Raw genomic sequence first — 56,768 nt, 5'->3', positions numbered from 1 at the left:
CGCCGTCCCGGTCGACGGCGGCCAGGACTACCGGGGGCTCGACTCGCCCGTCTCCGGCATGGTCTGGTACCAGGACAAGCTGCTGGTCACCACCGGTGCCGGAGACCGCGACGCGCTGTACGTGTACGACATGGACCGCGTCCAGCGCGCCACCACGCGGGCGAACGCCGTCGGACGCGTGCCCGGCGGCTGGGCGGCGGGCGGCCACCGGTACGTGCTGCCCGCCGTCGCCTCGTACCGGCTCTCCGCCACCCACGGCGCCGCGCGTCCCGGCGCGATCTCCCTGGACCGCACCACCGTCCCCGCCAGCCTGGTGGCGAGCGAGCGGGTGCCCGCGGACGGGGACCGGCCCACCCGGTTGTGGCGTTACGCGTTCAGCCCGGACCCGGCCCGCTCCGGGCTGCCGGCCGCGGACTCCGCCGGGCACGTCGACGCGCTGGAGGCGTACGAGACCGGGGCGGCCGAGGTGGGAGGCGTGCTGTCGTACCGCCCGCCCGGCGCGCAGCGGCCCGACTGGTACCTGGGACGGGCGGCCGGCGGACAGGACGGGCGCGGGACCCTGTGGCGGCAGGACGCGAAGGGCGCGCGGGCCACGGAGTGCGGGGCGGACCGGTCGCAGCGGTGCTGGAGCGGGCCGGTGGGCTCCCTGTCGTACTGGGCACGGACCGGCGAGGTCTGGTCCCAGTCGGGACGCATGCTGTTCGCCCTGCCGCTCACATCGATCGAGGACGCGCTGCACTGACGGCCGCCGCACCCCGTCCCAGGGCGGCGGCCGGGTGCGTCGCCGCCCGCGACGGCACGCCCGGCCTCACGAGCTTCCGCGCACCGGCGGGGGTGACAGCCGGCGGGGCGGCAGAACTCCGGCGGCGACGCGTGACGGTTCGCCCGGGATCGACAGGACTCCGGCGCGGATGATTTTCTGACCGCCATGACCAACATCGCCGTGACCACCTGGTCCCTGGAGCAGACGGCGCCGACCGATCTGCTGCCGGCCGCCGCACCGGAGGGGGACGTCCGCATCGTCCGCTCCGAGGTGCCCTCCCCCGAGTTCAGCCGCTTCCTGTACGCCTCGGTCGGCGGCGACATCCGCTGGACGGACCGGCTCACCTGGAGCTACGCGCGGTGGCGGGAGCACCTGGAGCGCCCGGGCGTGGAGACCTGGGTCGCCTACGACCACGGCACGCCCGCCGGGTACGTGGAGCTGACGCCCGGGGACGACGGGACCGTGGAGATCGAGTACTTCGGCCTGATCCCGGCCTTCCGGGGCCGGCGCATCGGCGGCCACCTGCTCTCGTACGGCACCGCCCGCGCCTGGGACCTGGCGGACCGGTGGCCGGGGCTGGCCACGACCAAACGGGTGTGGCTGCACACGTGCAGCAAGGACGGCGCGTACGCGATGGACAACTACCAGCGCCGCGGCTTCCGCCTGTTCGACACCAAGGTCGAGGAGGAGGCGGAGGTGGCCACCCCGGGGCCCTGGCCCGGAGCGTTCCCCGCCTGACCGAGGACCCGCCCCGCCGCCGGTCCCGCCACCCGCGCGGCGTGTGATCCACAACACCCTTGTCTCACTCCACGGGACAAGGGTGTCCGCATCTTGGATAAAGCTGGACTGTGTCCAGATCGCCGTGCCAGGCTTCCGTCATGCCTGGAACTGGAATTGCCTTGGTGAGTCGGCGGCACGTCGACCTCGGCCGCATGTCCAGCGCCATCTGTCCGGTCCGCTGAGAGCACCCTCCAGCACCACCGGATTCCCCGCATTCGCCTCGCTCCCGCGCAACGACGCGCACGTATGCCACACGTATGCCATGCGCCGTGCGCGCAGGTCAGAGCCGCTTCCCGTCTGTCCCGAAGGACGTGTCAACCATGGCCGCCACCCCGCCGAAGCCTGCTGCCGCGACTCCCCGCCGCAAGGTGAGCCGTCACCGTGGCGAGGGCCAGTGGGCCGTAGGTCACTTCACCCCGCTCAACGGCAACGAGCAGACCAAGAAGGACGACGACGGTCTCAACGTACGGACACGTATTGAGACGATCTACTCCAAGCGGGGCTTCGACTCGATCGACCCCGGTGACCTGCGCGGGCGCATGCGCTGGTGGGGGCTGTACACCCAGCGCAAGCAGGGCATCGACGGCGGGAAGACGGCCGTCCTCGAGCCGGAGGAGCTGGACGACAGCTACTTCATGCTCCGCGTCCGCATCGACGGCGGCGCGCTGACCACCACGCAGCTCCGCGTCATCGGCGAGATCTCGCAGGAGTTCGCGCGCGGCACGGCCGACATCACCGACCGGCAGAACGTCCAGTACCACTGGATCCGGATCGAGGACGTGCCCGAGATCTGGAATCGCCTGGAGGCCGTCGGCCTGTCCACGGTGACCGCCTGCGGCGACACGCCCCGCGTGATGATCGGCTCCCCGGTCGCGGGCATCGCCGAGGACGAGATCATCGACGGCACGCCGGCCCTGGAGGAGATGAAGCGCCGCGTCCTGAACAACAAGGCGTACTCGAACCTCCCACGGAAGTTCAAGACGGCGATCTCCGGGTCGCCGGTGCTGGACGTGGTGCACGAGATCAACGACGTGGCGTTCGTCGGCGTCGAGCACCCCGAGCACGGGCCGGGCTTCGACCTGTGGGTCGGCGGCGGCCTGTCCACCAACCCCAAGCTGGGCGTGCGCCTCGGCGCCTGGGTGCCGATCGAGGACGTGCCCGACGTCTACGAGGGCGTCATCTCCATCTTCCGTGACTACGGCTACCGGCGGCTGCGCAACCGCGCCCGGCTGAAGTTCCTGGTCGCCGACTGGGGCGCGGAGAAGTTCCGCCAGGTGCTGGAGGACGAGTACCTGAAGCGCAAGCTGACCGACGGCCCGGCACCCGCCGAGCCGACGAGCCGCTGGCGCGACCACATCGGCGTGCACCGGCAGAAGGACGGCCGCTACTACGTCGGCTTCGCCCCGCGCGTCGGCCGCGTCGACGGCACCATCCTGACGAAGGTCGCCGACCTGGCCGAGGCGCACGGCTCGGGCCGCGTGCGCACCACGGTCGAGCAGAAGATGATCGTCCTCGATGTCGAGGAGGGCCAGGTCGAGTCCCTGGTGGACTCCCTGGAGGCGCTGGACCTCACCGCCCGGCCCTCCACCTTCCGGCGCGGCACCATGGCCTGCACCGGCATCGAGTTCTGCAAGCTCGCCATCGTCGAGACCAAGGCGCGCGGCGCCTCGCTCATCGACGAACTGGAGCGCCGCCTCCCCGAGTTCGACGAGCCCCTCACCATCAACCTCAACGGCTGCCCGAACGCCTGCGCCCGCATCCAGACCGCGGACATCGGCCTCAAGGGCCAGCTCGTCCTGAACTCCCGGGGCGAGCAGGTCGAGGGCTACCAGGTGCACCTGGGCGGCGCGCTCGGGCTGGAGGCCGGCTTCGGCCGCAAGGTGCGCGGACTGAAGGTCACGGCGGAGGAGCTGCCGGACTACGTGGAGCGCGTCCTGAGGCGCTTCCAGGCCGAGCGCGAGGACGGCGAGCGGTTCGCCACCTGGGCGGCCCGCGCCTCCGAGGAGGCCCTGTCGTGACCGAGCGCGCCGCGCCCTTCTACTGCCCGTACTGCGGCGACGAGGACCTGCGTCCGCACGAGCAGGGCCACGGCGCCTGGGAATGCGGGGCGTGCAACCGCGCATTCCAGCTGAAGTTCCTCGGGCTGCTCGCCCGGGGACTTCAGCCCGACTCCACTGGAGGGGAACCGATATGACGGCGGTTCAGGAAGAGCGTACGACCGAGGAACTCAAGGCGCTCGCCGAGCGGGCGGGCCGCGAGCTGGAGGACGCCTCCGCGCTGGAGATCCTCCAGTGGGCCGCCGAGACGTTCGGCAACCGCTTCTGCGTGACCTCCTCCATGGAGGACGCGGTCGTCGCCCACCTCGCCTCCCGCGCCCTGCCCGGCGTGGACGTGGTGTTCCTCGACACGGGCTACCACTTCCCGGAGACCATCGGCACCCGGGACGCGGTGGAGGCAGTGATGGACGTGAACGTCATCACGCTCACCCCGCGCCAGACGGTCGCCGAGCAGGACGCCGAGTACGGCCCGAAGCTGCACGACCGCGACCCCGACCTGTGCTGCGCGCTGCGCAAGGTGAAGCCGCTGGAGGAGGGCCTGAAGGGCTACCAGGCCTGGGCGACCGGCCTGCGCCGCGACGAGTCCCCGACCCGGGCGAACACACCCGTGGTCGGCTGGGACGAGAAGCGGCGCAAGGTGAAGGTCTCCCCCATCGCACGGTGGTCACAGGAAGACGTGCAAACGTATGTCACCGAGCACGGCGTCCTCACCAACCCGTTGCTGATGGACGGCTACGCCTCCGTGGGCTGCGCGCCCTGCACCCGCCGTGTGCTGGAGGGCGAGGACGCGCGCGCCGGCCGCTGGGCGGGCCGCTCCAAGACCGAGTGCGGACTGCACGGCTGACATGACGACGACCATCGGGACGACCGAGATCCAGGAGAACCACGTGACCACCGGAGCCACCGTCTGGCTCACGGGTCTGCCCAGCGCCGGCAAGACCACCATCGCCCACGAGCTGGCCGGCCGGCTCCGCGAGCAGGGCCACCGCGTCGAGCTCCTCGACGGCGACGAGATCCGCGAGTTCCTCTCGGCGGGCCTCGGCTTCAGCCGCGAGGACCGGCACACCAACGTGCAGCGCATCGGCTTCGTCGCCGAACTGCTCGCCCGCAACGGCGTCACGGTGCTGGTGCCGGTGATCGCCCCGTACGCGGACAGCCGGGACGCGGTGCGCAAGCGGCACGAGGCGGCCGGCACGGCGTACGTGGAGGTGCACGTGGCCACCCCGGTCGAGGTGTGCTCGGTGCGCGATGTGAAGGGCCTGTACGCCAAGCAGGCCGCGGGCGAGCTGACGGGGCTCACCGGGGTCGACGACCCCTACGAGGAGCCCGTCTCGCCCGACCTGCGGATCGAGTCGCAGGACCAGACCGTCCAGGAGTCCGCCGCGGCGGTCCACGCCCTGCTCACCGAAAGGGGACTGGCATGACGACGTCCGTGGCGGCAGTGGAGGAGGGTACGGACACCCCGTACGCCCTCTCCCACCTCGACGCCCTCGAGTCCGAGGCGGTGCACATCTTCCGCGAGGTGGCGGGCGAGTTCGAGCGGCCGGTGATCCTCTTCTCCGGCGGCAAGGACTCCATCGTCATGCTGCACCTGGCGCTGAAGGCGTTCGCCCCCGCCGCCGTGCCGTTCTCGCTGCTGCACGTGGACACCGGGCACAACTTCCCCGAGGTCCTGGACTACCGCGACCGCACGGTCGAGCGGCACGGACTGCGCCTGCACGTCGCCTCCGTGCAGGACTACATCGACCGGGGTGTGCTCAAGGAGCGCGCCGACGGCACCCGCAACCCGCTGCAGACGCTGCCGCTGACCGAGAAGATCCAGGCGGAGAAGTTCGACGCCGTCTTCGGCGGGGGGCGCCGCGACGAGGAGAAGGCCCGCGCCAAGGAGCGGGTGTTCTCGCTGCGCGACGAGTTCTCCCAGTGGGACCCGCGCCGCCAGCGCCCGGAACTGTGGAACCTGTACAACGGCCGGCACGCCCCCGGCGAGCACGTCCGCGTCTTCCCGCTCTCCAACTGGACCGAGCTGGACGTGTGGCAGTACATCGCCCGCGAGGGCATCGAGCTGCCGCAGATCTACTACGCGCACGAGCGCGAGGTCTTCGCCCGCGCCGGCATGTGGCTGACCGCCGGCGACTGGGGCGGCCCGAAGGACGGCGAGACGGTGGAGAAGCGGCGGGTCCGCTACCGCACCGTCGGCGACATGTCCTGCACCGGCGCCGTCGACTCCGACGCCGACACCATCGAGAAGGTGATCGCCGAGATCGCCGCCTCCCGGCTCACCGAACGCGGCGCGACGCGTGCCGACGACAAGATGTCCGAGGCCGCGATGGAAGACCGCAAGCGCGAGGGGTACTTCTAAAGATGACCAGCACCACGGAACCCGTCGAGCCGCTGTCGGTCGAACAGCTGTCGGAGACCACCCTGCTGCGGTTCGCCACCGCCGGGTCCGTCGACGACGGCAAGTCGACCCTGGTGGGCCGCCTGCTGCACGACTCCAAGTCGGTCCTCGTCGACCAGCTGGAGGCCGTGGAGCGCGCCTCCGCGAGCCGCGGCCAGGAGGCCCCGGACCTCGCGCTGCTCACCGACGGGCTGCGGGCCGAACGCGAGCAGGGCATCACCATCGACGTGGCGTACCGCTACTTCGCCACCCCGCGCCGCCGGTTCATCCTGGCCGACACCCCGGGGCACGTGCAGTACACCCGGAACATGGTCACCGGCGCCTCCACGGCCGAGCTGACGGTGATCCTGGTCGACGCCCGCAACGGCGTCGTCGAGCAGACCCGCCGGCACGCCGCCATCGCCGCCCTGCTGCGGGTCCCGCACGTCGTCCTCGCCGTCAACAAGATGGACCTGGTCGACTACAGGGAGCCGGTGTTCGCCGCCATCGCCGAGGAGTTCACGGCGTACGCGACCGAACTGGGCGTCCCCGAGGTCACCGCGATCCCGATCTCTGCGCTCGCCGGCGACAACGTGGTGGAGCCCTCGGCGGTCATGGACTGGTACGGCGGCCCGACCGTCCTGGAGCACCTGGAGACCGTCCCGGTCAGCCACGACCTGGCGCACTGCCACGCCCGGCTGCCCGTGCAGTACGTGATCCGCCCGCAGACCGCCGAGCACCCCGACTACCGCGGCTACGCGGGTCAGATCGCCGCCGGTACCTTCCGCGTCGGCGAGGAGGTGACGGTCCTGCCGTCGGGCCGTACGTCGAAGCTGGCCGGCATCGACCTGCTGGGCGAGCCGGTCGACGTGGCCTGGACGCCGCAGTCGGTGACGCTGCTGCTGGCGGACGACATCGACGTCTCCCGCGGGGACCTGATCGTGCCCACCAAGGACGCGCCGGCCACCAGCCAGGACGTCGAGGCCACCGTCTGCCACGTCGCCGACGCGCCGCTCACCGTGGGCCACCGGGTGCTGCTCAAGCACGGCACCCGCACGGTCAAGGCGATCGTCAAGGACATCCCGGCCCGGCTCACGCTGGACGACCTGTCCCTGCACCCGCACCCCGGGCAGCTCGTCGCCAACGACATCGGCCGGGTGAAGATCCGCACGGCGGAGCCGCTGCCCGCCGACACCTACGCCGACTCCCGCCGCACCGGCTCGTTCATCCTGATCGACCCCAGCGACGGCACCACGCTCACCGCCGGCATGGTCGGCGAGTCCTTCGCCACACCGGAGCCCGTCAACGACGGGGCGGACGACGACGGATGGGACTTCTGAGCATGGGCTCCCCCGACTTCTACTCCACGTTCGCCAAGGAGGGCGGCCGCGTAGGCAGCGGCGCGCTCGGCAGCGGGCAGGGCGGAGTGGCGCGATGTGCGCGGTGACGTACGCGCACTGCCTGCGCGCCCACACCCCCCACCCGCACAGCCGAAGACCTGCCGACCTCCCGGCCACGACCTGACACCTCGGACGAACCGACAGGCGTGACCGCCGGGCCAACGAGAGGAACACCTCCCGTGCCTGCCACCACCGCTCTGCGCCGCACCCTGGCGGTCATAGCCGCCCTGCCCCTCCTCTCCCTCGCCGCCTGCGGATACGGCTCCGAGGCCAAGGAAGACGACACGGCCCAGGTCGCCGCGGGTGCCGAGAAGATCGACGGTCTCGACTCCGTCCGGATCGGCTACTTCGGCAACGTCACCCACGCCACGGCGCTGGTGGGCAACCAGAAGGGCTTCTTCCAGAAGGCGCTGGGCGCCACCGAGGCCAAGTACGCGACCTTCAACGCGGGTCCGTCCGAGATCGAGGCCCTGAACTCCGGCTCCATCGACATCGGCTGGATCGGCCCGTCCCCGGCGATCAACGGCTACACCAAGTCGGGCGGCAAGAACCTGCGCATCATCGGCGGTTCGGCCTCCGGCGGGGTGAAGCTCGTGGTCAACCCCGACAAGATCAAGTCCGTGGAGGACGTCAAGGGGAAGCGGATCGCCACCCCGCAGCTCGGCAACACGCAGGACGTGGCGTTCCTGAACTGGGTCGCCGAACAGGGCTGGAAGGTCGACGCGCAGAGCGGCAAGGGCGACGTCACGGTCGTCCGCAGCGACAACAAGGTCACCCCGGACGCCTACAAGGCGGGTTCCCTGGACGGCGCCTGGGTGCCCGAGCCGACCGCCTCCAAGCTGGTCGCCGAGGGCGGCAAGGTGCTGCTGGACGAGTCGACGCTGTGGCCGGACAAGAAGTTCGTGATCACGAACATCATCGTGTCGCAGAAGTTCCTCAAGGAGCACCCCAAGGCCGTCGAGGCCGTGCTGAAGGCCTCGGCCGACACCAACGAGTGGATCAAGGCCAACCCGGACGAGGCCAAGGCCGCGGCCAACAAGCAGCTCGAGAAGGACACCGGCAAGGCACTGCCGGCCGAGGTCCTGGACCCGGCGTGGAAGTCGATCGAACTCACCGACGACCCGCTGGCCGCCACCCTCGACGCCCAGGCGGAGCACGCCGTGAAGGCCGGCCTGCTCAAGGAGCCCGACCTCGAGGGCATCTACGACCTCACGCTCCTCAACAAGGTCCTCAAGGCCAAGGGCGAGCCCGCGGTCGACGACGCCGGTCTCGGCGTCAAGTAAGCCCGGAACCCGACCAGTCCCAGGAGGTGACGACCATGGCGACGACCCTCGCCAAGGCCGCCGACGGCATCGAGTCGACCACACACGCCGCCCGGATCGAGCACGTCTCGAAGTCGTTTCCGGGCCCCGCCGGACAGCAGCTCGTGCTGGACGACATCACCCTCGATGTCGCGCCCGGCGAGTTCGTCACCCTCCTGGGGGCCTCCGGCTGCGGCAAGTCCACGCTGCTCAACCTGGTGGCGGGCCTGGACAGGCCCAGCGCCGGCGCCATCACCACGGACGGGCGGCCGGCCCTGATGTTCCAGGAGCACGCCCTGTTCCCGTGGCTGACCGCGGGCAAGAACATCGAGCTCGCCCTCAGGCTGCGTGGCGTGCCCAAGTCCGAGCGGCGCGACAAGGCGGAGGAGCTGCTCGAACTCGTCCGGCTGAAGGGCGCGTACGGCAAGCGGGTGCACGAGCTGTCGGGCGGTATGCGCCAGCGGGTCGCGATGGCCCGGGCGCTCGCGCAGGAGAGCAAGCTGCTGCTGATGGACGAGCCGTTCGCGGCGCTGGACGCCATCACCCGGGACGTGCTGCACGACGAGCTGACCCGGATCTGGCGGGAGACCCGGCTCTCCGTCCTCTTCGTCACGCACAACGTGCGCGAGGCGGTCCGGCTCGCCGAGCGCGTGGTGCTGCTGTCCTCCCGTCCCGGGCGCGTGGCGCGCGAGTGGACGGTGGGCATCCCGCACCCGCGCCGCATCGAGGACACCGCCGTGGCGGAACTGTCCGTCGAGATCACCGAAGAACTGCGTGGGGAGATCCGCCGCCATGGCCAGCACTGACACGTCGCGCCCTGCCAAGGAGCAGGGCGCCAAGGACCAGGGCGCCAAGGACCAGGGCGCCAGGGACCAGGGCGCCGAGGACGCGGGCGCCAAGGGGGGCGGCGACCTCGCCGGGCTGGAGGCGGGCCTGGACGCGCTGGAGACGGTGCAGCACAGTCGCAAGCCCTTCCGGCAGACCTTCGTGGAGAAGATCCTGCCGCCTACCGTCGCCGTTCTCCTGGTGATCGCGGTGTGGCAGGGGCTCGTCTCTTTCAAGATCGTCGACGACCCGTCCAAGCTGCCCGCCCCCTCCGACGTGTGGGAGGTCGTCCACCAGGCCTGGCTCCGCGGCGAGCTGCTCGGCTACATCTGGACCAGCGTCTCGCGCGGCCTGCTCGGCTTCTGCCTCGCCCTGCTGATCGGCACCCCGCTGGGCCTGCTGGTGGCGCGGGTGAAGTTCGTACGCGCGGCGATCGGCCCGATCCTGTCCGGCCTCCAGTCGCTGCCGTCGGTGGCCTGGGTGCCGCCGGCCGTGATCTGGCTGGGCCTGAACAACTCGATGATGTACGCCGTCATCCTGCTCGGCGCGGTTCCCTCCATCGCCAACGGCCTGGTGTCCGGCGTCGACCAGGTGTCCCCCCTCTTCCTGCGGGCGGGCCGCACGCTGGGCGCGACGGGGCTGAAGGGCACCTGGCACATCGTGCTGCCGGCCTCGCTGCCCGGGTATGTGGCGGGGCTGAAGCAGGGCTGGGCGTTCTCGTGGCGCTCGCTGATGGCCGCCGAGATCATCGCGTCCTTCCCCGACCTCGGGGTGGGCCTCGGGCAGTTGCTGGAGAACGGCCGCAACGCCAGTGACATGGCGATGGTGTTCGAGGCGATCCTGCTGATCCTGATCGTCGGCATCGCCATCGACCTGCTGATCTTCAGCCCGCTGGAGCGGTGGGTGCTGCGCAGCCGCGGTCTGCTGGTGAGGAGCTGAGGCACACCATGCACCGTCCGGTCCGCCCCGCCCGGCACGGGCGTCCCGTCCGTCCCGTCCTCGTGGTCATCGCCCACGGCAGCCGCGATCCGCGGCATGCCGCGACCGTGCACGCCCTGGTCCGCAGGGTCAGGTCACTGCGCCCGGACGTACGGGTGGAGACCGGCTTCCTGGACTTCAACGTGCCCTCGGTGCCGGGCGTGCTGGAGTCCCTGGCGACGGAGGGCGTGCGGGACGTCGTGGCGCTGCCGCTGCTGCTGACCCGCGCGTTCCACGCCAAGGCGGACATCCCGGCGGTTCTCGCGGACGCGCCGGCGCGGCTCAGGATCCGGCAGGCCGAGGTGCTCGGCCCCTCCCCGCTCCTGCTGTCGGCGCTGGAGCGGCGCCTGTACGAGGCGGGTGTGGCGCCCGCCGACAAGTCCTCGACCGGGGTCGTGCTGGCCTCGGCGGGGTCCTCCGACCCGGAGGCGATCGCAGTGATCGCAGAAATCGCGCGGGAGTGGCGGCACACCGGTTGGTGCGCCGTGCGGCCTGCGTTCGCCTCCGCATCCCTACCGCGCACCGAGGACGCGGTGCGCGAGCTGCGGGAGCTGGGCTGCGCGCGCGTCGCCGTGGCGCCGTACGTCCTGGCCCCGGGCTTCCTGCCGGACCGCATCGCCCGGGGTGCCGCGGAGGCGGACGTCCTCGCGGACGTCCTCGGTCCCGCGCCGGAGGTGGCGCGGGTGCTGCTGGAGCGGTACGACGAGGCGCGGGCGCCGGTGCTGGCGGCGGTCGGGGCCTGAGGGCCCGTCGGCGGCACCGGCGTCAGGCACGGTCGCCGGTCAGCTCGACGAGTCTGGCCACGGTGTTCCAGTTGCGGGTGGTGGCGATCAGGCCCTTGGTCACGCGGGGCCTGGCGAGGGCGTCGGCGAGCTTGGAGCGGCCGAGGCCGTTCGGCGCGTACAGGTACAGGGCGCGGTCGCCGAGGCGGAAGTCCTCGGGCAGGAAGGCCGCCCGGTCGATCGCCGAGAACCGCTCCGCGTCGACCGGCGCGGAGAAGTAGGTGACGTGGAGCTGCCTGGCCTCCAGGTCGGCGGCCGGGAAGGGGCACGCCTCGGCGACCGCCCTGAGGTAGGCGTGGTCGCGCACGATCACGTCCACCGCGAAGCCGAAGCGTTTCTCGACCGCCCGCGTCAACTCGGCGGCCAGGAACTCCTCGTCGCCGTGGCCGGACGTGAACACGGCTTGCCCGCTCTGGAGGTAGGTGCCCACGGCGTCATGGCCGAGCTCCTCCAGGAGCGCCCGCAGGGCGGCCATCGGGACCTTCTTCGCGCCGCCCACGTTGATCCCGCGCAGCAGCGCCGCGTACCTGGTCGTCATGCTCACACCATAGAGCGGCCGTCGTGCCCCGTGGGGGTGGGCACGACGGCCGCGTCCGCCCGCCGGACGGACGTGCGCGCCACTCTCGCCGATGCGGTGTCCGCGGTTCAACCACTGCGCACACCTGTGACTTATTCAACAACTCTGCGAAAGGGTTCCGGCACGGCCGTCGGGGACGATCCGAGGCCGCCGCACGCCACCGGACAGCACGACGGGACGGCCCGGTCAGGCCCTCGCCGCCGCCGGCTCCGCCTCGATCAGGCCGGCGGCCCCCGCCGGGTGCCGCCCTCCTGGGCCGTCTGGGCCTGGAGCTCCTTCAGCCGCCGGGACTGGTCATGCGCCGAATGCACGCGAGACGAGGCGTCTCGTACAATTTGTTGCTCCTCATGCCGTCAGCTCCTCGTGCAGTCGCAGCCACCGCGCCGGCGCCACCTCGCCGACGAGCACCCCGTGGTCCAGGCGCGCGGCACGGAAAGCCGCGTCCACCCGGCGCCTGGGGTGGACGCGGCGCAGGGACGCGTGGAGCGAGCCGCCGACTCCGGAGAAACCCAGCTCGACCAGGTGGCGCCAGCTCCGGTGCGCGGGGCCGGCGAGCAGCGGGACGGGCCGGCTTTCGATGCGGAGGATCCCGGCGTCGACGCGGGGCGCCGGCCGGAAGCCGTACCGGCTCACCCGCCCGGCCAGCCGCCACTCGTGGCGCGGCCAGGTCCGGACCGTCAGCAGGGTCCAGCGGCCGTAGTCGCCGGTGCGCTTGCGGGCGTACTCGAGCTGGGTGAGCAGGGTGGCGTCGGTGAGGCCGGGTGCGGTGAGGCACCAGTCGACGATGTCCGCCGTACGCGAGAACGGCACGTTCCCCGCGACGGAGAACGGCGTGCGCGGGGGGCGCGCGGCGAGGAAGTCACCGGCCACGACGCGGACGTGGGGCGCGTGCGCGAAGCGGGCGCGGAGTCCGGGGACGAGCCGGGGGTCGATCTCGTAGGCGTACAGCTCCCGGCTGCGGCGGGCGAGCGGCTCGGTCAGGGCGCCCTTGCCCGCGCCCACTTCGAGGAGGAGGGGCGGGTGCCGGTGGTCGGGGGCGGCGAGCCGGGCGACGTGTTCGGCGGTGGCGCGGTCGGCGAGGAAGTTCTGTGAGAGCGTGCGGGCACGCTGGGTGGGGCGGGCCATGGCCTGCGGTCCTTGTCTTCCGTGAAAGGGGCGGAAAAGGGCAGCCGAAGGCCCTGACCGGAAGACGAAGGCGACATGCAGATGCGGGGGCTCAGCCGCGCCGCACGTGTGACACGTGGGTCAGCGGCGGGGGGACCCCGGGCCGGTCAGGGCTCCGGGGCCACGACGCATCCGGATGGAGTGCGTGCAGCCCCGGCCGAGACCGGAGTTGAAGACCGCGTTGAAAGCTGCCACGAGCGTGACGCTAGGCGATCGCGCGCCGGACGGGCAAACGGTTTTCCCCGGCCCTCAGCCCGGCGCGGGCGCCGTCACCGCTGATAGCGGGCGAGTACGAGGTTGCCGTCCTCCTCCAGTCTCTCGCGCAGCTCGTCGATGCCGATCGCCCCGCTGTAGTACTCCTGGAGCGCGGGGGTGGCGACCTTGTCCTTCCACTCGGGGTAGCCGCGGACGGACTGCGCGGGCGCGGAGCGCAGGTGGGCGGCCAGGGCGGTGCCGGTGGCCCAGCCGTGCTCGGCCGTGCGCAGGGCGGGGTCCTCGAGGGCCCGGATGCCGGTGGGCAGCATCCAGTCGCCGAGGGCGAGGCGCACCATGTTGTCGGGCTGGAGCAGGAAGTCGACGAACTCGGCGGCCTCCTTCCGGTGCGGGCTGTCCTCGGCGATCGACAGGGTCTGCGGGCTGACGCCCTGGGTGAGCCCGTCGCCGCCGGCCGGGGCGGGCAGCACCTGCCAGTCGAAGCCGTCGGGGGCCTGCTGCTCGATCTGCTGGCGGTAGGAGAAGCCGAGCGGCACCATCGCGTACTTGCCCGCGAAGAAGCCGGGCAGGGTGTCGGAGCCGCCGCTGCCGAGGGTGGTGGACGACGCGCTGTGGTCCGTGTCGACCTGGTCGTGGATGGTGCGGGGCACCACCTGGTCGCCCTCCTCGAAGCGGACGGTGACCTTCCCGTCCGTGCCGCGGTGGAAGAGCCGGCCGCCGGTGGACAGCGACAGGTTGAGCGTGGCCGACACGGGCTCCTTGAGCGGCCAGGCCACCCCGTACTTCCCGTCGCCGCTGAGCCGCTTCGTCACCTGCCGGAACTCCGCCCAGGTCCAGGGATGTCCGGGCGTGGGGACGCGGACGCCGGACTTCTTCAGCAGCGCCGTGTTGGCGATCAGCACGCGCGGCTCCTGGAGGAACGGCACGCCGTAGACGCCGTCGTCGAACGTGACCGTCTCCCAACTGCGCTGCGGGATGTCCGACTTGAGCCGGTCGGGCAGCAGGTCGGTCAGGTCGGCGAGATAGCCGCCGTAGGCGAAGTCCGCGAGGTCGTCGGAGGCGTCGTGGATGATGTCCGGCGCCTCGCCGCCCTCGAAGGAGGTGAGGAGCTGGTCGTGGACGCTGTCCCAGCTGCCCTGGACGTACTCGACCCGCACGTCGGGGTGGGTGGCGTTCCACTCCCGCACCAGTTCCTTGTTGACCGCCACGGACTCCTCCTGCCAGGCCAGGGACTGGAAGCGCAGGGTGATCGGGCCGCCGTCGCCGTCGCTGCCGCCGCCCGTGCAGCCCGTGAGCAGCAGGGCGAGGGTGATGATCAGGGTCGCGGTTCTCGTGCGCATCAGCTCTTCACCGCCCCGGCGAGCATGCCGCCCGTGATCCGCCGTTGGATGAGGGCGAAGACGACCAGCGACGGCAGCGTCGCGAGGAAGGCCGCCGCCGCGAGCGGTCCGAGGTCGGCGACGCCCTCGGCGCCGATGAAGTGGGTGAGGATCACCGGCAGGGTCTGTTTCTCGGGGGTCTTCAGCAGCACCAGCGCGAAGAAGAACTCGTTCCACGCGGTGATGAAGGCGAACAGCGCCGTCGCCACGATCCCCGGCGCGAGCAGCGGCGCGGTCACCGACACCAGCGTCCGCAGTCGCCCGGCGCCGTCGACCGCCGCCGCCTCCTCCAACTCGGCCGGTACGGCGCGGACGTACCCGGCGAGCATCCACAGCGCGAACGGCAGCGACCACACGACGTACACCATCACCAGCCCGGGAACGGAGTTGATCAGCCGCAGGTTCTTCAGTACCAGGAAGAGCGGGATGATCAGCAGGACGAAGGGGAAGGCCTGGCTGACCACGACCCACCCGGTGGCCGCCCGGGTGAGCCGGCCGCGGTGCCGGGCCATGACGTACGCCATCGGCGTCGCGATCACCACGGCGATCACCGCCGCGCCGAGCGCGGCGAGCAGCGAGTTGAGCGCGGCGCGCAGCAGCGGCTGCTCGTCGAAGGCCTGCCGGAAGTTGTCGAGGGTGGGGTTCTCCGGAATCCAGGTGGGGTGCAGGCTCGCCAGCTCCTGCGGCGGTTTGAACGCGGTGGAGATCAGCCACAGGAACGGGAAGGCCAGGAAGACGAGATAGGCGAGCAGTGCGGCGTACTGGCCCACGCGGGCCCCGGTCGAGGTCCTCATGCCTCGTCACCTCCCCTGAGCCGGCCGACGAGGAAGACGGCCAGCAGGACCGAGATCACGGCGACCATGACGCAGCCCATCGCCGCCGCGTAACCGAACTGTCCGTAGCGGAAGGCCTCTTCGTAGGCGAAGAGCATGGGCAGCCGGGTCCGGCCTCCGGGTCCTCCGTTGGTCAGCACGTAGACCAGGGCGAAGGAGTTGAAGTTCCAGATGAGGTTGAGCGCGGTGATGGCGAACGCGACCGGTCTCAGGGCGGGCCAGGTGACCGTGCGGAAGCGGCGCCAGGCTCCGGCGCCGTCGACCGCGGCGGCCTCGTGCAGTTCGCGCGGGGTGTTCTGCAGTCCGGCGAGGAGGGCCACCGTGGTCTGCGGCATGCCGGCCCAGACACCGACGACGATGACGGCGGGCAGGGCGGTGGCGAGGCCGCTGAGCCAGTCGCGGCCGTCGCCGAGGCCGAGGTCGCGCAGGGTCTCGTTGAGGATGCCCGCGTCCGGGTTGTAGACCAGCCGCCACATGATGCCGACGACGACCTCGGGCATCGCCCAGGGGATGATCGCCAGGGCGCGGGCCAGCCAGCGCAGCCGCAGGCCCTGGTTGAGCAGCAGGGCGAGGCCGAGCGCGAGCAGGAACTGCGGCACCGTCACCCCGACCGCCCACACCAGCCCGATCCGGAACGACTCCCAGAACAGCGTGTCGTGCAACAGGTCCTGGAAGTTCAGGGTGCCGATCCACTGCGTGGGCTCGGTGCGGCCCGACTGGGCGTCGGTGAACGCCAGCAGGATGCCGTAGAGCAGCGGCCCGACGCTGAGGAGCAGGATCGGGATCAGCGCGGGCAGCACCAGGAACCAGGCGCCGTGGTCCGGGCCACGGCGCGGTCGGCTCCTGCCGGGCGCGCGGCGCGCCGGTCTGCTCGCCTCGGTCACCAATGTCACGTAATCAGCCCCTTTGTACGGCGCGAACGGGCCTGGTCATGGTCGTGAAGGCGCGGTGCCCCGTCAAGGGACCGCGCACACGCTCCCACCTGTGCGAATGCGACACTGGCCGACGGATGGCGGGAATCCGACGGACATGACGGACACGCCGGACTCGACCGACACCACGGACACCACGGACGCGGAGGCGCAGAACGATGGACAAGGCACGGGCGCGGGAGGTGCTGGCCATGGCGGAGGTGCTGCCCGGGCCGGCGCGGGAGGCACGGCTGCTCGCCCTGGGCGAGAACGCGGTGTTCGCCGCCGGTGACCTGGTGGTCAAGGTGGGCCGCGACGCCGAACTCCTGGAAAGGGCGCGCCGGGAACTGGCCGTCGCGGTGTGGCTGGAAGAGGCCGGCGTGCCGGCGGTGCGGGCGGCCGAGGCGACGGCACTGTTCGTCGACGGGCATCCGGTGACCGTGTGGCGACGACTGCCCGACCCGGTGCGGCCCGCCGAGCCACGGGACGTGGCCGCGCTGCTCCGGCTGGTCCACGCACTGCCCTCCCCCTCCTTCGAGCTGCCGCCCCGCGAACTGCTGGGCGGGGTGGAACGCTGGCTGCGGCTCGCGGGCGACGTGATCGACCCCGCGGACGCCGCGTATCTGCGCGAGCGCCGCGACGGCTTCGCGACGGCCGCCGCCGCACTCACCCCCCATCTGCCGCCGGGCCCGATCCACGGCGACGCGCTGCCCCGCAATGTGCACGTCGGTCCCGACGGGCCGGTCCTGGTCGACCTGGAGACCTTCTCCGCCGACCTGCGCGAGCACGACCTGGTGGTGATGGCGCTCAGCCGGGACCGCTACGGACTGCCCGCCGAGGCGTACGACGCCTTCACCACGACCTACGGCTGGGACGTGCGCGAGTGGGACGGCTGCGCGGTGCTGCGCGGCGCCCGGGAGACGGCCAGCTGCGCGTGGGTGGCCCAGCACGCGCCGAGCAATGCGAAGGCGCTGGCCGAGTTCGAGCGCAGGGTGGCGTCGCTGCGGGACGGGGATCCGACGGTGCGGTGGTATCCGTTCTGACCGTCCCCCCTTTCCGGGACGGGGCCGACGACTCGTCGGCCGGTCGGACCGGCTTGTCGGTCGATGAGACCGGCTTGTCGGTCGATCAGACCGGTTCGCCGGCCGGTTCGCGCACCGGCCACGTCCCGTCGACCACCGCCGTGGCGTCGCCCTTGCGGCGCAGGAAGCTCTGGAAGTCCGCCGCCCACTCGGCGTACCACTCGATCTGGCGGCGGTGGAGGTCCGCCGGGCCGAGGGACGCGACCTTGGGGTGGCGGCCGGCTATCGCACAGGCCAGCCGGGCCGCGGCGAGGGCGTCGGCCGAGGCGTCGTGGGCGGCGTCGAGCGGGACGCCGTACTCCCGGCAGACCGCTTCCAGGTTGCGCTTGCCGCGGCGGTAGCGGTCGACGGAACGGTCGATGGTGTACGGGTCGATGACCGGCGCGGGGTCCAGGCCGCCCAGGCGGTCGCGCAGGGACGGCAGTCCGTGGCGCCGCAGTTCGGCGGTGAGCAGGGTGAGGTCGAAGGCCGCGTTGTAGGCGACGACGGGGACGCCGGTCTTCCAGTAGGCCGCCAGCACACCGGCGATGGCGTCGGCGACCTGGTCGGCGGGGCGGCCCTCGGTGGCCGCCCGCTCGTTGCTGATGCCGTGCACCGCCACCGCGTCGGCCGGGATCTCCACGCCCGGATCGGCCAGCCACTCCCGGCGCCCCAGCGGCTCCCCGTCCCTGACCTCGATCACGGCTCCCGTGACGATGCGCGCCTCGCGCGGATCGGTGCCCGTCGTCTCCAGGTCGAAGCCGATCAGCAGCTCCCGGTGCCAGCCCATGGGCGGTCCCCCTTCTTGGTGGTGCGTTCCCCCAGTGGTCTCCACCCTCGCACGGGCCACTGACAATCGGAGGGCCGCATTCCGATCAGCGCCGGGCCAGCCCCGCGCCCGGCCCTCACGACACCGGACGTGAATCCGCCCACATCAGCTCGAACTCCTCGCGATAGGTGGGGAAAAGTCCGCGTTCGTCGATCTGGTCCGACTTCACGACCTTCCCGCCGTTCCGCCCGTTCCGCAGCACCAGTACCGGCGCCTCCATCCCCCGCGTCCGGCGCAGGTAGGACTGCACGACCGCGATGCCGTCGGCGCCGTCCCCGTCGACGAGGTAGGCCGTGAAGCGGGGCGTCTCGTCGAAGACCTGGATCTCGAAGGCGCCGGGATCCCGCAGCCGGGAGCGCACCCGGCGCATGTGCAGGATGTTCATCTCGACGGCACGGCTCAGCTCGCCCCGCTTGATGCCCAGTTCGCGCTCGCGGCGCTTGATCGCGCTGGAGGCCGGATTCAGGAAGAGCAGCCGCACCCGGCCGCCGGACTCGGCCAGCCTCAGCAGGCGGCGGCCGGAGAAGTTCTGCACGAGCAGGTTGAGGCCGATGCCGAGGGCGTCCACGCGGCGGGCGCTGCCGAAGAGGTCCTCGGCCGGGAACTGGCGCAGCAGCCGCACCCGGTCCGAGTGCACGGCGACCACGTCGGCGTACCGGTCGCCGACCAGGTCCTCCACCGCGTCGACCGGCAGCCGGCGCGTGGACGGCACGTCGCTGCCCGCGCCGAGCACCTCCAGCAGGCGCGCCGAGGCCCGCTCGGCCTGGTTCAGCACGGCCTCGGACAGTGCCCGGTTGCGGGAGACGACGTTGCGGGTGACCTCCAGCTCGTCGAGGGCGAGTTCCACGTCCCGGCGGTCGTCCACGTAGGGCTCGAAGCAGGGCCAGTGCTGGACCATCAGCTCGCGCAGCTGCGGCAGCGTGAGGAAGCTGAGGACGTTGTCGTCGGCCGGGTCGAGCAGGTAGCCCTTGCGGCGGCTGACCTCGCGGACGGCGACGGCGCGGTGCACCCACTCCTGGCCGGCGGGTCCGGCCGCGGCGACCACCCAGTCGTCGCCGTGGACGGGTTCGTAGACCGGTCTGAGGACGGCGGCCACGACCGCGCGCAGCCGCTGTTCGACGAGGTTCAGCCAGATGTAGGCCCGGCCCGCCCGCTGTGCGCGCGTGCGCACCTCGTGCCAGGCGTCGGCGTCCCACTCCAGTTCCGGACCGATCGCGCCCGCGTTCATCGGCCGCGCCAGGGACACCGCACCGGGCGGGACGTCCGTGGAGCTCCCCTCGTGACCCTCGTCACCAGGGGGCAGCTCCAGCCCTCCCGAGCCCACCCACACACCGCCTTCCGCTCCCTGGGAGCACTCCCGGTCAGACCCCGTCCCAACGATCAAGGAAGGGTACTCCGGGAGCGGTGCGCGGTGCAGCCTGATGGGCAGGCAGGTTTTGCCAACGGCCGTGGCCCACCGTGGCGTTCCACTCGGCCGGACACCCGCGAGTGAGCGGATTCATAGCGGTGACGTCGCACGGTACCGGGGAAGAATCCTCGCGGCCGCCCCGGGGCGCGTGCCGAGCAGAACGCCGACGGGTGGGTAGGAGGACGTACGTGCTAGGTGGTCGCCTCACTTTCGGGGAGACTTCCGGAAGACTCGGAGCCAAGGCGTCCGCACCGGCGCCCCACACCTGAAAGAGTCGTGTCCATGCAGGTCTGGCCTGGAGAGGCGTATCCACTCGGTGCCACGTACGACGGCGCCGGCACCAACTTCGCGGTCTTCACGGAGGCCGCCGACCGAGTAGAGCTGTGTCTGCTGCACGACGACGGCTCGGAGACCGCGGTCGAGCTGCGGGAGAGCGACGCGTTCGTGCGGCACGCGTACGTGCCGGGCGTGATGCCGGGGCAGCGGTACGGCTACCGCGTGCACGGCCCGTACGCCCCGGAGCGCGGAGTGCGCTGCAACAGCGCCAAGCTGCTCCTCGATCCGTACGCGCGTGCGATCAGCGGCACGGTCCACTGGGGCGAGGAGGTGTACGGCTACCACTTCGACGCCCCCGACCGGCGCAACGACCTGGACTCGGCTCCGCACACGATGTCGTCGGTCGTGGTCAACCCCTACTTCGACTGGGGAGACGACCGGCGCCCCCGGACGGAGTACCACCACACGGTGATCTACGAGGCCCACGTCAAGGGTCTGACCATGCGGCACCCGGGGCTCCCCGAGGAGCTGCGCGGCACCTACGCGGCCCTCGCGCACCCGGCGCTCATCGAGCACCTCACCGAGCTGGGGGTGACCGCGCTGGAGCTGATGCCGGTGCACCAGTTCGTGAACGACCACCGCCTGGTGGACATGGGCCTGAACAACTACTGGGGCTACAACACGATCGGCTTCTTCGCCCCGCACAACGCCTACGCCTCCTGGGGCGACCGCGGCCAGCAGGTGCTGGAGTTCAAGTCGGCGGTCAAGGCGCTGCACGAGGCGGGGATCGAGGTCATCCTCGACGTGGTCTACAACCACACCGCCGAGGGCAACCACCTGGGTCCGACGCTGTCGTTCAAGGGAATCGACAACTCGTCGTACTACCGGCTGACCGAGGACCCCCGCTACTACATGGACACCACGGGGACCGGGAACTCGCTGCTCATGCGCTCCCCGCACGTGCTCCAGATGATCATGGACTCGCTGCGGTACTGGGTCACCGAGATGCACGTCGACGGATTCCGCTTCGACCTCGCCGCCACCCTGGCCCGGCAGTTCCACGAGGTGGACCGGCTGTCGTCGTTCTTCGACCTGGTGCAGCAGGACCCCGTGGTCTCGCAGGTGAAGCTGATCGCCGAGCCGTGGGACGTGGGCGAGGGCGGCTACCAGGTGGGCAACTTCCCGCCGCTGTGGACCGAGTGGAACGGCAAGTACCGGGACACGGTGCGCGACCTGTGGCGCGGCGAGCCGCGCACGCTGGCCGAGTTCGCCTCGCGGCTGACCGGGTCCTCGGACCTCTACCAGGACGACGGCCGCCGCCCGCTGGCCTCCATCAACTTCGTCACCTGCCACGACGGCTTCACCCTGCACGACCTGGTGGCCTACAACGAGAAGCACAACGAGGACAACGGCGAGGACAACCGGGACGGCGAGAGCCACAACCGGTCCTGGAACTGCGGCGCCGAGGGTGACACCGACGATCCGGCGGTGCTGGAGCTGCGGGCACGGCAGATGCGGAACTTCATCGCCACCCTGCTGCTCTCCCAGGGCGTGCCGATGATCAGCCACGGCGACGAGTTCGCCCGCACCCAGCGGGGCAACAACAACGCCTACTGCCAGGACAACGAACTGGCGTGGGTGGCCTGGCCCGACGGCGACGGCCCCGGTACCGCGCTGCTGGAGTTCACGCGCGCGATGGTGTGGCTGCGCAAGGACCATCCGGTCTTCCGCAGGCGTCGCTTCTTCCACGGACGTCCCGTGGAGGGAACGCACGACGAGCTGTCGGACATCGCCTGGTTCACCCCGGAGGGCGCGGAGATGACCCAGCGGGACTGGAACTCGGCACGGGCGTCGGCGCTCACGGTGTTCCTCAACGGCAACGCGATCTCCGAACCCGGCGCACGCGGGGAGCGCATCGCCGACGACTCGTTCCTGCTGATGTTCAACGCCTCCCCGAAGCCACTCGACTTCGTGGTGCCGGTCGACCACGGCCGGCAGTGGGAGGTGGTGGTCGACACCGCCCGCACGGACGGGGTCCCCTCGGACACGGGCGCGAAGGTGCAGGCCGGGGACCGGCTGACCCTGGTGGACCGCAGCCTGGCGGTGTTGCAGCGGCCCGTCTAGGGAGTGGTGTACGGCGCCGGGCGGGCCGTCAGGGCGATCGCGCAGGCCGGTGCGGCGGCCGGGCTCGCCGTCGCGAACGCCGCGGCGGGGCCGTGGGACTCGGCCAGACGGCCGGTGACGGCCGGTGACGGCCACCGAGAGGGCCTGGCCGCCGGTGAGCGCGCTGGTCGGCGGAGGCCATGGCCTCGGCGAGCCGGGCCCGCGGCACCGAGGGCGTTGGCGAGGCCGAGGACGAGCACGACCGGGCGCCGGCCGTGCCGGTCCGCGAGCCGGCCCACCAGCCCACGGCGGCCAGGGCGAGCCCCGCCCCCGCGCTCATCACCCCCATGGCGGCGTACACCACGGCCCGCGTGCCACCTGGCCGACGGCGAGCGCGCCGCCGGTCGGCCCCGCGGCGGCCAGGGAACCGCTGGTGCGGGCGACGAGCAGCACACTGCCCAACTGGATGGTGGCCGTCGGCAGCCGCCCCAGGAAGGACACGGCCGGCAGCAGCGGCCCGGTCAGGCCGACGACCTCTCGGTACGTCCCCGGCGCGCGGCGCCGGCGCCCGGTGCCCGCCGTACTCCCGGTGCTCCCCATCACTCCCGGTGCTCCCCATCGCTCGAAGCCGGCCACGCGCGCTTACGCCCGTGGAGGGGCCGATGACACGAAAGGCGGCGGGGCGGGTACGTAGGTTTCCATGACACCTGAGCGACCCGCCCCGACGGCGCCCGCGTCTCCCACGGCCCCGGTGGCCCCCCTCGCCACGTACCGGCTCCAACTGCAGCCCGGGTTCCCCTTCCGGGCCGCCGCGGCGGCCGTACCGTACCTGGCCTCGCTCGGTGTGTCGCATCTGCACCTGTCCCCCGTCCTGGAGGCGGTCCCGGGCTCGCTCCACGGCTACGACGTCGTGGACCACGCGCGCGTGCGCGAGGAACTGGGCGGCGAGGAGGGACTGCGGGCGCTGGCGCGCACCGCGCGGGAGCACGGTCTCGGCCTGGTGGCGGACATCGTGCCGAACCACATGGCGATGTCCCCCCGCCACAACCGCGCCCTGTGGGAGGTGCTGCGGGAGGGGCCGAAGTCGCCGTACGCGCGGTGGTTCGACATCGACTGGGAGGCGCAGGGCGGCCAGGTCCTGATTCCGGTCCTCGGTGCCCCGGTCGGTGAGGTACTGGACGAACTCCGGGTCGACGGCGACGTGCTGCGCTACCACGACCACGCCTTCCCGCTCCGGGACGGCACCACTGACCTGCCGTTGCCGCAGCTCCTGGACGCGCAGTGGTACCGGCCGGTGTGGTGGCGGCTGGCCCGCACGGAACTGAACTACCGGCGCTTCTTCAGCATCTCGGAGCTGATCGGGGTGCGGGTGGAGGACCCGGCGGTGTTCGAGGCCACGCACGCCACGATTCTGCGGCTGCTGCACGAGGGCGTGATCGACGGGCTGCGCGTGGACCACCCCGACGGACTCGCCGACCCCGACACCTATCTGCGGCGGCTGCACGAGGCGAGCGGCGGCCGGTGGACGGTCGTGGAGAAGATCCTGTCGGACGGGGAGCGGCTGCCCGCCGCCTGGCCCGTCGCGGGCACGACCGGCTACGACGCGCTGCGCCACGTCGACGGGCTCTTCACGGACCCCGCCGGCTTCGGGGAACTCCTCGGCCAGTACCGCAGGTTCGCCGCCCCGCAGACGGACCGGGGCGGGGACTGGGCGGCGACGGTGCGGCGGGCGGCGTACAAGGTGCTCACCCACGAGCTGGCCACCGAGCTGGACCGGCTGACCCGGGCGGCCCACCGTCTGTGCGTCGCCTCGCCGGAACCCGCGCTGCGCGACCGGGCGCCGTGGGCGCTGCGCACGGCGTTGCGGGAGCTGCTGGTCCGGCTGGAGGTGTACCGGCCGTACGCGTCGGTGGACGCGGCGTCGGTCGTCACCGGGGAAGCGGCGGCCGAGGCGCGGCTCGCGTTCGCGGTGCCGGAGGAGGCCGGTGCGGTGGACGTCGTACGGGGCCTGGTGCTGGGGCGGTACGGAGAGGGGCCCGAGCACGTGGAGTTCGGGACGCGGTTCGCGCAGACCGCGTCGGCGCTGCGCGCCAAGTCGGTGGAGGACACGGCGTTCTACCGTTACGTGCCCCTGCTCTCGGCGACCGAGGTGGGCGGCGATCCGGGCAGTCCGGCCCTGTCGCCGGTAAAGTTCCACGCGTACTGCGCGCGCGTGCAGCGCGACTGGCCCGCGACCGGCACGGTCGTCTCCACCCACGACACCAAGCGCAGCGCCGACGTGCGTGCCGCGCTGGCGGTGCTCACCGAGTGCCCGGAGCGCTGGGCGGACGTTCTGACGGAGGTCACCCGCCCCGGCGAGGTCGTGCCGGACGCACAGGTGGCCTGGGCGGCCTGGCAGACGGTGTTCGGGCTGGGTCCGGCGGACGCGGAGCGCGTGCGGGAGGCGTTGCTGAAGCATGTGCGCGAGGCGGGGATGTACACCAGCTGGACGGAGCGGGAGCCGTCGTACGAGGAGGCGGTGGCCCGGTTCGTGGCGGCGGGACCGTGCGGAGCGCCGGGCGAGCGGGTGGCCGCCTTCCGCGACGCCCTGGAGCCGCACATCCGGGCCAACGTCCTCGGTATCGCCCTGACGCACCTGACGATGCCGGGTGTGCCGGACCTCTACCAGGGCACCGAGGGCGAGTACCTGGCCCTGGTGGACCCGGACAACCGTCGGCCGGTGGCCTTCCCGCCCGCCGACCCCGGGGAGCCCGCCGACCCCGGGGAGCCCGGGGAGCCCGGGGAGCCCGGGGAGCCCGGGGTCAAGGAGGCGGTCACCAGGGCCGCGCTGGCGCTGCGGGCGCGGCGGCCCGACGTCTTCGGCGACGCGGCGACGTACGAGCCGCTGTCCGCCGAGGGCCCCGCGGCGGCGCACTGCGTGGCGTTCGTCCGCTCCGGCGAGGTGCTGACCGCCGTGACCCGGTTGTCGCTGCGGCTGGCTCAGGCCGGCGGCTGGCGCGGGACGACGCTGCCGCTGCCACCGGGCCGGTGGGCCGACACGCTGACGGCCGGACGGGAGTTCGAGGGCCACGCGCGCGTGGAGGAACTCTTCGCCGGTACGCCGGTGGCGCTGCTGGAGCGGGTGGCGCCGCGGGGAGCGGCCGACTGACCCCACCCACGCGGCCGCTCACCGGCCCGGCCGGCTCACTCCTCCGTGTCCAACGCGAACACCGCGCCCGTCCGCGCCGCCATCAGACACGTGTTGGGGAAGGTCTGCCTGTACTCCACCGGCCGTCCCCGCCACTTTCCGCGCGCGTGGGCGGTCACCGGCGCGTGGAGCATCGGGCAGTAGGTGTCCCGCGGCGGGATGTCGGCGATGCGGCCGCCCGCCGTCTCGAGCTCGGCGCAGGCCCGGGCCGCGCGGGCGTGGCCCCGCGGTGGGTCGCACGACAGCAGGGCGCTGCGCGTGGTGCCGGACGGGGCGCCGTCCCGGGTGACCGTGACGAGGAGCCAGTCGTTCGCCGGCTCCCGCTCCGCGGTGGCCTGCGCCGGGGTCGCGCAGGTGACGAGGAGGGCCGCGGCCGCCAGGAGACCGGCCCGTGCCGCTTTGGCCGTGATGAGGTGGGTCATTCCCAGTGCATCGGCACGGCGGCCTGGGAGCCCCAGCCCGGCTCACCCGAACGGCAGCCCGCGGTGGCGCGCCGCCCGGCCAGTTCGAACGCGGCGAGTACGACCCGCGTCTGGTACTCCACCTGGCGTGCCACGGGGATCCAGCGGGCGCCGCAGCCGTCGTGGTAGTCGGCACATCCTTCGTCGACCAGCCGTTCCAGCTCCGGCAGTACGCCGGTCGGATCGCTTCCGGCGCGGGTCACCAACTGGTGCAGCAGTCCCGCGGTGCGCAGGGCCAGGCGCCGCCCCGCGATGCGCAGGGCCACCAGGTGGGCGGTGCTCATGGGCGGGAGGGAGCGGCCCGATCCGTCGTCGGTGTCGGGGTCCCACGCGTCGGCGAGCCTCGGGCACACCAGCAGGTAGTCGTCGACCGGCGCGAGGAGGCGGGCCGCTTCCGGGTCGCCGGCGAGATGGGGGCGGACCCGGGCGAGGACGCGGTGCAGGCGCCGGGTGTCGTGTCTGAGGGTGCGGCTCACGGAGCGCAGCACCGCGTCCCGGTCGGCCGGCGACGAGCCGTCCGCCACGGCGGCCACGCCCCACATGGGCGCTTCGACGACCGCCGTGACGGTGCCGTGGCGCCGCGGGTGGCACCACGTCGACTCGACGGCGGCCTCGGTGATGGCGGCGGTGAGGTCACCGGGGCGGGGCGGTGGGATCCGGTACACGGCGGGGCCGAGATCGGGCCAGTACAGGGTGTCGTAGGCGCCGAGCTCGCGGGGGATGCCGAGCCGGGCCGCGGTGTGGGCGAGGCGCTGGGCGAGGCCCGGCAGGTCGTGGGTCAGCTCGACGAAGGCGCCGCCGACGTCGACGCCGTGCAGGGAGCACTGAAGGAAGGGCCGGAGTTCCTCCTGGAGTGCGAGCAGGGCACGGGTCTCCGGCAGCGCGGCGTGGTCCGGGCCGTCGGGCAGCCACTCGGGCTGCTCCAGGAAGCCGGGCCGGAAGAAGTTCCGGGCGTAGCGGCCGAGGTTGTACGGGCCGGACAGCCAGCCCTCGTTGCGGCGCAGGCCGTCGGGGTCGACGCAGAGCAGCAGGTTCCAGGTGGCGTCGGCGCCCTCGGTGAGCCGGGGGTCGGCCAGGGCCCGCTCGGCCAGCCGCAGGACGGTGGCGCCGCCCACGGGCTCGTTGGCGTGCGGTCCGGCGACGACGAGGGCCTGGCGGCTGCCGTGGCCCACGGAGAGCAGATGCAGCGGGTTGCCCGCGCGCGAGGTGCCGACGCGGCGCAGCCGCGCGTGCCGGGGATGGCGGGCGACCAGTGCGGCCGCCCGGGCACCCAGCTCGTCCACGGTCGGGTAGCACAGGAGGGGCGGCAGGGCACACCTCCACGATCGAGCCGTCGGTTCACCTGGCGTGCGCGGTGTACGCACAGTCAGACACGACTTGGGGGGTACGTCAACACCACGAAAAGCAAAGGGACGTGCCCCATGGAGGCACGGAACACAGAGTGAAGCCCAGGCCAGAACCATGCTGCGGCCGGAGCCGTGCCGCGGCCGGAGCCGTGCTCCCGTTCAGGTCGTCGCGAGGCGGAACGCCATCTGGCCGAAGCCGATCTGGTCGCCCTCGCGGACGACGGCCGCGCCGATGACCCGTCGCCCGTTGACGGTGGTGCCGTTGGTGGAACCGAGGTCGCGCAGCACCCACATGCCGCCCTGGCGGCTGAGCTCGGCGTGCACGCGGGAGACCGTCTCGTGGGTCAGCCGCAGCCCGCTCGCCGGGTCGCGCCCTATGCGCAGCGGAGCACCGGAGCCGGGGTGGGGCAGGAGCAGCTTGGGCAGCCGCTCGGCCTGCCAGGCCCTGCGCAGCCGTACGCCGAATCCCGACACCGCCTCCACGGTGCCGAACACCAGCCGCGACACCCGGCCCTGCGTGGGCAGGTCGGCGGTGAGCACGGCGAGTTCCTCCAGGCGGCGGGCCGCGAACGCCAGCTCCATCCTGTGCATGAACGTGTCGTGCGACAGGCGCCCCATGGCGACGCCGTCCCGCAGTGCCTTCAGCGCCTTGTCGCGCTCCGCGTCGGACAACCGCGCGGGGTACGTGTGGAACTCGAAGGACGACGTCACGCAGGTGATTGTCGGTCAGCCGGGCCGGGGTGTCCAGGAAACGGGAAAAAGGCCGCCACGCGCGCGGTACCGCACGACACCTGCCGCGAACGGGGATTTTCACCAGCGGACTGATCGCTTTTGCTGGACCATGGACGGGCTACATCACGGTGAGCAGACGAAGGGGAACCGTCCGTGCAGTTCGAGGTGTGGGCACCGCAGGCCGGCCGAGTGACGTTGCAGTGCGACGACGCCGCGCGCGCGTTGGAGCAGGATCCCGAGCGGCCGGGGTGGTGGTGCGTCCGGGCCGAGGCGCGGGACGGGTCGCGGTACGGCTTCGCGGTGGACGACGGACCGGTGCTGCCGGACCCGCGCTCGCGCCGGCAGCCGGACGGCCCGGACGGGCTCAGCGCGGTCGTCGACCACGGGCGGTACGCGTGGCGTGCCGAGTGGGCCGGGCGCCCGCTGCCGGGCGGGGTCCTGTACGAGCTGCACGTGGGCACGTACACGCGCGAGGGCACGCTCGACGCCGCCGCCGGGCGGCTCGATCACCTCGCCGCACTGGGCGTCACGCACGTCGAGCTGATGCCCCTGTGCCCCTTCCCGGGCCGGCACGGCTGGGGGTACGACGGGGTCTCGCCGTGGGCGGTCCACGAGCCGTACGGCGGACCGGAGGCTCTGAAACGGTTCGTCGACCGGGCCCACGAACTCGGTCTGGGCGTGGTCCTGGACGTGGTGCACAACCACCTGGGGCCGTCCGGCAACCACCTGCCCGCCTTCGGCCCGTACCTCACCGACACGCACCACACGCCCTGGGGTGCGGCCGTCAACCTGGACGCGCCCGGTTCGGACGAGGTGCGGGCCTTCCTGGTGGACAGCGCGCTCGCGTGGCTGCGGGACTACCGGATCGACGGCCTGCGCCTGGACGCCGTGCACGCCCTCGTCGACACGCGCGCGTGCCACTTCCTGGAGCAGTTGTCGACCGCGGTGGACGACCTCGCCGCCGACCTGGAGCGCCCGCTGTTCCTGATCGCCGAGTCCGACCTCAACGATCCGCGGATCATCACCCCGCGCGCGGAGGGCGGCCTGGGCGTGCACGCGCAGTGGAACGACGACTTCCACCACGCTCTGCACACCGCGCTGACCGGGGAGTCGCAGGGGTACTACGCCGACTTCGCACGCGCTCCGCTGGCGGCGCTCGCCAAGACGCTGACACGGGGCTACTTCCACGACGGCACCTACTCGAGTTTCCGGGGCCGCGGTCATGGCCGCCCGCTGGACCGGGGCAGGCTCGCCGCGCACCGGCTGACCGGCTACAGCCAGACCCACGACCAGGTCGGCAACCGCGCCCAGGGCGACCGCCTGGCGGCGCTGGTCCCCCCCGGCCAGGCGGCCTGCGCGGCCACGCTGACGCTGACCGCGCCGTTCACCCCGATGCTGTTCATGGGCGAGGAGTGGGCGGCGGGGACGCCGTGGCAGTACTTCACCGACCACACCGACCCGGAGCTCGCGGAGGCGGTACGGCGCGGCAGGCGGCGGGAGTTCGCCGCGCACGGCTGGAGGGAGGAGGACGTGCCCGACCCGCAGGACCCGGCGACGCGCGACCGGTCCTGCCTCGACTGGTCCGAGCCGGAACGCGAGCCGCACGCGCGCGTGCTGGCCTGGTACCGGCGGCTGATCGCCCTGCGTCGCGAGCAGCCGGACCTGACCGACCCGGACCTCGCCGACACCAGGGTGGCGTACGACGAAGAGGCCCGCTGGCTTGCCTTCCGGCGCGGGGACATCCGGGTGGTCGTCAACCTGGGCGCCGAACCGGCGGCGATTCCCCTGGGCACCCGCCCCGCGCGCGTCCTCGCCGCGTGGGAGCCCGTGCAGGCGCCGGGTGCGGACGGGATGCTGCGCGTACCGGCCGAGTCGAGCGTGGTCCTTCTGCAGGAGTGACGGGCGCGGCGCTCAGGAGGCGGTGTCGTCCGGTCCGTCCTCGCGCAGTTCCGTCACCCGTTCCAGCAGGATCGGTTCCCAGGCGCGCCGCAGCCGGGTCCTGAGCAGGGACACGGACCCGGCCGTCGGCGCGGACGACCGGCCGAAGAGCGCGTCGGCGAGATGGACGACCGTGTCGCAGCGGGCCAGCCACAGACCTCGCAGGCAGGGGCGGGCGCCGTAGCCGGCGAGGGTGGCGGCGCGGACGGCGGCGGGCGAGCCGACGCAGGCCGCGAGGGCGGCGATGTCCTCGGCCGGGTCGCCGATGACCGCGTCGGCCCAACCGAGGACACCGCGCACCCGGCCGTCGGCGCCGACCACGAGGTGTTCGCCGGCCAGTCCGTGGTGGACGAGGACCGCCGCACCCGACCGGGTGCCTAGCTGGGCGCTCGCCGTCGCGGTGAGCCGTTCCGGCCGCGCGGTGTCGAACTCGTCCGCCTCGGCGAGGCGCCGGGCGGCCCGCTCGGCGGCCCGGCGCAGCGTCTCCAGGGTGCGCGGGGCGGCCCCGGGCACACCGAGCGTCTCGGCCTGGCGGACCGGCACCTCGCGCAGTCCGGTGAGCAGCGCCGCGAGATCCGCCTCGCCGAGGGCCGACACGTGGTGCTCCTCGCCCGATCCGCCGGGCACCTTGGCGTCCAGCGTGTAGGTCAGCCCCGGCGCCCACTCGCCGTGCGCCACGCTCGTCGGCACCGCGACGGAGACGTACGGGCGCACCAGGTCGCGCAGGCGAAGCTCGCGCCGCTGCCGCACCGCGGCCTTGCGGTCGGGTGCCAGGCGCAGCACGTGCCGGGTGCCGACCCACCAGGTGGCGGGCTCGGCGCCAGCGGCGACGGGCCGGACGTCGGGTTCCGTGCCCTCGCCCAGCAGGGTACGGACCAGTCGGCGGACGGTGTCCGTGGTGGGTGTCGGTGCCTGGGTCATGGTCGCGCCGTCGTCTTCCAGGTCTGCCGGGGCGTAAGGGGTCTCTCCGTCGCCGGGTCACTCCACCATGACCATCTCCCGGGTCGTGTCGTTGAGGCGCCGGCCGCCGTCCTCGGTGACCGTGACGATGTCCTCGATGCGTACCCCGAACCGGCCGGGCAGGTAGACGCCGGGCTCGACGGAGAAGCACATGCCGGGCACCAGCGGCTGCTCCTCGCCCTCGATCATGTACGGCGGCTCGTGCGTGGTGACGCCGATGCCGTGCCCGGTGCGGTGGATGAAGTACTCGCCGTACCCGGCGTCGGCGATGACCGCGCGGGCCGCCCGGTCGACCTCCTGGCAGGCGACGCCGGGCCGCACCGCGGCGAAGCCCGCCTCCTGCGCCTCGCGGACCAGGTCGTGCACGCGACGCTCCTCCTCGGTGGGGGCGCCCACGTGGACGGTGCGGGAGGTGTCGGAGCCGTAGCCGTCCTTCAGACCGCCGAAGTCGAGGACGATCATGTCGCCGTCCTGGATGACGCGGTCGCCGACCTCGTGGTGCGGGTTGGCGCCGTTCGGGCCGGAGGCGACGATGGTGAAGTCGACCTGGGAGTGCCCGAACCGCCGCAGCAGGCCGGCGAGGTCGGCGGCGACGTCGGACTCCCGGCGCCCTTGGAAGGAGACGTTTCGGATCTCCTCGAACGCCGCGTCCGCCGCCGCGCCCGCCGCCGCCAGCAGTTCCAGCTCCGCCGCGTCCTTGACGGCGCGCAGCATCGGCAGCGCCTCGGTGAGGGAGGCGTAGGCGGTGCCGGGCAGGGCCCGCTGGAGGGCCAGCAGGTGCAACGCCCACGCGTTGTCGCTGATGCCGAACCGCCCGGAGCCGTCGAGGAGGGCGGCGGTGGCGGCGTAGGGGTCCTTGCCGTCGGTCCAGTCCCGCAGGGTCAGGGCGGGCGCGCCGGCGGCCTTCTCGGCGTCGGGGGCCTCCAGCGTCGGGACGACGAGGACGGGGTCGCGGCCGGGGGCGATGACGAGGAGGGTGAGCCGTTCGGTGGCCGCGGTGGGCGCGTAGCCGGTGAGCCAGACGAGGTCCGGTCCCGGTGCCACCAGCAGTCCGGCCAGTCCGGCGTCGGCGGCCGCGCGGGCGGCGCGTTCCATGCGGGCCCGATAGTCGTCTGCGGTGAAGGGGGCAGGCGCGCTGCCGGCCATCCGGGCCTCCCTGAGCGGTGAAGGAACTGGGCGGTGAAGGAACTGCGGTGAAGGGACTACGGGCAGCATCCTGCCCTCAGCAAGAGGGCGACGCGAGCCGATTGGCATTGATCACCACCACGGCTAATGCTTGGATGCACTACAGGCATTAGCAACGGGGCGCTCGGTTCGGGCGCCCGAGGGAGGCGGCACCGTGCTCGTACTCGCGCACCTCAGCGACCTGCACCTGGACGGCAGCCCGCGGGCGACCGAACGCGCCGAGCGCGTGCGCGACCGCCTGTGGCGGCTGCCGGGGCGGTTGGACGCGCTCCTGGTGACCGGGGACATCGCCGACCACGGCGCGGAGGCGGAGTACGAGGAGGCTGCCCGCATCCTCGGGCTGCGCGACGGCTCCGCGCCGTTCCCCGTGCTCACCTGCCCGGGCAACCACGACAGCCGCGCCCCCTACCGCAAGGCCCTGCTGGGCCTGCCCGCCGCCGACGGGCCGGTCAACGGCGTGCACGTCTTCGACGGCGGGGCGGTCCTGATGTGCGACTCCAGCATCCCGGGGAGCGACGAGGGAGAGCTGGACGGGGAGACGTACGGCTGGATCGAGGACACGCTCGACGAACTCGGCGGCGATCGCCCGGTCGTCCTCGCCTTCCACCACCCGCCGACGACCCTGCACCACCCCCTGCCCGACTCCTACCTGCTGCGCGGCCCCGAACGCCTCGCGGCGCTGCTGGACCGCCGGCCCGAAATCTCCGGGGTGATCACGGGGCACGCCCACACGCCCGCCGCCACCGCGTTCGCCGGGCGGCCCCTGGTCGTCGGGCCGGGAGTGACATGGACCCTGCGGCTGCCCTGGGAGGGCGAGCCGGTCGCGGACCGGGACGCCCCCGTGGGGCTGGCCTACCACGTACTGGACGGCACCGGACGCCTCACGAGCCACTTCCGTACGGTCACGACGGTCACGTGACGACGCCCGGTACGGCCGTCAACTGCTGGTAGCCGCCGCTCTCGTGGCGCACGGTGACCGTGACCTCCTTGCCCGGGCGGGCGCGGGCCACGGCGTGTGCGAGGTCGGCGGCCGAGTCGACGCGGGTCGTGCCGAACGTCAGGAGCACGTCGCCCCGGACCAGGCCCGCCGCGTACCCGGGGCCGGGCACGTGGACGCCCACGACCAGTGCCCCGGGCTTCTCGTCGTCCACGGCCTCGACACCGAGGGTCGCGGCGGGCGGCGCCGGGGACTGACCGGCCGAGGCATGCGCCGGGGCCGACCCACTGCCCGTCGGCACTCCGGCCGCCGGCCCCGGCGCCGACGCTCCCGCCTGCCGTCGGAGTTCGGCGAGCTTGCTCATGCCGACCACCGTGGCGCCCACCGTGCCGAGCCCGGCCCCCGCCAGGAGCAGGACCGTGGCGGCGAACAGGCCGAGCAGGACGGTGGTGAACCGCCGGCGACCCCGGCGCCAGGCCTGCCGACGCCGGGCGGGGTCGGGCTCGGCGCCGGACCCCGGTTCCCGGCCGGGCATCGGCTTGGGACGCAACGCTGTCTGTTCCATGGATCGCCTCCGGCAGGTGCTCTACCCGGCGCACCGGCGGGTGACGAGCCACGAACGAGTGAGACTGAACGGCGGTCGGCGTCGGGAAGACTCCACCAGCGCCGCGGCCCTCCGTCCGGTACCGGTCGCGTCAGCCGAACGCGGACAGTGCGGCGGGCCGCGGGCCGTTCCCCGGAACGCTCCTCGGCACGGGCACGGGCACGGGCACGGCCGGGGCCCGGCCGGGGAGGAAGCCGTGGGTGCGACCGGCCAGGTACTCGGCCTTGTACCGTGCGACGTTCCGGTGCCAGTTGAGGATGCCGGCCATCCAGTTCTGCAGGTCGGTCACATAGCCCCGCATGATCGTCCGTGCCTCCTCCGAGAGCTGGAAGTCGTCGTACACGATGGGCAGTTCATGCGCGACGACATGCTCGAACTGACGCATGCGCTGGTTCATCAGGTCCTGCACGACCGGGAGCGCGGTCGGATAGTCGACGCCGAAGAAGTTCTGCACGACGAGGATCGCGTTGTGGACCTCGCCCTCGTACTCGATCTCCTTCTGGTACGAGAAGACGTCGTTGAGGAGGCACGCGTAGTCGATCGCCGCGTTCTCCAGGGACCGGACGGGACCGGTGCGGTAGACCTCGGGCGGCACGGCCGGGCCGTGTCCGGCGCGGCACAGGCCGAGCGTGAGGTCGGACCCGAAGGTGGCGCGCCGCATCTCCAGGTAGTCCACCGGGTCGGGGACGCGGTTCTGGATCTGGTTGGACAGCTCCCACACCCAGGCTTCCGTCATCGTGTCGACGGCCGTCTTCAGGGGGCGCCGCTCCTCCGGGGTCATGCCGGCGGTGGTGCGCGCCCACAGGTCGATCAGGGAGCGCTCCATGGCGTTGGCGGGCGGCGGGACCGGCTCCCCGTCGAGCGGCATGCAGGCCGACAGGCGGGCCGTGGTGAGCCGGGCGGCGGCCAGGTCCCGGCGGTGGCCGTAGACGAGCGGGTAGTAGTCGTCGCCGTAGGTGCCGAAGGCCAGCCAGCCGGAGGCGAGGTCCAGCTGGTCCTGGGTGGCGTCCGGGTCGAGCCCTGCGGCGCACAGCGGGAGGTCGCAGCTCGCGAGCTTGTCCTCGTCCCAGACCCCCTCGCTCAGGAAGCCCATCCGGTGCGACCACTCGAGCAGGTGCCGCCGGGCACCGTCCAGGGCGGGGCTCAGCTCCAGCGGGAACGGCATGTGGATGTCGGGGATGATCGACGGGCCGACCTTCTGGAAGGGCACGTGCGTGTAGGGGCGCGCCCGCTCGGCGCCCGCCGCGGCGAGCAGCGCGCCGACGTCCGCGGCGGAGGTGCCGGGTCCCGTCAGCGCCTGCCAGGGCGCGGCGCTGCGCGCGCCCTTGTTCATGTACCGGCTGGAGCGCATGTGCCATTCGTGGCCGCCGGACTGCCAGTCCTGGAGGCCTTTGGCGTACGCCCCGACGGCGGCGACCTGGTCCGGGGTCAGGCCGCTCTCCAGGGCCACGGCGGGCACCTCGGTGAACGCGGTGTGCTCGAACTGGTGCAGCCGGGAGGTGAGGACGTCGTTGACCAGCTCGGCGGCCTCCTGGGTGGTGCAGCCGAAGAAGGTCTCCAGCACCAGCACGCCGTTGCTGAGTTCGCCCTCGTCCTCGACCTCACGCTGGTAGGAGAAGAGGTCGTTGCGCAGGTGGACGGCGTCGGAGAACGTCTCCATCAGCACCCTGAGCGGCCTCGTTCCGGCGACGGCGGCGGGCACCTCGGCGGTCGCGTACTCCACGAGTCCGGCCGACCAGGGGGCGCCGCCGACCTTGCGGCGCATCTCGATGTACTCGACCGGGTTGGCGACCCGCCCCTCGTTGATGTTGGACAGCTCCCACAGGGACTCGTTGAGCAGGTGCTCGGTGGCGACGGCGAAACGGCGGCGCCAGTCGGCCGACATCGCCGGCACCGTGCGTGTCCAGAGGTCGGCGAGGCCGGCCTCGACCGGGTTCTCCGGCTCGGGCATCCCGGTGGCGAGGTCCAGCGGCATGAACAGGGGCAGCCGGTCGAGGTGGGCCTTGCCGGCGACTCGGTCCTGGGTGCGTTTGAACTTCTCCAGGAAGTGGTCGTCGAAGAAGAAGACCCACACGTACCAGTCGGTGATGAGGGAGAGCGCCGGGCCGTCGCAGTCGGGGTGGGTGTAGGCGCAGAGCAGGCCGTAGTCGTGCGCGTCGAGGTCGGACTGCTCCCAGACCCCGGATCCCTCCAGCATGCCCATCTCGCGCGCCCACGTGCGCGAATGGGCGCGGGCCTCGTCGAGATGCGGGTTCAGCCGCGCGGGGTGCGGCATGTAGAAGTGCGGGAGTTCGAAGGGCTGTTGCGTCATGGCCGGGGCCCTACCCATGGCCCTCCGGGCACATCCACGGGGCGGGACATGATCACACCATCGCGTGAATCGGGGCGGAATCCGGGAACTTTCGCTCAGCGCCTGACCTGGATCAGCGCATGCGTTCCGCTCGTCCGCCAGCGCTGTTCCCCGCTCGCCTCCAGCGCGGCCTCCGTGTCCGGGGACAGACCGGTGATCACGTCGGACTTCAGGGTGCGCAGCGCGGCGACCGGGCCCGGGAAGTAGGCGGTGACGTCCGCGAAGGAGGTGGTCGGTGGCCACCACCTGTCGCCCACCAGGCGGCGGTAGTTCAGGTCGCCCTTGAGGACGGTGACCGTGGCCGCGGCGAACTCCTCACGCAGGTCGGCGGGCATGTCCGCGTAGGGCAGCGGGGCGCAGGAGAAGGGGTGGGCGCGGACGGTGACGCGGCCGTCGGTCAGCGCGGCCCACAGCCGCCTGCCGTACGCGGCGGCCGCCCCGCCCGCCGCGACGAGCCTTCGCAGCGCGTCGAGCACGTCGGCGGTGGTCGCGTCGGAGACGTAGTACGGATACGGCTTGACGTGCAGGACGGCCCGGTCGACACGTCCCTGGGCGAGGAGGTGCGAGACGAGGAGCAGGTCGGGGACCAGTTCGCGCCCGGCGTTGTCGGCGACGAGGCACAGGGTCCTCGGGCCGGTGGCGGTGCCGCCGGGGCCGGGGGAGGCGGTGACGCCGGGGCCGGAGGCGGTGACGCCGGGGCCGGGGGAGGCGGTGACGCCGGGGCCGGAGGCGGTGACGCCGGGGCCGGTGGGGGCGGAGGTGGGGGCAGTGGCGCGGGAGGCGGTGGCACCGGGGGGCGTGGCGCCAGAGGGGGTGGCACCAGAGAGGGTGGTGCCGGAGGCGGCGGCACCAGAGGGCGTGGCGCCGGAGGTGTCGGTGCCGGAGGTGTCGGTGCCGGAGGGCGCGAGCAGCGACCAGAGCGCGTCGCTGTCGTCGGCGACCAGAGCCCGCGTCTCGTCCCCGGCACCAGGGCCGGTGCCGGTGCCGGTGCCGGACGTGGAGAGGCGGAAGCCGAGGTCCGCGCGGTTGCCCCAGAGCGAGCCGTGCAGCAGGGCGCGGGTCTGCTCGTCGGCGGGCAGGTCGCCGAGGCCGTCGAGCGCGGCGAGTTCCTCGTCCGTCTCCGGGGCGTCGAGTTCCGCGAGTTTGGCGGGCCGGAAGGGATCGACGCCCTGCCAGGCGCCGGGGCCGAAGTGGCCGACGGCGTCGAGGAGCCGCCGGTAGAAATGGCTCTCGGCCCAGAGCCAGGGCACGTCGAACCAGGACCGGCCGACGTACGCGTCCATGCCCCAGGCCGTCCACCGCTCCCGGTCGTGGGCGTCGGCGGGCAGCGGCTCGATCACGCCCTCGGTGCAGTTCGCCAGCAAGGCGTCGAGCGCCCGCTGCCGTTCGGGGTCGTAGGGGAACGCCTCCCGTACCTGCCGGATGATGGCCGGGTGCCGCTCGGCCAGCACGCCGTGGGGGAAGGACCCGGGCTCGTTGCCGAGGATGACGGGAGCGGGCGCGGACGGGGTGTCGGGCATGCGCCTCACCGTATCGCGCGCACCGGGCCGGGAAGGCGGAGCGGAACCGGGCCGTGGCAGGCCGTGGCGGGCTGCCGTGGTGGGTCAGACCGCGCCCGTCTCCCGCTCCAGACGCGCCGCGAGGGTGAGGTAGCGCGCCCGCCGGGTCACCGGCACCGTGCCCCGGATCACGATGTGCCACATCCCGGCCAGGCGGCGGGGCTGCCGCATGGACGGTTCGACGGTGCCGCCCACCACGCGGGTGCCCACGATGGAGCAGACGAGGGTGTGGGCCACGGAGTCGACGTCGATGTCCGGATGCACGTCGGACTGCCGGACGGCATCCAGCAGCCGGGACGCCGCGATCTCCCGCCACTCGGTGAAGGGGTGGGGCAGCGGCGGCCGTACCGCCACTCCCCCGGTGGCGAGCCGCAGCCCGGCCCGCAGGACCGGCCCCTCCTCGCACAGCCGGGCCATGCCGAAGGTCAGGCGCATCAGCGCCTCCAGGGAGGTGTAGCCGCGGCCGTCCAGCTCCGACGCCAGTCGGCGCGCGGTTCGGGACTGGAGCTCCATGATGGCGTGGGCGAGGTCTTCCTTCGCCGCGAAGTGGAAGTACAGGGCGCCCTTGGTGACCCCGGCGTGGGCGACGATGTCGCTCAGGCTGGTCGACTCGTAGCCATGACGGTCGAACAGGTCGGCGGCGGCTCCGAGGATCGTCGCGCGGGTCTGCTCGGCGCGTAGCTGCCTCGCCATCGGATGAACTCTCCTGGGCTGGAACTCAGCAGGCCGGGACGCCCGCCTTAACCCCGTGTATACGATAACTCACCGTCAGGTCGGCCTCCCCGCGACCCTGTGTTCGGCATGGGACCGGTCGGTGGAGCCCTGGTCCGAGCGGCTCGGCGAACCCGGGCCGCCTTCCCCTCCCGCCTCGTTCATCACGATGCGGCACCGACAACTCATCACAGGCCGCTGGTTACTTGACTACCAGCGGTCACACACGGTTTGCTCCGGCCAGGCGAGGTTCACCCGGTTGGCGCACCGACACGCGACTCCGGCCCGACCTCGCCCCGTTCCTCCTGCTCTGCCGCACAGCGAGGTGCCGCGACCCCCATGAGTACAGCTCCCCCACCCGCCCACTCCCCCGGACGCCTGCGCTCCGCGGCCCTCACCGCGGCCGTCTGCCTGCTGGCGGCCGGCTGCTCCGCCCTCGGTGACGAGGACCGCTCGGCCGCGGACGCCGCGGGCGGCTCCGGTGCCGACCGGATGAAGATCGTCATGGTCACCCACGGCGGTGAGGGCGACGCCTTCTGGGACCGGGTGCGCAAGGGCGCCGAGGCGGCGGCCGCCAAGGACGGCGTCGACCTGACGTACGCCGGTGACGCCGACACCGCCGACCAGGCCGATCTGGTGCGGGACGCGATCCGCGACAAGGCCGACGGCATCGCCGTGACCCTGGCCAAACCGCAGGCGATGAAGGGGCCGGTCGCCGAGGCCAATGCGGCCGGCATTCCGGTGGTCGGTCTCAACTCCGGTATGGACGCCTGGCGGTCCACCGGACTCCTGGCGTACTTCGGGCAGGACGAGAGCGTCGCGGGCCGCGCCGTCGGCGACAAGCTGAACGCCCTCAAGGCCCGGCACGCCCTGTGCGTCATCCACGAGCGGGGCAACGTCGCGCTGGAGGCCCGCTGCGCCGGCGTGAAGAAGACCTTCAAGGGCGAGACCGAGATGCTCTACGTCGAGGGCACCGACATGGAGGCGGTGGGCGCGGCCGTCACCGCACGGCTGCGGCAGGACTCCAGCATCGACGAAGTCGTCATGAACGGCGCGGCGTTCGCCCTCGCCGCGGTCGAGTCGGTGGACGAGGCGGGCAGCGGCGCGCACGTCACCACCTTCGACCTCGACGAGGACCTGGTCGCCGCCGTCAAACGCGGGGACGTGCAGTTCGCGGTGGACCAGCAGCCGTACCTGCAGGGCTACCTCGCGGTGGACGCGCTCTGGCTGCACCGCACCAACGGCAACGTCAGCGGCGGCTCCGTGGCGCCCGTCCTGACCGGCCCGGCGTTCGTGACCCGGACGAACGCCGACGCGGTCGCGCGGTACGCCGCCGGCGGCACCCGGTGACCGCTCACCCCGGCCGCCCGCGCCCCCGCACGTCCGCCTCCCTCCCCCACTGACCGCCTAGGACGACGATGTCTGCACGGACAGGTGCCCGGCGCCGCCTCGGCTCCATACGCATCTCCCTGATCCTCCTGGCCCTGGTTCCCGGCGTCACCCTCGCCGCCGTGTGGGGCGTGACGACGATCCAGATGTTCTCGGAGGGCCTGCGGCTGCGGTCGCAGACGGAACTGAGCCGGTCCACCGGGGCGATGGGCACCGAGGCGACGCTCGCGCTGCAGAAGGAGCGCAGCCTGTCGGCCGCGTGGCTGGCCGCACCGGACGGCGGCAGGGCCGCCCTGGACGCCCAGCGGAAGAAGGCGGACGCGGCGATCGCCCAGCTCGTCGGCCAGTCCGACGCGATCGAACGGGCACCCGCCCGGGTCTCGGACCGGCTGTACTCGGTCCTCGGCTCGGTGGCCAGCCTGGAGTACTACCGCGACCAGGTGGACGATCCCAGCGACATCACCGCCGAGCAGGCGCTCGACCAGTACACCTCGATCATCGACGAGCAGATCCACGCCTTCCAGGAGCTCTCCCAGGTCGACGACGGCGACCTCACCTCGCAGGCCGGGCCGCTGGTCGCCCTGGAACACGCCGCGGAGCTGACCTCGCAGGAGGACGCCCGGCTCACGCTGGCCTGGCCGTCCGGCCGGATGGACGACGAGGCGTGGGCGCACTTCGCCCAACTGGCCCACACCCGGCGCTGGCTCGTCCAGGACCAGATCGTCCCCTCCCTGCGCGGCAGCGCGAAGGCGCAGACCGAACGGATCCTGGCGAGCGCCGAGTGGCACACCCTGGGGACCGTGGAGGACGAGGTGCTGGCGGCCCGCGCGGCGGACGGGGAGGGCTGGATCGACCTTCCGGACGCGCGGCAGCGGTGGACCACCGCCATGGAGAAGGTCTCCGACCAGTACGCGGCTCTGATCCGGCAGCAGACGGACGCACTGCTCGACCGCAGCGCCGACGAGGCGGGCGGACTGCTGATCAAGGCCGCCCTCCTCAGCGCGGGCGGCCTGGTCGCCCTGCTGCTGTGCGTCGGCATGTCCTGGCGCATCACCCGCTCGCTGTCCCGACGGCTGCGCGGCCTGCGGCTGGCCACCCTGAGCCTGGCCGAGGAGCGGCTGCCCGACGTGGTGGCCCGGCTGGAGCGGGGCGAGAAGATCGACGTCGAGTCGGCGACCCCGCCACTGGACTACGGGCAGGACGAACTCGGCCAGGTCGCACAGGCGTTCAACGCGGCACAGCGCACCGCCGTGCACACCGCCGTCGAACTCGCCGACACCCGGCGCGGCTTCCAGAAGGTCATCCTGGGCATCGCCCGGCAGAGCCAGAACCTCGTCAACATGCAGCTCGGCAAGCTGGACGCCCTCGAACGCGAGCACACCGACCCCGAGATCCTCAAGGGGCTGTACGAACTGGACTCCACGGCGAGCCAGTTGCGCCGCTACGAGGAGAACCTGGTCATCATCAGCGGTGAGCAGCCCCGGCGCAGCTGGCGCGAGCCCGTCGCGCTGGTCGACATCCTGCGCAGCGCCGTCGGCGAGGTCGCCGAGTACCGGCGCGTGGAGCTGCACACCGACGAGGAGGTGGCCCTCGCCCCGCCCGCGGTGGCCGACGTGATCCACCTGCTCGCCGAGCTCATCGACAACGCGACGGCGTACTCCCCCGCGCCCCACCCCGTCGGGGTGCGCGCGGCGATGGCGGCCAAGGGCCTGGCCGTCGAGATCGAGGACCGCGGACTCGGACTGTCCCAGGAGGACTACGCCTCGTTCAACGCCCAGTTGGCGGTCGAACCGCAGTTCGACGTGGTGGCGCTCGCCGACGACCTGCGGCTCGGCATGTTCGTCGTGGCCCGTCTCGCGCACCGGCACGGCATCACCGTCACGCTGCGTCCGTCCCCGTACGGCGGGACCACGGCGATCGTGCTGATCCCCCACGACATCGTGGTGCCCGAGCCCCTCGACGGGTCCGCAGAGCCCACCGAGCGTTCCGGGGCCGCCGAGCGTTCCGGGGCCGCCGACGTGGCGACCGGTGAGGCGAACCCGGCGAGCCTCGCGTCTGCCGTGGCCTGCGCGTATCCCGTGTCCGAGGCCGGCCCGGCCTCCGGGAAGCGGTCCGTACGGCCGGCGCGGTCCGTACCGGCGAGCCGGCCCGGGGTCCCCTCCCCGGCCGCCTCCGCCACCGAGCGGGACGGCCCGGCCCCACTGCCCCGCCGGGTGCCGCAGACCAGCCTGGCCGCCGAACTGCGCGGCGAGGACCCGGTGACCGGTCCGGACGGCCTGGACGGCCCGCCCGGCTGGGGCGGCGACCACGCCGAGTTCACCGCCGAGCGCGCCGCATCCTCCCTCGCGGGCTTCCAGCGCGGCACGCTGCGCGCCCAGGCCCACGCGGCCGACGACGCCCACGCCGCCGACGACACGGACACCGGCACCGCCACAGCCGTCACCGCCACCGCCACCTCCCCCCTCTCGACCCCGAACGCCGAACGCCGAACGCCGACGAAGGACACGCGATGACCCGACCCTCCCCCGCCACGCACACCGAGCTGGATCAGTTGCTCACCGGACTCGTGGAGCGGGTCGCCGACGTGAACCAGGCCGTGGTGCTCTCCGAGGACGGGCTGGTCGTCAGCAAGTCCACCGGATTCCTGCGCGACGACGCCGAGCGGCTGGCGGCGACCGCGTCCGGCCTGATGAGCCTCAGCAAGGGCGTCAGCATGGACTTCCGCGGCGGCCCGGTCCGCCAGGCACTCATCGAGATGGCCAACAGCTACCTCATACTCACCTCCGCGGGCCCCGGCGCGCACCTCGTCGTGCTCACCGGATCCCACGCGGACGTCGGTGTGGTGGCGTACCAGATGAACATGCTGGTGAAGAAGATCGGCGAGCACCTGAGCGCGGCACCGCGGGCCACCGCCGGCACCGGCGAGTGACGTGACCGGAGGCGACGCGGGGGGCCGGCTCGTGCGGCCGTTCACCCTCACCGGCGGACGGACCCGGCCCAGCCGCGCCGACTTCACCCTCATCACCACGGTGACCGCGGTCGATCCGCAGCCCGCCCGGGCCGCGCGACCGCAGCCGGAACACCTGCGGATCCTGCGGCTGTGCGCCGAGCCCGTCGCCGTGGCGGAGGTCGCCGCCCGCCTCGACCTGCCGGTGAGCGTGGTCGTCATCCTCCTGTCGGACCTGCTGGAGGCCGGCCGGATCACCGCCCGGCCACCGCACCTCGTCAACCGCACCACTCCGGACCTGGACCTCCTGCAGAAAGTGAGGGACGGCCTTGGCCGGCTCTGACCGCGCCGCTCCGGCGCCCACGGCACCCGCACCCGCACCCGCACCCGAAGCCGTGAAGATCCTGATCGCCGGTGGTTTCGGCGTCGGCAAGACCACCCTGGTCGGGTCGGTCAGCGAGATCGCCCCGCTGCGCACCGAGGAACCACTGACCACGGCGGGGCTGGACGTCGACGACCTCGCCGGCATCGAGGAGAAGCGGGCCACGACCGTGGCCCTCGACTTCGGGCGGATCAGCATCGGCCGGGAGCTGGTGCTCTACCTGTTCGGCACGCCCGGCCAGCAGCGGTTCTGGTTCATGTGGAACGACCTGGCGATCGGTGCCCTCGGGGCCGTGGTCCTGGTCGACGTCCGCAGGCCCGAGTCGAGCTTCGCCGCCATCGACTTCTTCGAGCGGCGGGGCATTCCGTTCGTCGTCGGCGTCAACGGCTTCCACGGACGGCACCCGTACCCGGCCGCGGAGATCCGGGAGGCCCTGGCGCTGCCGGAGCACGTACAGGTGCTGTTGTGCGACGCGCGGGACCGGGCCTCCTGCCGGGACGTCCTCATCGCTCTGATCGACCAGTTGATCGACGCCGCGGCCGGGGCCGCGGCGTCGTGACCGTCAGGCGAGACCAGCGGACTCCAGCCACTCCTTGGCGACGTCCAGCGGGTCCTTCTTGTCCAGCTGGACCTGAGCGTCGAGGTCGAGGAGCGTCTTCGTGTCCAGCTTGGCGGAGACGGCGTTGAGCGCGTCGACGCCCTCCTGGGAGAGTCCCTCCTTGTGGACCAGCGGTGTCACGTTCGCGAACCCGAAGAGGTTCTCGGGGTCCTTCAGGACGACGAACTTCTCCTTGATGATCGTCGGGTCGGTGGTGAAGACGTCCGCCACCTGCACGGTGTTCTTGGTCAGCGCCGACTGGGTCAGCGGCCCGCCCGCGTCGAGCGCCTTGAAAGACTTGAACTTCAGGCCGTACACGGACTCCAGGCCCTTGAGGCCCTGCTGCCGGGTCTGGAACTCGGGCGAACCGCCGATCACCAGCTCCGGCGCGATGTCCTTGAGGTCGGCGAGGGTCGATTCGGCGGTGAGGCCGTGCTTCTTCGCGGTCTCGGCGTTGACGCTGACCGAGTCCTTGTTCTCGGCCGGTGACGACTCCAGCAGCGTCAGCTTCTTGTCGAGCCTGGCCTTCACCGCCTCGTTCACCGCCTCGGGGGACTTCTGTGCGGCCTTGCTGTCGAGGTAGGCCAGCAGGGAGCCGTTGTACTCCGGCAGCACCGTGACCGAGCCGTTCTCCATCAGGCCGTAGGTCGTCTCGCGGCTGCCGATGTTGTGCTGGTAGGTGACCTTGAGGCCCTTGGCCTTGAGCGCCTCGCCGTAGATGTCGGCGAGCAGGGTGCTCTCGGCGAAGTTGTTCGAGCCGACGACGACGGTACCGGCCTCGGCCTTCTCTCCCGCCAGGGGGTCGTCGGAGGTGTCACTGGAGGAGGAACAGCCCGCGAGCAGCGCCGCCGCGGCGGTGAGCGCGACGGCCGCCGCGCCGGTGTGCCTCGTCCTGGACCAGCTGCTCTTCGCGGTAGAAGTCATCCACCGATCCAAACGAGCCACTTGTCAGTCAGTCAAGAACAGCCTGGTTACGTTTTCTTGCACGGCTGGGTCCGGGCGTCAGCGCCTGCGTACTCCCGGGGACACCGCCAGCCGTTCCGCCGCCCAGAACACGGCGAGCGTGACGAGCGCCAGGACGGCCACCAGAGTGGCGCCGCCGACCACCTTCTCGTAGTTCCGCTGGTAGAGCCCGTCGATGATGTACCGGCCGAGCCCGCCGAGACTGACGTACGCGGCGATGGTCGCCGTCGAGACGACCTGGATGGCGGCCGAGCGCAGTCCGCTGAGGACCAGGGGCAGGGCGACGGGCAGTTCGACCCGGAACAGGATGTGCGACTCGCGCATGCCCATGCCCCGCGCGGCGTCCACCGGGGAGGGGTCGACAGAGCGGACCGCCTCGTAGGTGGTGACCAGGATCGGCGGGATCGCGAGCACGACCAGCGGGATCATCACGGGCAGCAGGCCGATGCCGACCACGACGGCGATCAGCACCAGCAGACCGAAGCTGGGCAGCGCGCGGGCGGCGGTGGCGACGAAGGCGACGGCGTTGCCGCCGCGCCCGGTGTGTCCGGTCAGCAGCCCGGCGGGCAGGCCGATCGCGGCGGCGAGGCCGAGGGCCATCAGCGTGTACTGGACGTGTTCCAGCAGGCGCTGCGGGATGCCGTCGTAGCCGTTCCAGTGGGCGCTGTCGCTGAAGAAGGCGTTGACGAAGTGGAGTACGTTCACCGGGCCGACACCTCCTCGGGCTCGGGCCGCTCGTGCCGCACGGCGGCGTCCTTGGGGCGCCCGCCCCTGCCGCGCGGCATCCACGGCGTCAGCAGGTTCCGGACCAGGACGAGCGCCGCGTCGCACAGGATCGCCAGGACGGCCGTCGTGAGGACGGAGTTCACCGCCAGCTCCGGCCGGCCGTACTTCTGGGCGTCCGCGAGCAGGTTGCCGAGGGCGCCCTGGTTGCCGATGAGGGCGCCGACGCTGACCAGGGAGATGCTCGACGCCGTGGCCACCCGCAGTCCGGCGAGGATCGCGGGAACGGCGATCGGCAACTGCACCTGCAGATAGCGCCGCAGCGGCCCGAAGCCCATGGCGGTGGCGGCGGCCAGGGTCTCGCCGGGCACCGACCGTACGCCGTCGACGATCGCCGGAACGAGCACCACCAGGCTGTACACGGCCAGCGGGATCATCACCGTCAGCTCGGTCTGGCCGGTGTAGTCGATGAGGACGACGAAGACGGCCAGCGACGGGATGGCGTAGAAGACGGTCGTCACGCCGAGGACGGGCGGGTACAGCCAGCGGAACCGCACACAGAGCTGGGCGATGGGCAGCGCGAGCAGCAGCCCGGCCAGGACCGGCAACAGCGCCTCGCGCAGATGCAGCCCGATCAGGCCGGAGTAGGTGTTGCCGAGGTCGCTCGGGATGTCGAAGAAGCCGTTCACGGGGCGACCTTGGTGACGTCGGCGGACCCCGCGACCTGCGCGTCGCCGGTCTGGGCGTCGCCGGTCTGCTCGTCTCCTGTCTGCGCCTCACCGGTCCCCGCGTCGCCGGTGCCCCCGGTGCCGTGGGCGGTGCGGATCGCCTCGCCGATGGCCTGCTGGGAGACGACGCCCGCCACCCGTCCGTCGGCGTCCACCGCGACGGCCCAGCCGGTGGGCGAGAGCACGGCGCAGTCGAGGGCGGCCCGCAGCGAGTCGGTGCCGGGCACGAACGGCCGCCCGTACGACAGCAGCCGTCGCGGCACGATGTCCCCGGCGGTCAGGTCCCGCGGCTCGGCCCAGCCCAGCGGCCTGCCGTCCGCGTCGGTCACCAGCAGGTAGGGGGCGTCCGGCGCGGCGAGCTGCTCGGCCGTGGCATCGAGACGGACGACCGGACCGGTCGTCAGCTCCAGGCCGGCGGAGGGGAAGAAGGACAGCCGCCGGATGCCGCGGTCGGCGCCGAGGAAGTCCTCGACGAAGTCGTCGACGGGGTCGGACAGCAGCTCCGCGGGCGGCGCGAACTGGGCGAGCCGGCCGCCGGTGCGCATCACCGCGACCATGGTGCCCAACTTGATGGCCTCGTCGATGTCGTGCGTGACGAAGACGATGGTCTTGCCCAGTTCGCCCTGGATGCGCAGGAGTTCGTCCTGGAGTCCCTTGCGGACCACGGGGTCGACGGCGGAGAACGGCTCGTCCATGAGGAGCACGGGCGGGTCCGCGGCCAGTGCCCGCGCGACGCCGACCCGCTGTTGCTGGCCGCCGGAGAGCTGGTACGGGTACCGCTTGCCGAGGGAGGCGTCGAGCCCCACCCGCTCCATCAACTCCGCCGCCCGGTCACGGGACTTCTGCCTGCCCCAGCCGAGCATGCGGGGCACCGTGGCGATGTTGTCGAGGATCGTCCGGTGCTGGAACAGCCCGGCGTTCTGGATGACGTATCCCATCGACCGGCGCAGCGTGGTGACCGGCTGCTGCTGGAGGTCCGCGCCGTCGAGGAGGATGGTGCCCTCGGTGGGCTCGACCATTCTGTTGATCATCCGCAGGGTCGTCGTCTTGCCGCAGCCCGAGGGGCCGACGAGGACCGTGATCGCGCGGTCGGGTATGTCCAGCGACAGCCGGTCGACCGCCACGGTGCCGTCCGGGTACCGCTTGGTGACTGAATCGATCCGTATCAAAACGCCGAATGCCCTTCGGGTCTGGCAGAAGCTGCCCGCTCCGGCCGCGGTCGGTGGGGCCGTCGCCGGTCGAGTGTAAACGGCGGACCCGCGGGGCCCGTTGGTCCGGAGCGACTCCTTCCCGCTGTCCGGGCGTTCACACCGAAGCCCCGCCGCGCTCCTCCCCGCCCCGCCCGACGGGCCGGATCAGCTCTCGGCGGGCGTCAGCCGCAGCGCGATGCTGTTGATGCAGTACCGCTGGTCGGTCGGGGTCGGATACCCCTCACCCTCGAACACGTGCCCGAGGTGCGACCCGCACCGTGCGCACCGCACCTCCGTGCGCACCATCCCGTGGGACCGGTCCGCGATCAGCTCGACCGCGTCGGTGTCCTTCGGATCGAAGAAGGACGGCCAGCCGCAGTGCGACTCGAACTTGGTGGTGGAGGTGAACAGTTCGGCGCCGCAGGCGCGGCAGGAGTAGACGCCCTCGGTCTTGGTGTCGGTGTACTCACCGGTGAAGGCCGGCTCCGTGGCGGCCTGGCGCAGCACGGCGTACTCGGCCGGGGCCAGTTCCGCGCGCCACTGCTCGTCCGGCTTCTCGACGTCGTACGACATGAGTCCTCAGCCCCTTACTTCGACAGCTCGTCCAGGATGCGCGGTCCGAGGTCGGTGACGTCGCCCGCGCCCATGGTGAGAACGAGATCACCGGCCTTGGCCATTCCCGCGACCACCGCGGGTGCCTGGTCCTTGTCGTGGACCGGCGTGACGTCCGCGCCGGCGGCGCGGGCCGCCTCGATGATCAGAGCACTGGTGACGCCCGGGATCGGGTCCTCGCGGGCGGGGTAGACGTCGAGGACGACCGACGCGTCCGCCAGGGACAGGGCCTGGCCCATCTCCTTGCCCAGCTCCTGGGTGCGGGAGAAGAGGTGCGGCTGGAAGAGGACCAGGATGCGGGCGTCGCCGACCGCGGCGCGCATGGCCTCCAGGTCCGCGGTCATCTCGGTGGGGTGGTGCGCGTAGGAGTCGACGACCTGGACGCCCGCCGCCTCTCCCTTGAGCTGGAGGCGCCGCTTGACGCCGGTGTAGGCGGCCAGCGCGGGGGCCAGTTCGGCGGCGGGGACGCCCAGGGCGGCGCCCGCGGCGAGGGCGGCGACCGCGTTGTGGGCGTAGTGGCGGCCGGGGACGGAGACCGCGAAGGTCAGCTCCGTGCCGTCCATCACCACGGTGACCTCGCTCTTCAGGCCCTGCGGGACGACCGACAGGATGCGCACGTCGGCGTCCTCGGACTCCCCGTACGTCACCGTCCGCACCGACCCGGCCAGTCGGCGCGTCAGCTCCCGGGCGCCCTCGTGGTCGGCGGCGATCACCAGGGTGCCGCCGGGGACGATCTTCCCGGCGAAGGTCTCGAAGGACTCGTAGATCTCGTCCATCGAGGCGTAGTTGGCGTGGTGGTCGAGCTCCACGTTGAGGACGATGGCGACCTCGGGGGCGTACTTGTGGAAGCTGCGGTCGCTTTCGTCCGCCTCGGCGACGAAGATCTCGCCGTCGCCGTGCAGCGCGTTGGAGCCGGGGGCGTCCAGGTCGCCGCCGATCGCGTACGACGGGTTCCGGCCCAGCTCGGACAGGGAGACCGCCAGCATCGAGGTGGTGGTGGTCTTGCCGTGCGTGCCGGCGACGGCGATCGGACGCAGGCCGTTCATCAGGGCGGCGAGGGCGTCCGAGCGGTGCACGACCGGAATGCCCAGCTCGGCGGCGCGGGCCAGCTCCGGGTTGTCCTCGCGGATCGCCGACGACACGACCACGCAGCTCGCGTCGTCGGCGAGGTGCTCCGCGGCGTGCCCGATGTGCACGGTCGCGCCGAGCGCGCGCAGGGCCTCGGCGGTCGCGGAGTCCTTGGCGTCACTGCCCGCCACCGCGGCCCCGCGCTGGGCGAGGATCTTCGCGATGCCCGACATTCCGGCGCCGCCGATGCCGATGAAGTGCGGTCGGTCCATGGCGGTAGGAAGGCCGGGTGCCATGCGCTGTTCTCCCCAGAGTGCGACGAGTGGTACGACGGGTGGTACGACAGGTGGTGTGTGTGCTGGTGGGCGCGCTCCCGGCGCGGGTCCCGGAACGCGGGACCCAGCCTATGCCTTGCTGTGGGAGAACAGTTTCAGGACCGGCACGCCGACCTTGTGGCGGGCCCGCGAGGCCCAGTCCCGGTGGAAGAACTCCTCCACGTAGTGCGGATCGGTCAGGACGATCACCTCGTCGGCCCCGACCTCCAGGACCAGGGACTTCAGCTCGTCCAGCGGGTGGTCCTCGATCAGGCGGCCGTCGGCCTCGGCGCCGGACGCGCGCAGGGCGGTGAGGGACACCTCCAGGGCCCGCTGCCCGACGCTCTGCGCCTCGTGGCCCTCGGGCGTCTCACCCTCGCGGACGGCGTCGTCGAGCTCGCCGAGCGCGACGTCGTCGATGGCCCTCAGCAGCCGGTCGGCCTGGTCGCCGCGCGGTTGGAGCAGCACGTGGAAGGCGACCGGCTCGTCCCCGTGCAAGGTGGTGACGAACTCCACGTCGGCGGACGTCAGGGCCTTCTCGATCATCAAAACGCTTGTGAACACCAGGCGCCCCTTCTCCTTCGAGGGCCCATGGGCCCCACCCTCCGTGGGCCGAACCGGACCCTGCGGAAACCATCCTGCCCCGTGATCGCACGGGTATCGCCGGATTCAGTGTGCCCCTGTGCGGACTAAACGGAACGGGAGATTCCGTCGATTCCCGGAAGCGCGGTAACGACCGAACCCTTGTGCCTGGTACTCCAGCGGCGGAGTACTAGGCGCGCTGGTACCGAGTGAAGAGGAAACCTTCCTCCTCCAACAGGGACGCCAGGGCGAAACGCCGGGGGACCTCGACCGAGGGCCCACCCGCGATCCGCTGCGCGTCACCGGCCGTGAGCATCGGCGACACGGTCAGGCACAGCTCGTCGAGCACGCCGGCCGCGACGAACTGCCCCAGCAGCCGGGGGCCGCCCTCGGTCAGCAGCCGGGTGTGGCCGAGCTCGACCAGCGCGTGGACGGCGCGGGCGGGATCCACACCGACGCCGTCGCCGGCGATCACCACGCGGGCGCCGGCCCGCTCCGCCGCCGCGATCCGGTCCGGGGCCGCGGCGGCACCGGTGAGGATCAGGGTGGGGACGGGCGGGGAGGCGAACAGCGGCAGGGAGAAGTCGAGCTCCAGGCCGGCGCTGACCACCGCGATCGCCGGCGCCGGGCTCTGTCCGGCCGCCCGCCGCAGCTCCGCGAACTCCGCACGCGCGCGTGCGGGGCGGTACCCCTCCTGACGTACGGTCTCGGCGCCGGCGACCACCACGTCCGCCAGTGCGCGCAGGGTGCCGAAGATCCGCATGTCGGCCGCGCTGGAGATGGGCTGGGAACGGCCGTCGTGCTGGGCGGCCCCGTCGAGGGTGGAGACCATGTTCGCCCGCAGCCACACCCCCGGCCGCCCGTCGGGCTCGGGGTAGGCGTAGGCGTCGGCCAGCTCGGCGAGGCTCCACTCCCGGTCGGCCCCGTCGAAGCCCGGGCCGGCTGTCTGATCGGTCACAGGGAACAGGCGTCGCATGCGGTGCAGTGTTCCACGCCCCCGCGTCCCCGAACCGCGGCGGCCGAGCCCCCGCGGCCGCGGACACGGGGGCTCCGTAGCCGCGGGCCCATGGTGCCGCCACCCTTGCCTGAACTGCCGGAGAGCGCCCGACGGGGTGGCACGGGCGGGCGCGGCGGCACCCCGTCGGCGCCGGACCGCGCACCCCACCGCGTCCAGCGGTCGCGCCGGGCAACGGCGGGGCACCGGCCCGGCGCACGCCCGTATCCCGACGGGCACCCCCCTGAACAGGCCCTACCATGGACCACCGTGTCGCCCTCCACCCCTGCCCCCGGCCCCACCCCGATAGCCGGGGCGGCCCCGCTGTCCCTGTGCGCCCGCGAGCCGCACGTCCCCGCGGACCGCCTGGTCGCCGAGATGGTGCCGCCGCCCCGCTTCGACTCGGTCCGCTTCAGCACGTACATCCCGGACCCCGGCCGGCCCAGCCAGAGCGAGGCCGTACGGGCCCTGGAGGACTTCGCGACCGGGCTCGGCGAGGCGCCCGGCACCACCGTCGGCCGGCGCGGCTTCTTCGGCCTCGGCCGGAGCAGGGCCCCGAAGGCCCCGGCCGGCCCCCGCGGCGTCTACCTCGACGGCGGCTACGGCGTCGGCAAGACCCACCTGCTGGCCTCCCTGTGGCACGCCACCCCCGCCGAGCCCTCCCGCAAGGCGTTCGGCACCTTCGTGGAGCTGACCAATCTCGTCGGCGCCCTCGGCTTCCAGCAGACCGTGCAGACCCTGTCCGGGCACCGTCTCCTGTGCATCGACGAGTTCGAGCTCGACGACCCCGGCGACACCGTCCTCGTCTCCAGCCTGCTCGCCCGGCTCGTGGAGGCGGGCGTCGCGCTCGCCGCCACCTCCAACACGCTGCCGGGCAAGCTCGGCGAGGGCCGCTTCGCGGCGGCCGACTTCCTGCGCGAGATCCAGGGTCTGTCCGCGCACTTCCACGCCCTGCGCATCGACGGCGAGGACTACCGCCACCGGGGTCTGCCCGAGGCGCCTGCGCCGTACTCCGACGAGGAGGTGACGCGGGCCGCGCAGGCCACCGAGGGCGCCAGCCTGGACGGCTTCCCCGCCCTCCTCGACCACCTCGCCCGCGTCCACCCCAGCCGCTACGGCGCCCTGACCGACGGTGTCACGGCCGTGTGCCTCACCGGGGTGGGCCCGGTGCCGGACCAGTCGACGGCGCTGCGCCTGGTGGTGCTCGCGGACCGGCTCTACGACCGCGAGGTGCCCGTCCTGACCTCGGGTCTGCCCTTCGACCGGCTCTTCAGCGAGGAGATGCTGAAGGGCGGCTACCGCAAGAAGTACTTCCGGGCGATCTCCCGGCTCACCGCACTGGCCCGGGACGCGGCGCGCCTCGTCGACACGCCCTGAGAACAGCCTGTTCCCGCCAACCCACCGCGATTTTCAGGCTCTCTTCAGCTCGTAACGCTACGTTAACCCTGCAAAGCTCTTTGCAGGGTTAACGTGTCTCTTGACCAAGCATTGACCCTGCATTGACCTGACGTTGACCATGTGACCGGCCGTGCGCGTCGACCGTGCGCGGGCCGCACACCGGCACACGCCAAGGGCGTGAACTGCATGGAAGGGGGCGCATGTTCCGAGGCACGTCGGCCCGGACCGTGGTTCTGTTCCTCGCCGCCGCCCTGATCATCCTCCCGTTCTTCGCACCCACCACGCCCTTCGCATCCGCGCACACAAGTCGTGATGCCGTGGGTCACGCGCAGCCCGGAACCACCCTCACCGGCCTGGCGCCGCACGACGAGACCGTCACCTGCCACACCCCCGGCCGGTCCGGAAACCCGCACGGTCCCGCGCGTGTCCGTGACCGGCACCGCACCGCCACCGCACCCCAGTCCGAGGCCCCCGAGCGCCCGCTGCTGCGGCAGCACGCCCCGGCGGTGCCCGAACCCGCCTCGTCCGGCCGTGCGGCCGGGCATCGGGCCAGAGCGGTGCCGGACCACTCCCCGGCCGCACTCCAGGTCTTCCGCTGCTGAGGGCCGGTACATCCCCCCATCTCTGACCTGCCCGTCCGACGCGCCCCCACTGCGCGCCAGGAGGAATCACCACATCATGCAACCCCTCATCGACAACGCCCGCACGTTCGGACAGCGCCCTGAGGAGTTCGCCGGGCTCGCCGAAGGCCAGTCGCCCGAAGTCCTGTTCATCACGTGCTCCGACTCCCGGGTCGTACCCGCCCTGATCACGGGCGCCCGGCCCGGCCAGCTCTTCGAGCTGCGCACCGCGGGCAACATCGTCCCGCCGTACGGTGCCGAGCGCCCCAGCGGCGAGACGGCCACCATCGAGTACGCCGTCGAGGTGCTCGGCGTCAGCGACATCGTGGTCTGCGGCCACTCGCACTGCGGCGCCGTCGGCGCGCTGGTGCGCGGCGACGACCTGACGGCCGTACCCGCCGTGCGCGACTGGCTGGCGCACGCCGCCGACGAGCCGAAGCGGTGCGACCCCGCCGACCCGACGGTCGCCGAGGCCGTGCAGCACCACGTGCTCGCGCAGTTGCTGCGGCTGCGCTCCTACCCCTGTGTCGAACGGCGGCTGACGGAGGGCCGGCTGCGGATGCGCGGCTGGTACTACGAGGTCCACACCGGGGTCGTGTTCGAGCACCGCGCGGACACCGACGCGTTCGAGACCCTGTGAGCGCCACCATGACCGCCATAGCCAAGAACCCCCGGAAGTTCCCCCATCTGCGGCAGGACCTCACCGCCTCGCTCGTCGTGTTCCTGGTCGCCCTCCCGCTGTGCGTGGGCGTCGCCGTCGCCTCCGGTGTCCCGGCCGAACTCGGCCTCGTGACCGGCATCGTGGGCGGCCTGGTCACCGGCTTCCTGCCGGGCAGCAGCCTCCAGGTGTCCGGACCGGCCGCCGGCCTGACCGTGCTGGTCTTCGGCGCGGTGGACGAGTACGGGCTGCCCGCGCTCGGCGTGATCGTGCTCGCCGCCGGCCTGCTCCAGCTCGCGATGGGCGCCCTGAAGCTGGGGCGCTGGTTCCGGGCGATCTCCCTGTCCGTCGTGGAGGGCATGCTGGCCGGTATCGGCCTCGTGCTCATCGCCGGCCAGCTCTACTCGGCGGCCGGACTCCAGGCCCCCGCCTCCGGCCTCGGCAAGATCACCGGGCTGCCCGGGGCCGCAGCCGACGCCCTGGGCAGCAGCGAGGCGCTCACCTCGCTCGCCCTGGGCGCGGGCACCGTCGCGGTGATGGTGCTGTGGAAGCGGCTGCCGCGGCGGGTGCGCACCGTGCCCGGCGCGCTGGCCGCGGTCGCCCTGGCCACAGCGGTCACGGCGGCGTTCGGCCTGTCGGTCGCGACCGTCGAGGTGAACGGCCTGCTGGACTCCGTCCAGCCGCCCGGCGCCGACGCCTTCGGCGAGCTGGCGAGCGTGGGCCTCCTCGGCACGATCGCCGCCTTCACCCTGATCGCCTCGGCGGAGAGCCTGTTCAGCGCCGCCGCGGTGGACCGGCTGCACAACGGTCCGCGCACCGAGTACAACAAGGAGCTGATGGCCCAGGGCGCGGGCAACACGGTGTGCGGTCTGCTCGGCGCGCTGCCGATGACGGCGGTCATCGTGCGCAGCTCCGCCAATGTCAGCGCCGGCGCGCGGACCAAGGCGTCCCGGGTGCTGCACGGCGTGTGGCTGCTGCTGTTCGCCGCGCTGCTGCCGTCCGCGCTGGCGCTGATCCCGCTGCCCGCGCTGGCCGGCATCCTGGTCCACGCCGGCTGGAAGCTGATTCCGTTCCGCGGCATCGTGTCGCTGTGGCGGGGGCACCGGGGCGAGGCGCTGATCCTGGTGGTCACGGCCGGGTCGATCGTCGCGGTGAACATGTTCGAGGGCGTGCTGATCGGTCTGGCCCTGTCCGTGGCCAAGACCGCCTGGGAGGCCTCCCACCTGAAGCTGGAGGTCGTCGACAAGGGCGCCGGTCCCGTCCAGGCCCACCTGTCGGGCAACGCGACCTTCCTGCGGCTGCCGAGGATCCTGGAGAGCCTGGAGGCGCTGCCGCAGGACCGTCCGGTCGAGCTGGACCTCTCCGGGCTGCACCACCTGGACCACGCCTGCCGTACGGCACTGGAGAACTGGGCCGAGCGGCACAGCGCCACCGGCACGGACCCGGTGAAGGTGACGGAACCGGCGACCGCGGGGGTGTAGCCCCGCCCGCGCGGATCGTCCGGCGGCGCGAGCCGTAAGACGGCGCGAGCCGCAGGACCGCGACGGCGCCCGGTCCGGGGCATGGCCCCGGACCGGGCGCCTGGCATATCGTGACAGGAAGGGATGTAACGGACCTCTGGGTGAGGAGGTCGTCATGCTGCAGGAGCTGCTGACCGCGGCGGCCGCCACCGGGAGCGCCGGGGTGCTGTACGTCGCCTCGGCCGCGCGGGTCGTCAAGCAGTACGAGCGCGGTGTCGTCTTCCGGCTCGGGCGCCTCGCGGGCCAGGTGCGCGAGCCCGGGTTCACCATGGTGGTGCCGTTCGTGGACCGGCTGCACAAGGTGAACATGCAGATCGTGACGCTGCCGGTACCCGCCCAGGAGGGCATCACCCGCGACAACGTCACCGTGCGCGTGGACGCGGTCGTGTACTTCAAGGTCGTCGACGCGGCCAACGCGCTCGTCCGGGTCGAGGACTACCGGTTCGCCGTCTCGCAGATGGCGCAGACCTCGCTGCGCTCGATCATCGGCAAGAGCGACCTGGACGACCTGCTGTCCGACCGGGAGAAGCTCAACCAGGGCCTGGAGTTGATGATCGACAGCCCGGCCGTCGGCTGGGGCGTGCAGATCGACCGCGTCGAGATCAAGGACGTCTCCCTGCCGGACACGATGAAGCGCTCGATGGCCCGGCAGGCCGAGGCCGACCGGGAACGCCGGGCCCGGGTCATCAACGCCGACGCCGAGCTGCAGGCGTCGAAGGTGCTCGCGGAGGCGGCGCGGCAGATGTCCGAGACGCCCGCCGCCCTGCAACTGCGCCTGCTGCAGACGGTCGTCGCGGTGGCCGCCGAGAAGAACTCGACCCTCGTGCTGCCGTTCCCGGTGGAGCTGCTGCGGTTCCTGGAGAAGGCCCAGGAGCGGTCGGTGGACCAGTGACACGTGCTTCACGCGTGGTTCCCGGGATTGTTGTCAGATGATAGACACGGCGGGGTCACATCCTGTCCGCCAGCAGGAAGGTCGCCCCATGTCCTTGTCCAGTCACGACACGACCCGACGTCAGGTACTCGCCCGCACCGGCGCCCTCGGTGCGGGCATCGCCTTCACCGGAGCCCTCTCCGAGCTCTTCGCCGGCACCGCCGCCGCGCAGTCCCCGGGCCACACCGGCTACGGCCCCCTGGTCCCCGACCCCGACGGCCTGCTCGACCTGCCGAAAGGATTCCGCTACCGGGTCCTGTCCCGTGAGGGCGACCAGCTGCGCTCCGGCGAGGGCCCGGTCCCGTCCAACCACGACGGCATGGCGGCCTTCGCCGGGCGTTCGTCCGGCAGACACGCCCGCGTCCACCTCGTCCGCAACCACGAGAACCGCGCCAACGGCAAGGTTCCCGTGCCCACGGTCGAGGGGCTGACGTACGACCCGCAGGGCAAGGGCGGCTGTACGGCCCTGGCGCTGGACTCCCGCAACCACGTCCTGTCCGAGCGGGTCGCGATCGCCGGTACGGCCGTCAACTGCGCGGGCGGACCCACCCCCTGGCACACGTGGCTGACCTGTGAGGAGACCGAGGACAAGGCCGGGACCAACGGCTACACCAAGGACCACGGCTTCATCTTCGAGGTCGACCCGGTCGACCCGCACCGCACCGGCGCGGTGCCGCTGACCGCGATGGGCCGCTTCCAGCACGAGGCGATCGCCGTGGACCCGCGGCGGGGCGTCGTGTACGAGACGGAGGACGCCTTCGAACGGCCCTTCGGGCTCTTCTACCGTTTCCTGCCCGAGAAGCCCCTGGGCGGCACCGGCTCGCTGCGGGCGGGCGGCCGGCTCCAGGCGATGCGCGTGCCCGGCGTGCCCGACCTCTCCTCGATCCAGGAGACGGGCGCCGAGTTCGACGGTGTCGAGTGGGTCGACGTACCCGACCCGCTGGCCGCCGGGACGCCGATCCGCCACCAGGACTTCGGCCGGGGCGGCATCACCCACGCGCAGAAGCTGGAGGGCTGCTACTGGGGCGGGCGCAGCGTGTACTTCGTGTCGTCCTTCGCCCGCAGCGACGACGGCTCCGCGGCCGACCACTACGGCCAGATCTGGCGCTACGACCCCGAGCGGCGCCGCCTGACCCTGGTGATCGTCTTCGGCCCGGACACCGA

The 56,768-nt window shown here is 72.6% G+C and carries 54 protein-coding genes (2 of these 54 running past the window's edge); 29 read left to right on the top strand and 25 right to left on the bottom strand.

The features are described from left to right. The 13 genes from RM812_RS15365 to RM812_RS15310 form a co-directional block, all read left to right on the top strand. Positions 1–742, top strand: partial view of a hypothetical protein gene (locus tag RM812_RS15365; RefSeq protein ID WP_311573096.1) — the 3' portion only. The gene continues 566 nt to the left of window position 1, outside the view; only the last 742 of its 1,308 coding nucleotides appear in the window; its start codon lies beyond the left edge, outside the window; the stop codon is at positions 740–742. A gap of 186 nt (positions 743–928) precedes the next feature. Then, entirely contained in the window at positions 929–1,501 is a 573-nt protein-coding gene (locus tag RM812_RS15360; RefSeq protein WP_311573095.1) for a GNAT family N-acetyltransferase, read from the top strand. Positions 1,502–1,641: 140 nt separating this feature from the next. Then, positions 1,642–1,725, top strand: a complete 84-nt coding sequence (locus RM812_RS43035; RefSeq protein ID WP_351391960.1) for a putative leader peptide — start codon at positions 1,642–1,644, stop codon at positions 1,723–1,725. Positions 1,726–1,863: 138 nt separating this feature from the next. Then, a complete protein-coding gene (sirA, locus tag RM812_RS15355) occupies positions 1,864–3,561 on the top strand; it encodes a sulfite reductase SirA (RefSeq protein ID WP_311573094.1) in 1,698 nt (565 codons plus the stop codon). Beyond that, entirely contained in the window at positions 3,558–3,737 is a 180-nt protein-coding gene (locus RM812_RS15350) for a PDDEXK family nuclease (RefSeq protein ID WP_311573093.1), read from the top strand. Before sirA ends, RM812_RS15350 begins: the two co-directional genes overlap by 4 nt. Continuing rightward, complete coding sequence (locus RM812_RS15345; RefSeq protein WP_311573092.1) at positions 3,734–4,444, top strand: phosphoadenylyl-sulfate reductase; 711 nt, start codon at positions 3,734–3,736, stop codon at positions 4,442–4,444. Before RM812_RS15350 ends, RM812_RS15345 begins: the two co-directional genes overlap by 4 nt. 1 nt (position 4,445) lies before the next feature. Further along, positions 4,446–5,024 carry an adenylyl-sulfate kinase gene (cysC, locus tag RM812_RS15340; RefSeq protein WP_311573091.1) on the top strand — a complete coding sequence of 193 codons (579 nt, stop codon included), beginning with the start codon at positions 4,446–4,448 and terminating at the stop codon, positions 5,022–5,024. Further along, a complete protein-coding gene (gene cysD / locus RM812_RS15335) occupies positions 5,021–5,959 on the top strand; it encodes a sulfate adenylyltransferase subunit CysD (protein WP_311573090.1) in 939 nt (312 codons plus the stop codon). The genes cysC and cysD overlap by 4 nt, the downstream gene beginning before the upstream one ends. A 2-nt stretch (positions 5,960–5,961) precedes the next feature. Then, positions 5,962–7,317, top strand: coding sequence for a sulfate adenylyltransferase subunit 1 (locus RM812_RS15330; RefSeq protein ID WP_311573089.1), 1,356 nt, complete (start codon positions 5,962–5,964; stop codon positions 7,315–7,317). A gap of 239 nt (positions 7,318–7,556) precedes the next feature. Then, the gene (locus tag RM812_RS15325; protein ID WP_311573088.1) at positions 7,557–8,660 is read left to right on the top strand and encodes an aliphatic sulfonate ABC transporter substrate-binding protein; all 1,104 of its coding nucleotides are present in this window, start codon (positions 7,557–7,559) and stop codon (positions 8,658–8,660) included. Positions 8,661–8,695: 35 nt separating this feature from the next. Continuing rightward, the gene (locus RM812_RS15320; RefSeq protein ID WP_311573087.1) at positions 8,696–9,484 is read left to right on the top strand and encodes an ABC transporter ATP-binding protein; all 789 of its coding nucleotides are present in this window, start codon (positions 8,696–8,698) and stop codon (positions 9,482–9,484) included. Next, on the top strand, positions 9,471–10,442 hold the full coding sequence (locus tag RM812_RS15315) for an ABC transporter permease (RefSeq protein WP_311573086.1): 972 nt from the start codon (positions 9,471–9,473) through the stop codon (positions 10,440–10,442). Before RM812_RS15320 ends, RM812_RS15315 begins: the two co-directional genes overlap by 14 nt. 8 nt (positions 10,443–10,450) lie before the next feature. Continuing rightward, on the top strand, positions 10,451–11,224 hold the full coding sequence (locus RM812_RS15310; protein ID WP_311573085.1) for a sirohydrochlorin chelatase: 774 nt from the start codon (positions 10,451–10,453) through the stop codon (positions 11,222–11,224). 22 nt (positions 11,225–11,246) lie between these two features. Here RM812_RS15310 and RM812_RS15305 read toward each other — a convergent pair whose 3' ends face one another. The 5 genes from RM812_RS15305 to RM812_RS15285 form a co-directional block, all read right to left on the bottom strand. Continuing rightward, complete coding sequence (locus RM812_RS15305; protein ID WP_311573084.1) at positions 11,247–11,801, bottom strand: DUF1697 domain-containing protein; 555 nt, start codon at positions 11,799–11,801, stop codon at positions 11,247–11,249. 384 nt (positions 11,802–12,185) lie between these two features. Beyond that, positions 12,186–12,965, bottom strand: coding sequence for a 23S rRNA (adenine(2058)-N(6))-methyltransferase Erm(O) (erm(O), locus tag RM812_RS15300; protein WP_311573083.1), 780 nt, complete (start codon positions 12,963–12,965; stop codon positions 12,186–12,188). 308 nt (positions 12,966–13,273) lie between these two features. Then, a complete protein-coding gene (locus tag RM812_RS15295; protein WP_311573082.1) occupies positions 13,274–14,557 on the bottom strand; it encodes an ABC transporter substrate-binding protein in 1,284 nt (427 codons plus the stop codon). Further along, complete coding sequence (locus tag RM812_RS15290) at positions 14,557–15,390, bottom strand: carbohydrate ABC transporter permease (RefSeq protein ID WP_311573081.1); 834 nt, start codon at positions 15,388–15,390, stop codon at positions 14,557–14,559. Before RM812_RS15290 ends, RM812_RS15295 begins: the two co-directional genes overlap by 1 nt. Beyond that, positions 15,387–16,322, bottom strand: a complete 936-nt coding sequence (locus tag RM812_RS15285) for a carbohydrate ABC transporter permease (protein ID WP_311573080.1) — start codon at positions 16,320–16,322, stop codon at positions 15,387–15,389. The genes RM812_RS15290 and RM812_RS15285 overlap by 4 nt, the downstream gene beginning before the upstream one ends. Positions 16,323–16,519: 197 nt before the next feature. Between RM812_RS15285 and RM812_RS15280 the strand changes: the two genes are divergently transcribed. Continuing rightward, positions 16,520–17,383 (top strand): phosphotransferase enzyme family protein, encoded by an 864-nt coding sequence (locus RM812_RS15280; RefSeq protein WP_311573079.1) that lies wholly within the window; start codon positions 16,520–16,522, stop codon positions 17,381–17,383. 85 nt (positions 17,384–17,468) lie between these two features. Here the strand turns inward: RM812_RS15280 and RM812_RS15275 are convergent, their stop codons facing one another. Further along, positions 17,469–18,191, bottom strand: coding sequence for a 3'-5' exonuclease (locus tag RM812_RS15275; protein ID WP_311573078.1), 723 nt, complete (start codon positions 18,189–18,191; stop codon positions 17,469–17,471). A gap of 115 nt (positions 18,192–18,306) precedes the next feature. Continuing rightward, positions 18,307–19,554 carry an SAV2148 family HEPN domain-containing protein gene (locus RM812_RS15270; RefSeq protein WP_311573077.1) on the bottom strand — a complete coding sequence of 416 codons (1,248 nt, stop codon included), beginning with the start codon at positions 19,552–19,554 and terminating at the stop codon, positions 18,307–18,309. A 366-nt stretch (positions 19,555–19,920) separates the two neighbouring features. Here RM812_RS15270 and glgX point away from each other — a divergent pair, with 366 nt between their 5' ends. After that, positions 19,921–22,038, top strand: coding sequence for a glycogen debranching protein GlgX (glgX, locus tag RM812_RS15265; RefSeq protein ID WP_311573076.1), 2,118 nt, complete (start codon positions 19,921–19,923; stop codon positions 22,036–22,038). A 318-nt stretch (positions 22,039–22,356) separates the two neighbouring features. Here the strand turns inward: glgX and RM812_RS15260 are convergent, their stop codons facing one another. Beyond that, entirely contained in the window at positions 22,357–22,617 is a 261-nt protein-coding gene (locus RM812_RS15260; RefSeq protein WP_311573075.1) for a hypothetical protein, read from the bottom strand. A gap of 100 nt (positions 22,618–22,717) precedes the next feature. Here RM812_RS15260 and treY point away from each other — a divergent pair, with 100 nt between their 5' ends. After that, positions 22,718–25,165, top strand: a complete 2,448-nt coding sequence (gene treY / locus RM812_RS15255) for a malto-oligosyltrehalose synthase (RefSeq protein ID WP_311573074.1) — start codon at positions 22,718–22,720, stop codon at positions 25,163–25,165. A 35-nt stretch (positions 25,166–25,200) separates the two neighbouring features. Here treY and RM812_RS15250 read toward each other — a convergent pair whose 3' ends face one another. The 3 genes from RM812_RS15250 to RM812_RS15240 all read right to left on the bottom strand — a co-directional run bounded on the left by RM812_RS15250 (position 25,201) and on the right by RM812_RS15240 (position 27,722). After that, a complete protein-coding gene (locus RM812_RS15250; protein ID WP_311573073.1) occupies positions 25,201–25,626 on the bottom strand; it encodes an SSI family serine proteinase inhibitor in 426 nt (141 codons plus the stop codon). After that, positions 25,623–26,948, bottom strand: coding sequence for a M14 family zinc carboxypeptidase (locus RM812_RS15245; RefSeq protein WP_311573072.1), 1,326 nt, complete (start codon positions 26,946–26,948; stop codon positions 25,623–25,625). The genes RM812_RS15250 and RM812_RS15245 overlap by 4 nt, the downstream gene beginning before the upstream one ends. A 222-nt stretch (positions 26,949–27,170) precedes the next feature. Then, complete coding sequence (locus tag RM812_RS15240) at positions 27,171–27,722, bottom strand: DUF1707 and FHA domain-containing protein (protein WP_311573071.1); 552 nt, start codon at positions 27,720–27,722, stop codon at positions 27,171–27,173. Positions 27,723–27,896: 174 nt separating this feature from the next. Here RM812_RS15240 and treZ point away from each other — a divergent pair, with 174 nt between their 5' ends. Beyond that, the gene (gene treZ / locus RM812_RS15235; RefSeq protein ID WP_311573070.1) at positions 27,897–29,642 is read left to right on the top strand and encodes a malto-oligosyltrehalose trehalohydrolase; all 1,746 of its coding nucleotides are present in this window, start codon (positions 27,897–27,899) and stop codon (positions 29,640–29,642) included. Positions 29,643–29,654: 12 nt separating this feature from the next. On the opposite strand, the gene RM812_RS15230 is transcribed toward treZ, so the two are convergent. Both RM812_RS15230 and RM812_RS15225 read right to left on the bottom strand, forming a co-directional pair. Continuing rightward, positions 29,655–30,602 (bottom strand): phosphotransferase family protein, encoded by a 948-nt coding sequence (locus tag RM812_RS15230; RefSeq protein ID WP_311573069.1) that lies wholly within the window; start codon positions 30,600–30,602, stop codon positions 29,655–29,657. A 57-nt stretch (positions 30,603–30,659) separates the two neighbouring features. Then, positions 30,660–31,787 (bottom strand): aminopeptidase P family protein, encoded by a 1,128-nt coding sequence (locus RM812_RS15225; protein ID WP_311573068.1) that lies wholly within the window; start codon positions 31,785–31,787, stop codon positions 30,660–30,662. Between the two features lie 193 nt (positions 31,788–31,980). Here RM812_RS15225 and RM812_RS15220 point away from each other — a divergent pair, with 193 nt between their 5' ends. Further along, entirely contained in the window at positions 31,981–32,745 is a 765-nt protein-coding gene (locus tag RM812_RS15220; RefSeq protein WP_311573067.1) for a metallophosphoesterase, read from the top strand. Here the strand turns inward: RM812_RS15220 and RM812_RS15215 are convergent. The 4 genes from RM812_RS15215 to RM812_RS15200 all read right to left on the bottom strand — a co-directional run bounded on the left by RM812_RS15215 (position 32,738) and on the right by RM812_RS15200 (position 37,969). Further along, positions 32,738–33,328 carry a PDZ domain-containing protein gene (locus RM812_RS15215; protein ID WP_311573066.1) on the bottom strand — a complete coding sequence of 197 codons (591 nt, stop codon included), beginning with the start codon at positions 33,326–33,328 and terminating at the stop codon, positions 32,738–32,740. The genes RM812_RS15220 and RM812_RS15215 overlap by 8 nt on opposite strands. 130 nt (positions 33,329–33,458) lie before the next feature. Then, positions 33,459–35,678: a germacradienol/geosmin synthase Cyc2 gene (gene cyc2 / locus RM812_RS15210; protein WP_311573065.1), complete on the bottom strand. Its 2,220-nt coding sequence runs from the start codon at positions 35,676–35,678 to the stop codon at positions 33,459–33,461. Positions 35,679–35,773: 95 nt separating this feature from the next. Further along, entirely contained in the window at positions 35,774–37,237 is a 1,464-nt protein-coding gene (locus tag RM812_RS15205; protein WP_311573064.1) for an ARMT1-like domain-containing protein, read from the bottom strand. Between the two features lie 84 nt (positions 37,238–37,321). Continuing rightward, the gene (locus tag RM812_RS15200; protein ID WP_311573063.1) at positions 37,322–37,969 is read right to left on the bottom strand and encodes a ScbR family autoregulator-binding transcription factor; all 648 of its coding nucleotides are present in this window, start codon (positions 37,967–37,969) and stop codon (positions 37,322–37,324) included. 357 nt (positions 37,970–38,326) lie between these two features. Here RM812_RS15200 and RM812_RS15195 point away from each other — a divergent pair, with 357 nt between their 5' ends. The 5 genes from RM812_RS15195 (at position 38,327) to RM812_RS15175 (ending at position 43,264) form a co-directional block, all read left to right on the top strand. Beyond that, positions 38,327–39,337 (top strand): substrate-binding domain-containing protein, encoded by a 1,011-nt coding sequence (locus RM812_RS15195; RefSeq protein ID WP_311573062.1) that lies wholly within the window; start codon positions 38,327–38,329, stop codon positions 39,335–39,337. Positions 39,338–39,405: 68 nt separating this feature from the next. Beyond that, entirely contained in the window at positions 39,406–41,889 is a 2,484-nt protein-coding gene (locus RM812_RS15190; protein ID WP_311573061.1) for a sensor histidine kinase, read from the top strand. Then, positions 41,886–42,305, top strand: a complete 420-nt coding sequence (locus tag RM812_RS15185; protein WP_311573060.1) for a roadblock/LC7 domain-containing protein — start codon at positions 41,886–41,888, stop codon at positions 42,303–42,305. The genes RM812_RS15190 and RM812_RS15185 overlap by 4 nt, the downstream gene beginning before the upstream one ends. 1 nt (position 42,306) lies before the next feature. Continuing rightward, the gene (locus RM812_RS15180) at positions 42,307–42,666 is read left to right on the top strand and encodes a DUF742 domain-containing protein (protein ID WP_311573059.1); all 360 of its coding nucleotides are present in this window, start codon (positions 42,307–42,309) and stop codon (positions 42,664–42,666) included. After that, entirely contained in the window at positions 42,653–43,264 is a 612-nt protein-coding gene (locus RM812_RS15175) for a GTP-binding protein (RefSeq protein WP_311573058.1), read from the top strand. Before RM812_RS15180 ends, RM812_RS15175 begins: the two co-directional genes overlap by 14 nt. A 3-nt stretch (positions 43,265–43,267) precedes the next feature. Here the strand turns inward: RM812_RS15175 and RM812_RS15170 are convergent, their stop codons facing one another. The 8 genes from RM812_RS15170 to RM812_RS15135 all read right to left on the bottom strand — a co-directional run bounded on the left by RM812_RS15170 (position 43,268) and on the right by RM812_RS15135 (position 50,459). After that, positions 43,268–44,227: an ABC transporter substrate-binding protein gene (locus RM812_RS15170; protein WP_311573057.1), complete on the bottom strand. Its 960-nt coding sequence runs from the start codon at positions 44,225–44,227 to the stop codon at positions 43,268–43,270. A 78-nt stretch (positions 44,228–44,305) separates the two neighbouring features. Continuing rightward, entirely contained in the window at positions 44,306–44,971 is a 666-nt protein-coding gene (locus tag RM812_RS15165) for an ABC transporter permease (RefSeq protein WP_311573056.1), read from the bottom strand. Next, complete coding sequence (locus RM812_RS15160; RefSeq protein ID WP_311573055.1) at positions 44,968–45,678, bottom strand: ABC transporter permease; 711 nt, start codon at positions 45,676–45,678, stop codon at positions 44,968–44,970. The genes RM812_RS15165 and RM812_RS15160 overlap by 4 nt, the downstream gene beginning before the upstream one ends. Next, on the bottom strand, positions 45,675–46,886 hold the full coding sequence (locus tag RM812_RS15155) for an ABC transporter ATP-binding protein (RefSeq protein WP_311573054.1): 1,212 nt from the start codon (positions 46,884–46,886) through the stop codon (positions 45,675–45,677). Before RM812_RS15155 ends, RM812_RS15160 begins: the two co-directional genes overlap by 4 nt. 186 nt (positions 46,887–47,072) lie before the next feature. Further along, complete coding sequence (gene msrB, locus RM812_RS15150; protein ID WP_311573053.1) at positions 47,073–47,480, bottom strand: peptide-methionine (R)-S-oxide reductase MsrB; 408 nt, start codon at positions 47,478–47,480, stop codon at positions 47,073–47,075. Between the two features lie 14 nt (positions 47,481–47,494). Then, positions 47,495–48,883, bottom strand: a complete 1,389-nt coding sequence (gene murC / locus RM812_RS15145) for a UDP-N-acetylmuramate--L-alanine ligase (RefSeq protein ID WP_311573052.1) — start codon at positions 48,881–48,883, stop codon at positions 47,495–47,497. A 108-nt stretch (positions 48,884–48,991) separates the two neighbouring features. Next, positions 48,992–49,465 (bottom strand): indole-3-glycerol phosphate synthase, encoded by a 474-nt coding sequence (locus RM812_RS15140; RefSeq protein ID WP_311573051.1) that lies wholly within the window; start codon positions 49,463–49,465, stop codon positions 48,992–48,994. A gap of 208 nt (positions 49,466–49,673) precedes the next feature. Beyond that, positions 49,674–50,459 carry a pyrimidine reductase family protein gene (locus RM812_RS15135; RefSeq protein ID WP_311573050.1) on the bottom strand — a complete coding sequence of 262 codons (786 nt, stop codon included), beginning with the start codon at positions 50,457–50,459 and terminating at the stop codon, positions 49,674–49,676. Positions 50,460–50,747: 288 nt separating this feature from the next. On the opposite strand from RM812_RS15135, the gene zapE reads away from it, so the two are divergent. The 6 genes from zapE to RM812_RS15105 form a co-directional block, all read left to right on the top strand. Further along, positions 50,748–51,854, top strand: coding sequence for a cell division protein ZapE (gene zapE, locus RM812_RS15130; protein WP_311573049.1), 1,107 nt, complete (start codon positions 50,748–50,750; stop codon positions 51,852–51,854). 221 nt (positions 51,855–52,075) lie between these two features. Beyond that, on the top strand, positions 52,076–52,477 hold the full coding sequence (locus RM812_RS15125; protein ID WP_311573048.1) for a hypothetical protein: 402 nt from the start codon (positions 52,076–52,078) through the stop codon (positions 52,475–52,477). A gap of 76 nt (positions 52,478–52,553) precedes the next feature. Next, positions 52,554–53,135 (top strand): carbonic anhydrase, encoded by a 582-nt coding sequence (locus RM812_RS15120; RefSeq protein WP_311573047.1) that lies wholly within the window; start codon positions 52,554–52,556, stop codon positions 53,133–53,135. 8 nt (positions 53,136–53,143) lie between these two features. Further along, positions 53,144–54,634 carry a SulP family inorganic anion transporter gene (locus RM812_RS15115; protein WP_311573046.1) on the top strand — a complete coding sequence of 497 codons (1,491 nt, stop codon included), beginning with the start codon at positions 53,144–53,146 and terminating at the stop codon, positions 54,632–54,634. Positions 54,635–54,788: 154 nt separating this feature from the next. After that, entirely contained in the window at positions 54,789–55,565 is a 777-nt protein-coding gene (locus tag RM812_RS15110; RefSeq protein ID WP_311573045.1) for a slipin family protein, read from the top strand. 88 nt (positions 55,566–55,653) lie between these two features. After that, positions 55,654–56,768, top strand: partial view of a PhoX family protein gene (locus RM812_RS15105; RefSeq protein WP_311573044.1) — the 5' portion only. The gene runs 280 nt beyond the window's last position; the window shows 1,115 of its 1,395 coding nt (coding positions 1–1,115); it begins with the start codon at positions 55,654–55,656; its stop codon lies off the right edge, out of view.

Source organism: Streptomyces lancefieldiae, assembly GCF_031845825.1.
In the GTDB taxonomy this organism is placed as follows: Bacteria; Actinomycetota; Actinomycetes; order Streptomycetales; family Streptomycetaceae; genus Streptomyces; species Streptomyces lancefieldiae.
Note: the sequence above shows the minus strand (reverse complement) of the source record. Positions and strands in the feature narration are given on the sequence as shown.

Bases quoted from the DNA above. Each gene is read 5' to 3' on its own strand.
- RM812_RS15360 (WP_311573095.1), top strand. From the start codon at position 929: ATGACCAACATCGCCGTGACCACCTGGTCCCTGGAGCAGACGGCGCCG.
- RM812_RS15215 (WP_311573066.1), bottom strand. From the start codon at position 33,328: ATGGAACAGACAGCGTTGCGTCCCAAGCCGATGCCCGGCCGGGAACCG.
- murC (WP_311573052.1), bottom strand. From the start codon at position 48,883: ATGGCACCCGGCCTTCCTACCGCCATGGACCGACCGCACTTCATCGGC.
- RM812_RS15230 (WP_311573069.1), bottom strand. From the start codon at position 30,602: ATGACCCAGGCACCGACACCCACCACGGACACCGTCCGCCGACTGGTC.
- RM812_RS15120 (WP_311573047.1), top strand. From the start codon at position 52,554: ATGCAACCCCTCATCGACAACGCCCGCACGTTCGGACAGCGCCCTGAG.
- glgX (WP_311573076.1), top strand. From the start codon at position 19,921: ATGCAGGTCTGGCCTGGAGAGGCGTATCCACTCGGTGCCACGTACGAC.
- RM812_RS15345 (WP_311573092.1), top strand. From the start codon at position 3,734: ATGACGGCGGTTCAGGAAGAGCGTACGACCGAGGAACTCAAGGCGCTC.
- RM812_RS15115 (WP_311573046.1), top strand. From the start codon at position 53,144: ATGACCGCCATAGCCAAGAACCCCCGGAAGTTCCCCCATCTGCGGCAG.
- cysC (WP_311573091.1), top strand. From the start codon at position 4,446: ATGACGACGACCATCGGGACGACCGAGATCCAGGAGAACCACGTGACC.
- RM812_RS15200 (WP_311573063.1), bottom strand. From the start codon at position 37,969: ATGGCGAGGCAGCTACGCGCCGAGCAGACCCGCGCGACGATCCTCGGA.
- RM812_RS15205 (WP_311573064.1), bottom strand. From the start codon at position 37,237: ATGCCCGACACCCCGTCCGCGCCCGCTCCCGTCATCCTCGGCAACGAG.
- RM812_RS15135 (WP_311573050.1), bottom strand. From the start codon at position 50,459: ATGCGACGCCTGTTCCCTGTGACCGATCAGACAGCCGGCCCGGGCTTC.
- RM812_RS15250 (WP_311573073.1), bottom strand. From the start codon at position 25,626: ATGACCCACCTCATCACGGCCAAAGCGGCACGGGCCGGTCTCCTGGCG.
- sirA (WP_311573094.1), top strand. From the start codon at position 1,864: ATGGCCGCCACCCCGCCGAAGCCTGCTGCCGCGACTCCCCGCCGCAAG.
- RM812_RS15185 (WP_311573060.1), top strand. From the start codon at position 41,886: ATGACCCGACCCTCCCCCGCCACGCACACCGAGCTGGATCAGTTGCTC.
- RM812_RS15225 (WP_311573068.1), bottom strand. From the start codon at position 31,787: ATGGCCGGCAGCGCGCCTGCCCCCTTCACCGCAGACGACTATCGGGCC.
- RM812_RS15260 (WP_311573075.1), bottom strand. From the start codon at position 22,617: ATGGGGAGCACCGGGAGTACGGCGGGCACCGGGCGCCGGCGCCGCGCG.
- RM812_RS15315 (WP_311573086.1), top strand. From the start codon at position 9,471: ATGGCCAGCACTGACACGTCGCGCCCTGCCAAGGAGCAGGGCGCCAAG.
- RM812_RS43035 (WP_351391960.1), top strand. From the start codon at position 1,642: ATGCCTGGAACTGGAATTGCCTTGGTGAGTCGGCGGCACGTCGACCTC.
- cyc2 (WP_311573065.1), bottom strand. From the start codon at position 35,678: ATGACGCAACAGCCCTTCGAACTCCCGCACTTCTACATGCCGCACCCC.
- RM812_RS15310 (WP_311573085.1), top strand. From the start codon at position 10,451: ATGCACCGTCCGGTCCGCCCCGCCCGGCACGGGCGTCCCGTCCGTCCC.
- RM812_RS15170 (WP_311573057.1), bottom strand. From the start codon at position 44,227: ATGACTTCTACCGCGAAGAGCAGCTGGTCCAGGACGAGGCACACCGGC.
- RM812_RS15125 (WP_311573048.1), top strand. From the start codon at position 52,076: ATGTTCCGAGGCACGTCGGCCCGGACCGTGGTTCTGTTCCTCGCCGCC.
- treY (WP_311573074.1), top strand. From the start codon at position 22,718: ATGACACCTGAGCGACCCGCCCCGACGGCGCCCGCGTCTCCCACGGCC.
- RM812_RS15305 (WP_311573084.1), bottom strand. From the start codon at position 11,801: ATGACGACCAGGTACGCGGCGCTGCTGCGCGGGATCAACGTGGGCGGC.
- RM812_RS15295 (WP_311573082.1), bottom strand. From the start codon at position 14,557: ATGCGCACGAGAACCGCGACCCTGATCATCACCCTCGCCCTGCTGCTC.
- RM812_RS15280 (WP_311573079.1), top strand. From the start codon at position 16,520: ATGGACAAGGCACGGGCGCGGGAGGTGCTGGCCATGGCGGAGGTGCTG.
- RM812_RS15190 (WP_311573061.1), top strand. From the start codon at position 39,406: ATGTCTGCACGGACAGGTGCCCGGCGCCGCCTCGGCTCCATACGCATC.
- msrB (WP_311573053.1), bottom strand. From the start codon at position 47,480: ATGTCGTACGACGTCGAGAAGCCGGACGAGCAGTGGCGCGCGGAACTG.
- cysD (WP_311573090.1), top strand. From the start codon at position 5,021: ATGACGACGTCCGTGGCGGCAGTGGAGGAGGGTACGGACACCCCGTAC.
- RM812_RS15195 (WP_311573062.1), top strand. From the start codon at position 38,327: ATGAGTACAGCTCCCCCACCCGCCCACTCCCCCGGACGCCTGCGCTCC.
- RM812_RS15330 (WP_311573089.1), top strand. From the start codon at position 5,962: ATGACCAGCACCACGGAACCCGTCGAGCCGCTGTCGGTCGAACAGCTG.
- RM812_RS15110 (WP_311573045.1), top strand. From the start codon at position 54,789: ATGCTGCAGGAGCTGCTGACCGCGGCGGCCGCCACCGGGAGCGCCGGG.
- RM812_RS15320 (WP_311573087.1), top strand. From the start codon at position 8,696: ATGGCGACGACCCTCGCCAAGGCCGCCGACGGCATCGAGTCGACCACA.
- RM812_RS15290 (WP_311573081.1), bottom strand. From the start codon at position 15,390: ATGAGGACCTCGACCGGGGCCCGCGTGGGCCAGTACGCCGCACTGCTC.
- RM812_RS15275 (WP_311573078.1), bottom strand. From the start codon at position 18,191: ATGGGCTGGCACCGGGAGCTGCTGATCGGCTTCGACCTGGAGACGACG.